The sequence below is a fragment of the Actinospineispora spinosispora DSM 44797 genome (assembly GCF_000429025.1).
GTDB classification, from domain to species: domain Bacteria; phylum Actinomycetota; class Actinomycetes; order Mycobacteriales; family Pseudonocardiaceae; genus Pseudonocardia; species Pseudonocardia spinosispora.
In genome coordinates, this window is record NZ_AUBB01000050.1 from 1 (window position 1) to 46,094 (window position 46,094).

The following is a 46,094-nucleotide window of genomic DNA, read 5'->3' on the forward strand; positions in this document are numbered from 1 at the left end:
CCCTCAACTTCAGCAGGCCGCTGCGACAGCCCACAGGAGAAGGTCTCCCACCTTCTCGCGATCTAACAGCGCTTTCACGGCGCACTCTCCCCGGTGGTCAAGCCCTTCGCGTAGAGCGAGAGCACGATCTCGTCCACGCCGGCCAGGCGGCGTTGGCGTTTGCGCACGATCTGAGGCTCGAACGTCGCGGCCCGGTCCCGGGGAACGTCAATCTCGACGTGGCCAGAGTGCTCGGTCAAGACCGTCTTGGTCCGGGTTCCGTTGCGGATGTTGTCCACGCCGCCCTCGGCCGCGGCATGTTTCTCATAGCCCAGGTGCTCGGTCATCTCTTCGGCCAGCGCCGACTCTCCTTGGCCAGCCGCACCAACTTGGCCGCGGCCTGCTGTTCAGCCGATTCCTCGGCCGGCTTCTCCCTCGCGCTCACATCGTTGAGTGTCTCGGTCATCACGGGGCCTCCCCGCCGAGCTGCGCTCGGCGCGTCAGGCCGGAAACACCGTTAGATCCACAGTCCCCCTTGCCCGCCGATGCTGGTCAGGTCAGCGACAGGCGGATAGAGGCTGGCCATCCTGAGTGGAAGGCCCAGTGACATGGGGTGGCTGTGGTTCAGCTTTCGCGGCGACCGGTGTCCCCGGTGACGACGTAGTCGAGCTGTCGGGTGATGGATACTGCCTGGTCGGCGAAACGCTCGAAGTAGCGCGCGAGCAGGGCGGCATCGACCCCGACCTGCACCGGATAGGGCGGGTCGGCGCAGGTGACGGCGGTCAGAATTTCGCGGTGCAGGCGGTCGATCTCGTCGTCTGTGCGTTCCTGATCAGGCATGTGCACACCGCTGGGGGCGGCGACGATGCGCTCGACGCGGCGGGAGGCGTGCAGCGCTAACTGTCCAGATGAGCCAGATTTCTCTTCTCGCAGATCACATGCGATCGTATACACGTTCTTTACGTGCGGTGGAATGCAGTGCTCCACTCGGCCGAGCTAAGCCATTTGGTTTACCCGGCCAGCAGCCGGCACCCATTGATGCTCCCGTAGTTTACCAAGCAGCAATGGGAATATTTGAGTTTTGCGTGGCGCTACTTCCCCTAAAACGTTTCTGTATCATATAACTGTTTTAGAAGTGCCCGATCTTCCTTCGTTGGCGCGTCGGGCAACATAGTTGATGGTGGGTTCGCGGAATCGCATTCGGGCGATGAGGATGCGATGTAAGGCAACGTTGACACTGAGCTCTTTCCAACCTGGCGGCGGACGTACGGCGTAGTGGCGCTGAGATAGGTCAAGCCCCTGGTAGACGGGCGATTGTCTAGATCAACTCGTCTCAACCAGGAGCTTCAGGGTGCTTGTTTGCCCCTCTGCGATGCCCGTGTCCAGCCGGGCTCTGCGAGTTCTCGCAGACGCGCTGCGCTATCGCCGCACAGTGCTGGGCAGTCGGTGGCGCCGTCTTTCGGCGGGTGAGCAGGCGCTGCTGGTGTTGGCATATGTGAACAAGGGCGAGACCTACACCGCCTTGGCCGGCGGCTTCGGTGTCGGCACTACGACCGTGTTCCGCTACGTACGTGAGGATGTCGATATCCTTGCCGCCCTGGCCCCCACGCTCGATGACGCGCTCGAGAGCCCCCGCCGCACTTCATGGCGAATCCTCCTGCTTCGTGTGCAAAACGCGCAGCAGCGAGCGACCACGATCCTGACTCGGGCGATCGTAGGTAGCGACCAGTTCGGCTAGCGAATCCCGCATCCGTTCCAGATCAGCGATCCGATGCTGCAATTCGGTCATCAGAGCCTCAGCCATTACCCGTGCCCGGTCGCACTCCTGGGACCGCCTTCAGCCAGCTCCAGCAGCTGGCCGGTCTCGACCAGGCTGAACCCGAGTCGCTACGCCCGCTTGACGAACCGGATGATCTCCACCGCGACGTCGGGATACGCCCGATACCCCGACGGGGATCGCGGCGGTCTCCCGATAAGACCTCGGCGGTGTCGCCGCGTCGCCTACTCCGAGCCGTCGGTCGAGCTGACACCGGGCAGTGTGTCGAGTGAGGACATCCAGTCGAGGACCGCCTGCTCGTACGCGATGCCGAAGCCGACGACGGCCGCGAAGAAGGGATTGTCGGACAGTGCCTCCCGGGGCACGGCGCGGTAGTCCTGGAGGCGTCTTTCGTTAGTTCGGCGGTGCTCGGCGATGAAACCGGACAGCAGCTCAGGGTCGAGGTGCGCACCGAACCACAGCGTGACCAGCAGCGGAATGCGCATCGTCTCATGGCCTGGTGCCCTGGTGAGCCACTCGGCGAACGCCGCGCGCCCCCGGTCTGTGATCGAGTACGGCTGCCCGTCGCGGGAGCGCCGCTGCCCCGCCTCGATGAAGCCCTTGGCCTGCAATCCCTTCAACTCTCGGTATACGTGGCTGGAGGTGACGTTCCAGAAGTGCCGGAATCCCCGGTCGATCTCCTGCAGCAGGTCCCAGCCGGTCTTCGGGCCGTCGTGCAGGAAGCCCAGTAATGACGCCGCCGTCGCGTTCAGTTCATCCACTTGACATTCCCTTCAGGAGGGTCGACGCTCGTATTCCCCAAGGGAAGGTGAGTCATGAGTATCCACTACACCACCGATAGAGCGATCGTCACCATCACTATCGACCGGCCGGAGGTGTCCAACGCCATCGACAGGCCAACCGCGCAGGCGCTGGCCGACGCGATGCGCCGGTTCGACGCCGATCCAGACCTCGCGGTCGCGGTCCTGACCGGCGCGGGAGGAAAATTTTGCGCGGGCGCCGACCTCAAGGCAATGAATGAACACGCCACCGGCCGATCGGTCCGTGTCGAGCCGCACGGCGACGGGCCGGTCGGCCCGACCCGGCTGTTGCTGGGCAAACCGGTGATCGCCGCGATCGAGAAGCTCGCCGTCGCGGGAGGACTGGAACTGGCGTGCTGGTGCGACCTGCGGGTCGCGGCCACCGACGCCGTGTTCGGCGTCTACTGCCGACGCTGGGGCATCCCACTCATGGACGGCGGCACAGTCCGGCTACCCAGACTGATCGGCCACAGCCACGCCCTGGACATGATCCTGACCGGCCGCGCGGTACCCGCGCCCGAAGCCGCCCGCATGGGCCTGGTCAACCGCCTAGTAGCGCCCGGCGAAACCCTCGAAGCGGCACACGCACTGGCTCAAAACATCGCCGAATACCCGAGCGGCGCGATGCGCAGCGATCGTCTCTCGTCCTACGACCAGTGGGAACGCCCCCTACCCGACGCCCTGACCCGCGAATACACCCACGGAATGGCCACCCTGGACACCGGCCAAACCACCGAGGGCATCCGCCAATACAACACCGGCGAACGCCAATACGCAAAACTCACCTGAAAGCCCGCACAAACCGCGTTCACTGTGATTCGCTCGACGAAAGAGGAACCCGACTTCGTCCCTGCTGCATCGCCAACGGGTACGCCGCAACCTTCCCCGCCACCGCTCAGATCCGACTGCCAGACTGTGGATGAGCGCAGCTGAAATCGACCGATCCGTCTGCAATATCACCACGCGCAGGGTGAGCTAGCTGGGCAGAAAGCATCAACATGACTGGCTGAGCGGATCAGCCGGTCAGTGTTGGGGACCGGTGCTGATGACCAGCGTGATCGGTGCCCCTCTGGTAAACGTGGTGCCTGCCGCTGGATCGGTGCGCGTTACCCGGCCGGGTTGGATGGTCATCGAGGGTTCCGCTTTGATGACCATTCTGAACCCGGCATCAACAAGTACCGCACGGGCCGCACTCTGCTCTTGGTTGACCACATCCGGTACCGCGACTGGTTCGGGTAGCAGCACTTCGCTGAGCAATCGAACGAAAACGAGGGTCATCACCACGAGCATCAGGGCAATCCCCGCTCCAATGGTGACCGTTTTGGAGAGCGGGAAGCGGCGTTCCACAGATACTCCTGATCAAGGTCGACGTAGTTACCTACGCATGTACTTATACAGCGTAGCCAGATGCCAGAACCCACACGGTTATAACGAACTAAACGCGACGTTAACGCTCGCGATAACCGCTGCGGGGAGGACGCCGAGGGTGTAGCGCCAGAACCTAGGCGCCCACGCTGGGCTTTCTCTCCACCGCCGGGCTTGCCTTGCCGTTCGACACAGACCGGACAGGCTCTCCGATCCCGAACGTCGCTGGTGGCGTCATTGCTGGTTCGTGAGCACCCAGCCGCGCACGGCGGCGGTGGCGATCGCTCTGGCGGCGCCGTGCTCGGGTCTGTCTCGTGATCGGTGTTTACGGCGTTAGTGTCAGTAGGTCTCGGCTCCCGGCCAGCGGTCACCAAACGTGATGGCGAATGCGTTGATCACTGGCTTCCATCGCATCGTCCACCTGGCGCGGCCTGTCCCGGTCGGGTCCAGGCTGCGAGTCACAAGGTACAGGCACTTCATCGCGGCTTGCTCGGTCGGGAAATGCCCTCTCGCGCGGATCGCCCGCCAACCCACATTCCTCCCCGGCATGCCGATAGGGACTGGCGCTAGTGTCATAGCCGGGCGGTGTCCGTACATAGGTCACCTCTAACGCGCCGCCAAGGCCCGGAGTGAGCAGCTCATGGATGCTGCCGTCATCGTCCTCTAGGCCGTACGCGCTCAGCCTTCGCCGCTGCGAAGGGTGCACCACCAGGGAATGATGATGCTGTTACCTGTTGACTGAACTATGTTCCTGCATAACCCCAGGTCAGAGGTCATTTTCTGGGCCTGGTAGTTATTTCGCCCATGGATCAAGCGGTGGAGCCGTCACGGGACTTGGTGGCCATGGTCGTGCCGCAAGTGGGCCGTCTCGTCGAGACCGGCGATGTGTGCGAGCCGTACCGTCTCGTCGACGGTGGCGGGGCTGCGGGTGGAGGCGGTCACCGAGTATTTCCGGGATCTGCAGGCGGCAGGCCGGTCGAGGTCGACGCTTCGCTCTTATGGGCTGGATCTGTTGCGCTGGTTCAGGGGTTGCTTACGCCTACGTGGCGGACACCACACCCCCGCAACTCCTGACCCGATCGATGGGCGGGCTCGGTGCGTCGATCACGGCGGCATTCGTACTCGGCCCGGCGACCGGGGCCGCCGTCGCCGACCTGGGTTTCGCCACCACGTCATACCTGGCCGCCGCGTTGGCGGGGGCCAACCTCATGGTCGCCGCCCTCGTGGTGCCGGAGTCTCTGCCGCCATCCCAACGCGCGGCGCACACGGTCTCTCCACGATCCCCCGCCACTCTGCTCGCTGTCTTCCGCCGGCGGTCGTCCGGGATCCTCCTGCTGGCGGGTCTGTGCTCAACATTCGCGTTTGCCAGCATGGAGGCTACCTTTGCACTGCTCGGCGGTGCCCGGTTTGCACTCGGCACAAGCGAAGTTGGATGGATACTCGCTGGGGCTGGGGCCTGTATGGTGATCGTTCAGGGCGTCGGCGTGCACAGGATTGCCCGACAGTGCGGCGACCGGCCCGTCGCGGTTGCCGGGAGCCTGATCATGATGGTCTCGCTGCTCGGTCTACCCATGTTGAGCCTGTGGGGCACTGTCACCACCGCACGCCTGTTGTGCGTCGGATTCAGCCTGGTGACGCCGACCTTGGCTACGCTGCTGATAAGGAGCAGCGGATCGACCAGTCGGGTTGCAACCCTGGGAGCCAACCAATCGGCGGCCGCCGTGGCCCGCGCGCTAGGGCCAGCCTGCGCCGGAGTGTTGTTCGATCAACGGCTCGCCCTGCCGTATCTCGCGGCTGCCGTCGTCGCCGCGATCAGCGCCGCAGCGCTACGGCTCGCCGCCGTTAGCACCGCCCGCCCCCGCCAGAACCTCGGGAGACTATCCGCCGGTCCCACGAAGGACCGCTCGTGAACTGAGAACGACGCCATGTGAAGTATCCGACTGCGACTGCCGGCCGCAGCGCGTGTAGCCACAATTGAGCCGTCCCGCGTACCACCCACGTGCCAGTCCCTACAGCGTGGGCAGAGCCATGCCATACCCACGCGAGCTCACCTGCCCAGAGCGATACCCCCTAGCCCCAGGAGGGGTGGCCACCCGGGCGAGCGAGCACCGGCGCTGAAACCAACATGCTCAGCAATCAGGCCTACCTCGCAGTGCACCACCGCCCAGTCATCGACTGGACGAGCGTCGGCGTGGAGCGATGGTCAGCGCGATTGACAGCCTGCCGTGTGCATGCTCGGCAACATCCGCGCGGTGCACAGCCATCGGCGCGGGCTGGGGCCGGCGCCGACGAATCCGATCAACACGGCTCGCCCGCCTGGCATACAGAATCTGGGTCGGACCGCCAGTTCACGTCACGTGTCGCGTTTCCATCACCTGCCGGCAAGCAGCTCCCGAGCCTGGCCTAGTAGACGCCGGCCCGTCCGGGGTGCGATGTCAATACCCAAGATGTCGCGGACCATCTCGCCTCTGACTGAGCTGGGGTTCTCCACGGCAGCCAGGTACCGCGCAAGCTTCGCCGCCCGAGAGTCCGGCCTACGAGGCCGGGCTTGCGCGTCGGTGTCGCGGGTAGTCCCCTCGGCCGGCCCTGCCCTCACCGCCTCAGCACCAGATCGCAGGACTTGAACATCACTGGGGATGGGCTCTCCGATCCGGGACGACTCATCGGTGAATGCCACGTCAGCTTGCTGTGGTTCTGTCGGTACTACCGACGCAGTGACGGAATCTGACGGAGATAACTCGACGGCCGCAGTGCAAACAACAGAGCCAATGCTCACCTGAAAGCATATCACACAAGTATCCATTCATTTTGCGGGTAATATCCACTTTTCGGTGCGGCTCTGAAGCCGCATGCATGGATCGTCCATAGTTACTACTCGACACACGATTAAACCGAGGCTATGATCCGTTTAAATCTAGCCCGATTCTGTTACTGTTTGTGTCAACGTCAGCCGCTCGTGCGCTGAGGTCCCAGCCGTAGCGTCAGCCTAGAATCACTGGCTCGGCGACATGGCAACCCAGAGCGCGGTACAGGATTCGTCTCCTGGGTTGACATACCAATGCGGAATCATGGAGCAGTAACGGATCGAGTCGCCCGGCCCAAGCTCGTAGCGATGACCATCCAAGTACACGTCCTTGTGCCCGGAGACCACCAGCCCGAGCTCTTCGCCCCGATGCCGGTACGGCCTGACGCTGGAGTCATGACCGGGCGGCGTCCTCACCCATGTCGCCTCCATCGCACTATCAAGGTCCGGGGTCAGCAGCTCATGACTACTACTGCCCTCATCCCCCAGGCAATACCCACGCAACCTGCGCCGCGCCGAACGCCGAACTACCGGGGCGGGACGCTGGTCGGACGTCTGAAACAACCTGGCCACCGAGACGCCCAGACCGTAGGCGAGCTGGGCCAACGTACCAACCGACGGGTTGGCCAGGCCGCGCTCGATTTGGCTGATGCTGCCTGTGCTCAAACCCGCTATCTCACTGAGCTGCTCGAGTGTGAGGTTCGCGTCCTTGCGCATAGCGCGAACCTGCTCACCCATCTCGGCGAGCAGCGCCAAGGTCGGCACGCCATCTCGCGCGGCGGGATCATCTTCGACCATCTCACACCCCGCGTTCAATCGGACCAGCTACTTCTGGGAACGTTGCTGGTTCCCTAGTATTCCGAACCCTCCATGGGCCGTAGCGTGGCAGGTCTGGGTAGGGGCAACCTCAGCCGTGCTGTGCCGCAACACCCTGCGACACGGCGAGGTGTCGGGGACGGTGATCGTGCGCCTGCTCGTGTCCACGCATCGGGGTGAACAGATCGTCGGTTCTTATCGTCCCGATCATTGCCCGAGGCGCCTGCAGTACGTTCTCCGATGTTTGCCCGAGAAGGCCATGAGCGGCCGCATAGGCCACTGCGTCACCTCGCGATCGGGCCCCGGTCTTGGTGAATAGATTGTTGATGTGTGTCTTGACAGTCACCACTGCAATTCCCAGCCGGAGAGCGATGTCGGCATTACGAAAGCCTTCAGCCAGCAGACGCACAACTTCAGTCTCCCGCAGGCTGAGATCAGGCTCATCAGTTGTCGCGGTGTGAAGGTAGGCAAGTAGGACTGCCTGAGTCGTGGCCGGCAAGACTGGCCGCCCAGCCATCACGTCGGTAATCGCCTCGAGGACCTGACCGGGTGAAGAATCCTTACCGAGCACGCCCGATGCACCGGCGCGTAATGCGGGCAGCACGGTGGCGTCATCTAGGTAGGCTGTCAGAATGAGCACGGCGATCTCAGGATTGTGGGACCGAATTCTGCGGGTCGCCTCCACCCCATCGACGCACGGCATGCGAAGGTCCATCAGGACCACATCTGGTTGCAGCCGTGTCAATGGCCAGTTGGATCTCCCCGGTGGCGGCCAGATGTTCTCCCCGCTGGCGGCCAGTTCGTTCTCCCCGACGGCGGCCAGATAGCTTCCCGCTCGGGTGGTTGAGGTGTCAGTTCAAGGGGCGAACTCCTTCGCCATTGGTGGCCTGGGTGAGGCGGTAGCTGTCACCCTCGGTGACCACGATGTGTGCGTGGTGCAAAAGACGATCGACAGTCGCGGTGGCCAAGGTTTTGGGCATGATCTTGTCGAAGCCCGATGGGTGCAGATTCGAGCTGACGGCGAGGGTGCGGCGTTCGTAAGCGGCATCGACGAGGCGATAGAAGCCTTCGGCGGCGTCCGGGCTGACGGGCAGCAGCCCGATGTCGTCGACGAAGATCAGGTCCGAGCGCATGACCTTGGCGATGGCACGGCTGATGGAGTCGTCGACGCGGTGGCGGCGGACGAGCGCGCCGAGGTCCTCGATGGAGAACCAGGTGACGATGTGTCCGGCTTCGACCGCGGCCTGGCCGAGTGCTTCGCAGAAGTGGCTCTTGCCGGTGCCCGAGGGCCCGCAGATCGACAGGTTCTCGATGTTGGTGACCCATTCCAGGGTGCGCAACGCGTCTTGGGTGCGGCGCGGGATGGAGGAGATCTCCTCGCGCCAGTCGCCGAAGGTCTTGCCGGCGGGGAAGCCGGCGCGGTGGCGGCGGGTGCGCAGGTTCGCCGCATCCCGGCCGGCGGCTTCCTCGGCGAGCAGGACGCGAACGACCTCGGCGGGGTCCCAGCGTTGTGCCTTGGCGGTGGGGATCAGGTCGGTGAGCGCGCGGCGGATGTGGGGTAGCTTCAGCCGCTTGGTCAGCATCAGGGCTTCGGCGAGCGGGTCACCGGTGGAACCGGCGACCCTCAGAGGTGCGGCGGGCATCTAACGGGACTCGCTTTCGTCATCGACGCTGCTGGGCAGTGTGCGGGCAGAGGTGTCGTCCTCGGTGGCAGTGGACCCCAGCCGGGACCAGGCCGAGGTGCCTGGCTGCAGGGAGTGGTCCTCACTAGGCCGGATCGGTTCGGTCTCTTCACGGCCGATGTTGTATGTGAGGATGCGGATCAGATCGTTGTCGGCGAACCGCCCGGCGATCGCGGCGATCCCAAGTGCGCGGTCGACCTCGGCCGCGGGGTGCAGCTTGGCGAGGGTGACCGCCTCGGCCATCTTCGGTCGGATCCGGCGGACCCCAGTCGCGGCGGCCTCGGTCAGCCAGGAGCTCGCCCCGTCGCCCAGGGCAAGGAACGCGGTCTCCTCCGCGGTGCGCGGCTTCGGGGTGCGTTCGCCGTGATGGTCGTTGCGCGGCGGGTAGTGCTCGTCGTTGATCGACGGGGTGCCCGGGGTGGTGCGGTGATGGCGGGCGATCTCGAACGGGTGCCCGTGGTCGTCGACGCCGGTGACGATCAGCTCGTCGCCGTGCCAGCGGACCCAGACCCGGGTGTCGGCCAGCTGCATCTGGGTCGGGACCGAGTAGCGGGCGCCCTCGACCGACACCGTGGAGTCCCAGGTGACACGGCGGGTGGTGCCGAACGCGACGGTGAACGGCTCGCGGGTGATCGGGTGCAGCCGGGTCCGTTCCTCGGCCAGCGACTCGACCGGTGGCCGCCGGGTCTCCCGATGCGGGCGGGCATTGACCTCGGTGCAGAAGTCGCGGCAGGCGGCCTCGAGCTCGCCGAAGGTTCGGTACTGGCCCAGCAGGTTCGCCTCGGCCGGGACCAGGTCGGCCTTGGCGATCCGCACCGTTGCCTCCGACCCGCCCTTGGTCTGCGGATCTGCTGGCATACAGGTGCGGATCGAGAGCCCGTAGTGGCGTCCGACCTCGACGATGTCGGGGTTGCGCACCGCGATACCGGCGATGTGGTCGGTCGAGACCGTCTTCTCGTTGTCGGTCAGCGCGTAGGTCGGGACCCCGCCGATCCGACGCAGGGTCGTATCCAGACACGCCACCACCGTCGGCAGCGTCTTGTCCCAGACCGGGATCACCACCCGAAACCGCGACCACGCCAACCACGCGCACCACAGCTGCGTCTGCCGGCCCTTGATCCGCGGGCCATGCCCCCAATCCCACTGCAGCCAGAGCCCGGGCTCAGGGATCCACGGCCGGAACACCCTCCTCTGCCCTGCCTTGAGCTGGGCCTTGACCTGCGCGACCGTCCGTCGGGTCGTGCGCTCTGCACCGGCGAACCCCATCGCGGCGATCCGCCGGTGCACGACATCCGCGCGGACCTTCCCATTCGAGCGGACCACCAGCTCCTCGATCTTGGGTAGGTACTCGTCGATCGGCCGAACTCGATGCTCCCGCTCGACCGGCGACTCGCCCGCCGCCCGCAACGCCACATACCGAGCCACCGTGTGGTGGTCACACCCGGCCAGCTCCGCCGCGGCCCGGTAGCTCCCCGTGAGGTCATACGCCTCCAGGATTTCCATGATCTCCCTGCTGTTCTTCATGTCGCGCAGCCAACCCGCGCGACCCGTCGAAACGATCACTGGGGAGAACATCTGGCCGTACACGGGGAACTCGGTGGCCACTGCTGGGGAAACAAGTGGCCGCCCACGGGGATCTTCTACTGGCCGCCGTCACCTCAGCGCTGCCATCACCGCTCCCCACCGGGCGCCGTCCAGATCCATCCGAGGTACTGGCAACACGAGACCGCGTCGCCATCGGTGAGTATTGCTTGTGCGGTCTGAACCTGTAGGAGCAGACCCGGCAGTTGGTGCGCCAGGCCGTCGTGCAGGTCACGAGCTATCCGCGTCCGCTGGCGCCGGCGACGGTTCTACGTTACGAGAACACCGCCGGCCGGTTCCTGCGCGAACAGGCGATGGCCGACGGGTCGTTCGAGCCGTCGACGTTGCTCGGTGCAGACGTCAACGCTTACTTACTGCGGGAATGCGCTCGGGTGTCGGCCGGATCAGCCAAGGGACGGGTCGCGGAGCTGCGCTCGATACTGCGGTTTCTGTATCTGCAGAACCTCACTTCGCTGCGGCTGGGCGCCGCCGTGCCGCCGGTCGGTGGATGGCCCCAGCGCCAGGCCCGCTTCCGCCGCCGCGACAATGCCCAGCCGCGGCAATCCCACCACCGCGCTCCACGTCCCCGTTGCCGATGCCTCCGCCATGACCGCGAGCACGACAGGAGTCGAGGAGCGCACCCGCACGACAGTGACCCGGCGCAGTCCCTCGCCTGGGAACAGCGGCCTCAACAGCGGCGACACGGGCAGCAGCGATTCCTCCCGTACCGCGCCCGGTCGGTGCTTGCGTTGTCCGGACTCCTCCAGCCCTCGCATCGCACGCCGCGGCAGCCCCTTGGCATGGGCCAACCGCTCAGCCTGATCACCTGCTACTGCCGCCGGCATAGCGCTGCCCAAGGCGATCAGGAGGAGCTGGTGGGAGAAGCGTGTCGCGGGCGCGGGTCCATCTGAGCGCGCAAGGCGTTCGCCAGTCCACGTACTGCTCGTCGGATCTCCGGGGCCATTCCTCGGCCGGCCACCAGCTCGTTCGCCGTGGCGTACAGTACCGCCCGGACCTGGCCGGCGCTGGCGGAATCCAACGCGAATCCCGCCGGCAGCAGCCCAGCCACAGCGTGCAGCACATCTGCCTCCTCGGCCTCTCCTCTACTCACCCGACGATCCCGGTCATACCTCGACCCGCTACCCACCGAACCTCCCCAGTCGCCGTTATCGAACATATGTTCCCCTCAGGTTCGCAAGGTAGTCGATTGTGTTGAACGTCGCCAGTGTGACGGACCACGGCATCTGTCACTTGATCACGACAACTGTCACCGTGGGGCCACCCCCGGCTTCGCCGGCGCGCTGCTCAGAGCGAGAAGTCTTCTGCGATGAGGGCGGCCAGCTCCAGGAATGTGCGTCGGGTGTTGTCCCGCAAAGCGTCGAGTTCGACGCGTTTGCCGGCGGCCAGGTGCGGGTCATAGGGGATCTCGACTACTGCGCGGGTCCGTCCTTGGAACTGCGCTCGGATCTGTCCTCGGTCTGCCCGTGGGCTCGGGCCCTGACAGAGCACCACGACCGCGTCGGAGACGATCTCCGAGTAGCCGTGCTCGGACAGCCAATCCAAGGTAGCGGAGGCCCGCGCCGCCCGGTCCGCGGTGGGCGGGGCAACCAGTACCAGTGAATCAGCCAAGGCGAGCGTTCCCTCGTTCGCCGAGTGCGCTAGGTCTGTGCCGACATCGGTAATAGTGATGTTATAAAACTGGGCTAGCGTCGAGTGCAGCCGCCTGTAATCCATTTTAGTCAGGTCCCGAGAGGTTACCTGGTCCTGTTCAGAGGCCAGCACATGCAGGCGGCCAGCCATACTCATGTAACGCGACACGGCAGTCAGGGAATCGACTTCCGCGAAGTCTTCCAGCAGTTCTCTTGCTGTTCTACCGGTCTGGCCGGTGAGCCGATCGGCCAGTGTGCCAGCGTCACGGTTAGTGTCGACCGCGACAATTCGGTCACCACGGCATTCCGCCAACGTCAGCCCCAGCGCCGCGCACACTGTGGTTCTACCCACGCCGCCTTTCATCGAGCTCACCGCGATCTGGTGCGCCCACGGCAGGCCATGGCGGAGTCGGTTGCGCGGAATATCGCCACAATCTGGCAGACGTACCAGGATGCGGGCGCCTCCACCTTTATCGTTGCTGGCTGGCTGAGTGGGCCGCTTCCAGATTCTGTGCTCTGCTGGCTCGATGTCAGCCAAGTTTCCCTCGAGGAGCGTCTAATCATGCGTGGACGTGGGTGTGGCCCAGCTGCGCCGGGCGATGAGTTGCAAGGCTTACCGGATGACGAGCTCCGCAAGCTCGCAATCACCCTTCCGGTGCCAACCAGCGCCGACCTTTCCATCTGCACCGACGGACTTTCCGTAAAAGAGTCTGCCGAGGCGCTCAGCCGACTCCTTGCCTCTAGGTAACAGAGTTCCATGTGAGTTGGAGAGTTCCTGCAGCTCAGTGTTGGCGAGCGCGATTAGCGTGCTGACGCGGTTGGTAGCTTCGAGCGAGACGAGTCAATATCATAGAACCCGCGCAACTGAGGATATGGGTATCGATCTAATCAGGTTGATCAAACGCTCGACAAGCGTCGGGTTGGCTGAGCGTACGGGATGCTGCACCTGATGGCCGCGCTCGCCGACACCGCGCAGGGCCGCATCGAGAACGCCCGCGACCACATCGCCGAAGCCGCCGACGTTGCATCTCGCCCCGAGGTGGGCGATGGGAACTTCATGCACATGTGGTTCTCCCGCGGCAACGTCGGCATGTGGGAAACCATGCTCGCCGTCGAAGCCGGTGAGGGCGGCAAGACCGTGGAGATCGCCCGCAGCCTCAACCCGACAGGCTCCCGGCGGCGCAGTCACGGCGCGGCATGTGCCAGTTGGCTTGTCTGGATGACTGAGTAGATCTCAGCTAAAAGCTGTCCTCAGCCCTTGCGAATTGAGGCCAGCCGGAAAAGTTTCGAGCACCTGGTTGTGCTCGTCAGTTCCGACCGCAGATGCTCGTCGGAGACGACCGCACCTCTGGATCCGGCAAGGCGATGTTCGCTAGTTTCGGCCACATCTGGCTCTTCCTCCGTCCTGGCTGCTGTGCTGTCGACGAGGAGTTGGTCAACGTGGCGCCCGGAGGCATAGTCGAGGACAGACGACGTTGACCAGCATTCCGTCCGTTGCCATTAAAGCTTGTCCTGTTGTCAGCGGAGTCTGACCGAACGTCGGTTTCTGTCAGCGGGGTTTGTTCTAAGAGGCTCGGAGATCAAGGCGAGTTGGCCCCCTGTCGGCTGATCCAGGCGGTCATGATCTCTGCTGCGAGCCAGTGGTAGCAGGATTCGGCTTGTTGGACGGCGGAGATGCCGTTGTGCAGTCGTGCGAATCGGCATCACGGATGAGCAGGAACGTGATGATGTCGGCGTGCAGTGGTTCGCTGCTGTGGACATTTCTGGAGTTCTCGACGTCGATGGCTTGATGTAGAAGTCGACCACCTCACTGACCGTCTGCTGCCCCCGCCGCGCAGCCTCCCACAGCGACCCTGCTCGATATCCGCGCCGGCCGGGCGGCCGATGAAACGTCATTCCCTGTTGCTGACCGGGGCCATCCAGGTGGAGCGCCACGCGCCGAGCTCGATATCATAGACGCGGAGGGTGGCGCCGTGAAATCCCGGGGCCTTGCCCTCGCCGGGGTGATCACGGCCGGACACCTTCCACACGTCCCTCACCGCACGCCCGCCCACCCAGCATCTACCCGAACCGCAGCGCCCCGCTCATGACAAGGGCCTGCGACCCGTCCGGGTTGTAGATCACGCATTCCGGCGCCCAGGAGCAGACGAACTGGCCGAACCGGTTGCCAGCTCCGGTCTCGCTCAAGTGCTGTGCGGGGCGCCGGGTAGATCGTCGATGGTCAACAAATCCGACGTGATGACATCCTCTTGGTTGATCTTCATCGCGGTCGCGACGATCTCGATGCCGACTACCGTCGACCCTCCCGCACGGGGAGAGTCCAGAATTTGCGCCATGAGCGTGTTGCTGACGATCGGTGACTTCTCCCGGATGACGTACCTGAGCGTGAAAGCGCTACGCCACTACCACGACATCGGCCTGCTGGAGCCCGCGGCGGTCGACCCCGCAAGCGGCTACCGCCTCTACCAACCCGACCAGGTCGCGACAGCACAGGTGATCCGGCGGCTCCGGGATCTGGACATGCCCCTGGACGCGGTCCGCACAGTGTTGCGGGCACCCGACCTGGACGCACGGAACACCGCGATCGTCGAACACCTGCACGGAATGGAACGACGGCTGGAACAGCTGAGCAGCACCGTGACCTCGCTTCGGGTCCTGCTGGAACGGCCCTCGGTCCCGATCGAGGTCGAGTACCGCTCCGCGACCCCGGTACACGTGCTGGCCATCACCGGCCGCGTGAGCATGGCCGACTCCTACGCCTGGTTGGACCAGGCCCAGGAAGAGATCAGCGCGGCGCTGACCGCCCTGGACGTGCGCCGGACGGGACCGGACGGGGCGCTGTACTTCAACGACTTCTTCGAAAACGACGCAGGCAACGTCACCGCGTTCGTGCCGATCACCGGATCGGTGAGCACCCCCGGACGGATCCAAGCAGTCGAGCTACCAGCGGTAGAGCTGGCCGTCACCGTGCACCACGGCACTTCAGCCCAGATCGACCGCACCTACGGGGCACTAGGCACCTACGTGGCACAGCGGGCAGTCGGCGTCACCGGACCGATCCGCGAGCACTACCTAATCACCTCAGCCGACACCGACGTCGAACACCGCCACCGCACCGAAGTCTGCTGGCCGGTATTCCGCACCGGCCAATGACTCTCCCTTAGCCCGGTAAGGAACCCGGTCTTCCGCATTGAAAGCGCGGCCGCCTAGAGCGTGTCACCCAACTATGGTCGGGCGAGGATAACGATCGCGGCGAGTAGGAGCGATAGAACGATCTCGTCCACCCGGGACAACCGCCGCTGACGCTTGCGGACAATGGTCGCCACTGGCTCCAGCGTTTCGGTCATGATCGGTCCTTCCCACCAATCTCACACTCGGCGTGTCGACAAAGATTCAAATCCGCCGTTATTCCGACACTTCAGTTCGTGAGCACCCAGCCGCGCACGGCGGCGGTGGCGATCGCTCTGGCGGCGCCGTGCTCCGGCAGGCGGGTGGGGTCAAGGGAGGACTCCAGCGCGGCGCCGTTGATCAGGGCAATGACGCTGAACACCACGTGCTCGACGGAGAGCTCCGACTGCAACGTGCACTGCTCGAGTGTCCGAGTGAGGTGCTCGCGCCACACATCGGTGGCCAGCCGGTGATCGTCCACGCTGGTGTCTATGTGACGTCCGATGAACGTGGTGACGATCACGAGTGCGCGCAGATCCTCGGCTGTGTCGAGTTTGACCAGGTAGTCGGCCAGGAAGTCGGTCAGCCGCTGGACTGGTGGCCGTCTCTCGTCGCGCAGTGGCGCGAGAAGCTGCTCGGACTGGCCAGCCCAGCCTTCCACCAGCACAGCTCGCAGCAGCGTTGCCTTGTCCCGGAAGTGGTGACAGACCGCACCCCGGGTGAGCCCGATGCGCTGCCCGATCCCTTCCATCGTCGAGCGGTCCCATCCGTGTTCGGCGAACGAGTCCAGCGCCGACGCCAGGATGGCGTCCCGGGTGCGAGCGGCGTCCTGTTTGGTCCTTCTCACGCGGTCATGGTGTCACGTGTCTTTCCGGTCACGGCCGCGCTCAGGGCGAGGTGATCGCGGTCGGGTCGTGCACGACGGTTCCGTCTAGGGCGGTCAGCAGCACGGTAGTTTCCCGGATCTCGTCGACCGGGCATTCGAGGATGTCCCGGTCGAGGACCACGAAGTCGGCCAATTTCCCCTTCTCGATGGAGCCGAGCCGATCTCCCCAGCCGACCAGGAGCGCTCCGTTGCAGGTGTGCATGCGGATCGCCTCGGCGCGGGTGATCGCTTTGGCCGGTGTTATCATGCTGCGTCCGGTCTCGCCGTCGACGCGGCGCAACGACGCCCAGAGTTGGAACATCGGCTCAGGGCGTGCGGCATCGCAGGCTTGCGCGACGGGCACGCCCTCGTCCATCCACCATCGCAGCGGGACGAGGGTTTCCCATCGGTCGTCCGAAAGCTTGTCCAGGTAGAGACGAACGCCCTTGGTGTAGTCCGTGCTCGGGCAGGTTTGGGCGACGATTCCCATCGCGCCTAGCTTGGCAAGCTGCTCGCGGGTCGGGTAGAGCGCGTGCTGCAGAACCCAATGCCTCTCGACCAGCGGTGATTCTCGGTCGACGATCTCTAATGCATCGGTAGCCATGGTGCAGGCCTTGTCTCCGCCCGCGATGATGTTCAGCCGCAGCCGGTGCCGGACCGCCAGGCGGGCGATGTCGACCAGCTGCTCGGTCGACACGGTCGGTGTGCCGTTGCACACTTCGTCATAGACGTTCAGGTACGGCTTGTGCATGACCATGCCGCCGAAGGCGGGACCGCCCGCGTCGATGGTCAGCGTCGCTCCGACGACGGTGAGCTGGTCATCACCGGTGCCCTCGCCCAGCGCATCGTCGAGGCCCGCCATCCACTGGTCGAGCTCCACCATGGAGCGGGTCGCGGGAAACTCATAGGCGTTGACCACGCGGTTGGCCAGCAGGCCCGTCGAGTGGATGGCCCGCAGGTCCGGGACGAAAAAATTGGTGTGCGCCTCGTAGATCGTGGTGACGCCGATGGCCAGATTATCCCGGATAGCGGTGGCGATCGCCGCCCGTCTGGTCTCAGTCGGGACTTGCGGCAGCAAGGCCTGCAGACGACTATTGAGCCGGCTGGGATTGAAGATGGTCAGTCCGTGGACCCGCCCGTTCGGCTCGCCATTCTCGGAATGCCCGATGCGCATCATGTCCTCGTCGGGGGTGGTCCGGTCGATTCCGAGCGCGGCGAGCGCCGCGCTGTTGAAGATGGCCGGATGCGGCCAGAACACCGACGTCGGGATGTAGACGGGATTCTCCGGCGCAGCCTCGTCGAGGTCATCGCGAGTCGGCCAGCGGCGTTCGACCAGACTCTCCGGAAGGTGGAAGTAATCGGGCGGTTCACCGATCGGACTGGTTGCGATCCACTCCCCCGGTTCCGTGATGGCAGCTGCCTCCTCGATGCGTGCGGCGATCTCGGCGATCGAATGCAGCCCGGCGAGATCCGGGTGGGCTAGGCCGAGCAGTCCACGAAAGATCGTGTGTGGGTGGCCGTCGATGAATCCGGGCAGCGCCATGCGGCCGTCCAGATCGACGACCGAGGCGCCGGTGTCGTCGGCAAACGCTCGCATCCGCGCGTTGCTGCCAACGGCGGCGAACCGGTTGCGATCTACCGCGAACGCCTCCGCGACCGAGAAGGCCCCGTCCACGGTCACCACCTTGCCGTTGAGATAGACGGTGGGAACCGACATCAGCTGTCCCTTTTCGACGTGGCCACCTGGCGGGAGTGGATCGCACAGGGCAGCGAGAAATGCATAGTGGCCGCCGCCCTCTGGTCGTGGCGGGGCCATTCGGGCAGCCGGTCGTGGTTCGGGTCCCCGCTGCGGGTGAATGCGATCCAGGCCCGCTGCACCGAATCGACCAAGGGCGCCAACCCCGCACCGGACAGCCCCCCGAGCATCGGCGCGTCCGACCACGCCGCCAGGTTCCCGAAGGCGAACGGGATCTCGATGCAGTGACAGGCACCGAAGGGACTGAGCGGCGGGCTCCAATCGAACCGGTACACCCACGCTGGGTTGCCGTGCTCGGCCAGCAACGTGGCCAGCCGCACGCTGCCGTCGCAGTACATGTGCTCGGTATTCAACCTGATCGCCAGCCGCGCAGGGGAGAGATCGGTCGCCTCGGATACCCGATCGACATCGCCGAGCCACTCCCGAGCGGCCGCAGTGAGCTCGTCCCGGGTCAGCGAACCGAGGCGATCGTCGAATGCGTACTGGGCGGCCGCCTCGTCGCGGTTCGTACCGATCATGAATCGGATGCCGTCCCCGGCCTGAGACCCGACCGTCTCGATCGGATCGGCGGCGACTAGCAGGCCGTCGGCGACGAGTTGAAACGGCCGGGTGAGGTCCAGGAAATGACTGATCCGAGAACCCAGAACCGCCTGCTGAGCAGCCAGAATCTCAGCGACCGACTTCGCCAGCACATCGTTCACCTGGTGCGGCGACAACCCCAGAGCATGCAGGAAACGCACCGCGATCTCGGTCGCGGCAGCCGGGCTCTGCGGCAGGAGCCCGGTCGGCGCGCTCTGGATGATCGCACCGCGACACAGCCCGGTACCTGCCTGACCCGAGAGCATGTCGATGATCGAGATCGCGCCGCCGGACTGCCCCGCGATCGTGACCGCGTTGGGATCACCGCCGAATACGGCGATGTTGTCCCGGACCCAGCCCAGTGCGGCGATCTGGTCGAGCAGACCGAAGTTGCCGGCGCCGAGGTCGGAGCCGAGGTCGGCTAGGTAGAGGTAGCCGAGTGCGCCAAGCCGGAAATTGACGGTGACGACCACGAGGTCGCCGAGACGGGCGAGCGCGGTGCCGTCGTACCAGTCCAGGCCCCCGGAGCCGGAAAACATACCGCCGCCGTGGAAGAAGACCAACACCGGGCGAGGCCGCTGATCCGGGAACGGCGCCCACACGTTGGGGGTCAGGCAGTCCTCCGATTGCGGCGTGGTCCGCACGCCGAACGCCCACCCGACTCGCGCCACCGGCTGAGGGGCCGCCGGTCCCGGACTCGTCATGTCCCGAACCCCGGTCCACCCGTTGACCGGACCCGGGGCGGCGAACCGGGCTGCCCCCACCGGCGGGGCCGCATAAGGGATGCCGAGAAAGGTCCGCACCCCATTCGACTCTCGACCCCTCGAGCGGCCCTGAGCCAGCGCGACCTCACACTCGGATCCACGAGTCTGAGACATCTCAGCCCTCACTCCGAAATTTACGTGACATCATGTATGTATACTGGGTCGGTCCCCACACCGCCAGACCCTGATGGGATGTCTCGCTACTCGAGCCGGTCGGTCGGTCGGTCGGTCCACCATCGCGTTCAGAGTCCGAACAGGTCCACCAAATAGGGCCAGGCTCGCTGACCCATCGCGTGGCGTCGGGCGATCTGGGCGGCGAAGACGTCGGACGGCCACACCTGGTCGTCACCGCCTCCGGTGACAAGCGGGCAAGCCTCGATGCTCTCGACGGGGATCGTCGCCGCCTCGACGGCACCTGGCCGGAGACGGCGACCACTCGCCCACTGGACGCGACCGCATGGCTGTACCCGTTGATCGGCGGCTTTCCGTCAGACCTAAGGTGGAGTTCGTGCATGGCTCCTCCTTGGAGTGACGCCACCGTCCGCTGCCGAAACCGCTACTCAATGGCGATGCGCACGCCAAGCCCGATCAGCACGGTTCCCGTCACCGCTTCGGCCACCCGTCGTATCGAGGGTCGGCGCAACACATCGCCTGCCTGTGCCGTCACCGCAGCGTAGGTCGCCAACCAGATGAAGTGAGCGCGGCGAACAGCGTGCCCAACATCATTAGATTGAGCACTGCCGCGTGGTCTGATGGGGCGAACTGCGGTAGGAGACTTGCGAAGAAGACCGCCATCTTGGGATTGCTGAGATCACTCAGCAGCCCTCGGCTCAGTGCCGTCCAGCGAGTTGGTGGCATTGATCTCGTGCCCGATGCGCTCGATGCGGCTGATCCCGTGGGCGGCGAACCAAGCGCGGGCGCGGTGCACGAACGCGATGGGGGTGACGGCCTTCTCGTCAGGCAAGGCCTCGGCGTAGGCCAGGCGGGAGACTGTCGGTGCGCGGCGCTCACGCTGTTAGGCGCGCGCCGCCGTCGTCGGGGTTCGGGCGGGTGCGGCGAAATCGACGAAGGCGTCGTAGTCGAGCAGCGCGCGCAGCACGACGGTGTGCCCATCGGCATGGGCGCGCTCGCAACGCTGGCGGGCCTCGCTACGCTGCTGATGGTCACGGCGCAAGACTGCGGCGGTGGCGACGTGGGCGGGATCCCCCACGCTGCTTGGCCCAAGACCGGCGATGTCGGGCGACGACCTGCCGCCGCAGAACACCGTCACCGTTTCGGGGAGGCAGTGACATCGACGAACCGGCCGATCATGCGAGGGTCGACTGAGTAGTCGTTGCTGTCCAGACGCACGAAGTAGTCCCGCGTCAGCCGTACTCGGCTGCTCAGCCCGACCGCCGGGTCCATCGGCGGCAACGGGATCATCGCCGCGTAATCGGACTCCAGCACCTCGACCGGGCTCCCATGAATGGCTCGGACGGTGCGCTGGTTGGCCCGTCGAGTCAGCCAATCGGTGACCTGGACGTTGAAATCTTCCGGGCCGCTGAACCGGCGGCCCGGCGGAACGAGGTCTCCAGGTAACCGTTGCCGCGCACGACGATGCCCTTGAACTCCGGGTCGCGGCGCGGGGCGAGCACGGTCCTGGCCGCGAGGCTCCCCGCGAACGCCGCCGCAGCCGCCGTGGGACGCCCGGTCCCGCCGATACCGGCCTCGCGATCCCAGACCAGCACAACACCCGAACGTGCCCCGGCGCGACCGGGACCTTCGTCTCCGGGAACCACAGATCGCACTGCGCGATCTCGCCCGGCTCATAGACGACCCGATCCGCTGGATCGATCCCCACGTACTCCGGCCTGATCTGGCGCAACCGGTCCTTCAACGTCCTCACCGAGTACTCCCACCCGATCCCTTCAGCTATCACCATCGCGGGCATCCGGGGAAACTCCGCCAGTAACGCGCGTACCGCGGGCTCCACCGCGTCCGCCAACGATCCTCGCGGCGCCCGCTCGTATTTCAGCGGCCGCTCCGAGCGCAGCGCCGCCTTCACCGTGTTCCGCGCCAACCAACCCCATCCGCCGAGCGATCTCCGAGATCGAGACACCCTCAGCCCGATGCAACCGGCGAGTCTCTACCCAATCCTCCACCAAGATCACCCTCCCGAGCTTCAAGGGTGGTCAAGTTCCAGTCGTCAGCACCTGGTCAGTATTCAGCCGTCGTCGGCACACCGGCCGAAGATCGCTGCCCGAGCGGGACCGCGACGATGATCTGGTCGGCAGTAACCCGCGAGCTGAGCGTTGCAACCCTGCAAGAACCCGCGTCGGGTGGGCATCGGCCGTCGGCCCGCGGCGATGATGGCAGCGCGACGGTCGAGCTTGGCCTGCAGGCGGGCGATCTCCCGTTCCAGCTGGGCCTGGGCTCCGGCCAGTCGGTGGGGTCCACGCGGGATGCACCCGACCACCGACTCACCCGCTTGGGCGCGCTCCAGCCGCGCCGCCGCGCTCGCCTGTCGTTGCTGTTCGGCCTGGTTCTGCAGCATCTTCACGGGGCCGCAGCCTTGGCGATCATCATCGTTGGCATGGTGATGTCCGGATAGGTTCCGCTGAGATTGAGGTGCTGCACATCTTGCACATAGCCGATGTTGACCGTTTGCGGCGCAGTCCCGGTTCGGCAGGTCGCCGAGCGACCCCGCGTCGACTACCGCGCGAACCTCGGGGACCACGGGAGCGCCGTCGAGCGAGAGCGGCGTTTATCACGGAAGTTTCTGGTCGCGGTCGATTCGTTTGGCGTGAATGGGGGGTCTAACCCTCGTGACAAGCAGAAGAGGTGACCGCAACCGTGCGTTATCGGCGATGGCTCGCGGTGTGCCGGCTAGTGGAGGAGGGTCACCTCCGGGTCGGAGGGTGCCATGGAGGGGGATGTTGGGCTGATGAGGCGATCGGGGAGGGCGTGGCTGCGGTGGGCACCGGGCTCGTAACCGGATTCGAGGAGGTCGCCGGGGCGCTGCGGGGCGAGCTGCTGGCGCACTGCTATCGGATGCTCGGATCATGGGATGAAGGCGAGGACGCGGTGCAGGAAACCTACCTGCGGGGCTGGCGGGGCTGGGACGGCTTCGATGAGCGCTCCTCGGTGCGCACATGGCTGCACCGGATAGCCACTAACGTGTGTCTCAACGCCATCCGCGACCGTGGTCGGCGTGCGCTGCCCTCCGGGTTAGGCGCCCCCACCGACGACCCCGACGCCGCACCGGGGGTGCTGCCACCCCAGAAGTGGGTCCAGCCTTTCGCCGATGACCGGGACGATCTCCGGCTGGCGTTCATCGCTGGTTTGCAGACCCTGCCAGCGACCCAACGGGCGGTGCTGCTGCTGGGTGATGTGCTGCGGTTCCCGGCCACCGGGGTAGCGGAGATGCTGGGCATCTCGGTCGTCGCGGCGAAAAGCAGCTTGCAGCGAGCCCGTGCTCGCATGGTCCAGGTCGCACCTAACCCCTACGCCGTGGTCGAGCCGAGTGCTCCCGCGGCACGCCGCATGCTGGACAGCTGCGTGGACGCGTTCGAAACCGCGAACGTCGAGTTGCTGCTGGCGGTGCTCCGCGACGACGCAACCCTGCAACTGGTGCCGAACCAAACATGGTTCGCCGGCAAAGCAAACTGCTCGCCCGTGCTGGCCGGCGCCGTGGGCAATCCCGGCGACTGGCGCTTGCTACCCACGATTGCTAACGGCCAACCCGCAGCCGAGGTATACCTGCACGGGCAACCTTACGGCCTCACGGTGCTCGATGTGCGCCGCGATGGCATCGCGGACATCACGGTGTTCACCGATCCCGCGCTGGTCAAGAGGTTCATTCCGAGCACACCAAACCCGGCCACCTCTGAGTCTCGACACAGCGAACCCTAGGAGAATCGTTATGCGCAAATTGATCACGGCCCAGTTGGTCACTCTCGATGGGGTTATGCAGGATCCGGGCGGCTTCGGTGAGCTTCCTCACGGGGGATGGTCCCATCAGCATTTCGATGATGAGGCAGTACAACAATCCATCGACCTACACCGGGGTTGCGACCTGTTTCTGTGTGGCCGGGTCACCTATGAGCTTCTGTCGAAGGCCTGGTCGGGCAACACGGGGGAATACCCGGATCTGGTGAACAGCTCACCCAAGTTGGTCGCATCAACCACATTTTCTGAGCCACTCGAATGGAACGCGAGCCTGATCAAAGGTGATGTCGTCGAAGAGATCTCGCGGATCAAACAGGAACCGGGCAAGAACATCGTGTTGTATGGCAGCGCGACACTCCTGCGCACGCTGCTGCGTCACGACCTGGTCGACGAGATTCAGACCTGGGTGTTCCCACTGATCGTGGGCGGTGGGAAGCGCTTGTTCGCCGATTACGTCCCGAGAGCCTTCGAACTCATCGACACCAAACAACTGACATCGGGCATGGTGATCCACTCCTACCGGCCCGTTCGCGGCCCCGTCAAGGAGGCATGAGACATAGGTGACAACCTAACTGTGTCCCGCGATGAGTGGCTGCAGACCCGAGCGCATGGTGGGCCGGCTGGGGAAAGCCGCCCAGCACACCGACCCTTTCCCAGCTCGGGTCAGGGCCTGCTCCACGGCGTAGGTCTTGCCCAGTCCGGCCATGCTGCTGCAACACCTTCTGTGGACACAACAGCTGCTGGCGGAGCTGCCGCTAGTGCTGTCGGACCGCACGATCGTGCGGTCTGCTACACCAGCCCCCGCGCCAACGACACCACGGACTGCGGCTTGAGCTCGTCCACCACTCGGGTAATGGCTTTCCCGCAGCTCGGCGTCGGGCGTACCGTCGGTACGTGCGCCTGGACGACATCGATGTGGTCAGCGGCGCGGCCTACCTAGACGGCCCGCCGCACGAGCAGTTCTCCTACCTGCGCGAGCACGCCCCGGTGTTCCACCAGCAGGTACCCGACCCGGAGCTGGTAGACGAAGTGTGGGTGCTCACCCGGGCCGCCGAAGTGCGCCAGGTCAGCGAGGACCCGGACACCTTCAGCTCGAAACCGAATGTGGCGCTGCGAGCCCGGCAAACCGACGCTGGCCTGCGGGCGGCGGCCGGCAACTTCATCAACCAGGACGACCCGCAGCACCGTCGGCTGCGCTCGATGGTGGCCAAGGCGTTCACCCCGAGGGTGGTGGCGACGTTCACTGAGCACTACCGAGCGCTGACCGCCGACGTCATCGCCAAGGCGCTGCCCCAGGGCGAGTTCGACTTCGTCACCGAAGTCGCCGCCGAGCTGCCACTGCTCGCTATCTGCGAGCTGCTCGGCGCACCCATCTCCGACCGGAGCCGAATCTTTCGCTGGACCAACGCCATCCTGGGCTCCGATGACCCGGAATACGGCGGCGGGCTGGAGGAAGCCGGCCGGGCCATCGCGGAGCTCGGCCGCTACGCGCTCGAGTTGGCCGACGCCAAGCGCGCCGCACCGGGCGACGACATCGTCTCCGCGTTGGCCACCGCCCCACCCGGGCAGCGGCTCAGCGACCCCGAATACGAGGGGTTCATCCTGCTGCTGTTGCTCGCCGGCAACGAGACCACCCGCAACAACATCTCGCACGGCATCGTGGCGCTCACCGGGCACCCGGAGCAGCTCACCACGCTGCGCGCCGACCCCGAGCGCCTGAACGCCACAGTCGAGGAGATCACCCGCTGGGCCAGCCCAGTAAACTTCATGTCCCGCACCGCCACCCGGGACACCGAGCTGGGCGGCCAGCGGATCCGGGTCGGCGACCGGGTCGCTATGTTCTACTCCTCGGCCAACCGTGATCCGGCAATGTTCCCTGGCGGCGAAGTGTTCGACATCGGCCACCGCTACGACCGGCACCTTGCGTTCGGGATCGGCCGGCACTTCTGCCTCGGCGCGCACCTGGCCCGGGTGGAAACCCGCGCGGTGCTGGCTGAGCTGATGGCCACAACCGATGACATCCGGGTCACCGGCCCGGTGATCCGCCAGCAGTCCAGCTTCCTCAACGGCATCAAGCACCTGCCGGTGGCCGTCACCCCACGGACAGAGTGAACACCGCCCGGCCGGGGACACCCCCGGCCCAACGCGGCCAGTGCGCACCGTGCAGGCCAGCACCACGAGGCAGGCCGCGCCCCGCACCAGCCGGACACCCCGGTCTTGCGCTCACACTGCCAAGCAAGCAACCGGCCAAGCGCGGGCGCTGGAAGACCTTCACGGTGGGGCGTCAGACGTCAGCAGCAGCTTTCGCCACCAGCGCACATCGGACGCTGTGTCGGCGACAACGCAGACTAGTGGTTCCGATCCTTAGTTCGTCGGGGGTCTGAGGTCGTGCCAAGCGGTGGGATCGTTGAGGTAGAGGCCGCAGGCGAGGTCTAGAGCGTCCTGGCAGGTTCCAAAGGGCAGCCCGCTGGGGAAGATCGATTCCTGGTAGTCGTCGTGGTCGGCTCGGTAGATCACTACCTGCCAGTCGTGGGCGGAACCGACGTAGCGCAGCCGACAGAGCCGCAACGTCGCTGTGTCGGTGGTGGCCTCGACGTAGGTGAACACTCCGCAGTGGAGCATCGTCAACGTGGTGATCTGCGGCCAACGTTCACGAGCGCGAGCGGCTATCCGCTGTCGCACTGAGTTCTTGGTCGACTCGGGGAACGTAGTCGCCACGAGGTCATCGTGACAGTCCCGTTCATCGTGGCTGAGCTGTTGGGCTCCGCGATGTCACCGTTCGTCACCTAGATGGGTGACCACGGCGTGTCACAGCGCGTCGGTCATGGTTGTGGGCGGAGAACGCCGCTGTGCCCGTCGCCAGGTCCTTGCTCACCGTGCCCGAGGAAGAGGTGTTGATCACCCGGGCGCGCACCGGCCGCACCGAGCATCGTGACCGAGTCCGTCCGGACCGTTCTCGCCGCCGCGGCCGGTGAGTCCAATGCCGGCATCGCCGCGCGGCTCGGGCTCTGTGTCGACACCGTCCGTAGATAGCGCTGCCGGTTCGCCATCGCGGGCCTGGAGGGTTTGATCGATCGTCCTCGGTCTGGACGGCCACGACGGTTCACCGCCGTGCAGGTCGCCGCGATCACCGCGCCGGCCTGTACCCTGCTCGCCGAGACCGGGAACCCGCTCTCGCGCTGGAGCAGCGCCGAACTGGCCGCCGAAGCCGTCACCCGCAGAGTCGTCGAGGCGATCTCGCCGTCCACGGTGCGCCGCTGGCTCAGGCGCACGGCGATCAAACCGTGGCAGCACCGCTCCTGGGTCTTTCCTCGTGACCCTGACTTCGAGGCCAAGGTCGGCCGTGTCCTGGACCTCTACGCCCGCACCTGGCAGGGCGCCGAGCTGGGCCCGGACGACTATGTGATCAGCGCCGATGAGAAGTCCCAGCTCCAAGCGCTGCGCCGGCGCCACCCCCGGACGGGCTACTGGACCGGGCCACCCCCGCCACGTCGAGTTCGAGTACGTGCGCGGCGGAACCCTGACCTACTTCGCCGCCTACGACGTCCATCAGACACGGGTGATGGGCACCATCGCCCCAAGACGGGGATCAGGCCGTTCACCGAGCTGGTCGCACACGTCATGGCCGTCGAGCCCTACGCCTCAGCGCGGCGGGTGTCTGGGTCGTGGACAACGGTTCCAGCCACCGCGGACAGGCCTCGATCGACCGCATGAACGCAGCCTGGCCCACCACGACCCTGGTGCACCTACCGATCCACGCATCCTGGCTCAACCAGGTCGAGATCTACTTCTCAGTCTCGCAACGCAAAGCCATCAGCCCGATCGATTTCGCCGATCTCGACGCCCTCGCCGACCGAATCCTGGCCTCCCAGCACAGGATGTCCAGCATGTCGTCGAACGGCCCGAACACGCGTCCTCCGCATCGACATTTGCCCACCTCGATCGGTGCGCATACACTTACCGTTCGTGGAGGGTTACGGAGACACGGGTTTGGGTCTGCTCGGTGACCCGACCCGCCGCGCGATCTTCCAACTGCTCGCCCGCAGACCCTGCTCGGTGCAGGAGCTCGCCGACCAGCTGCCGATAAGCCGGCCCGCGGTGTCACAACATCTGCGGGTACTCAAGGATGGCGGGCTCGTTGTGAGCCACGCCGAGGGCGCCCGCCGCATCTATCACCTCAACCCCCAGGGCCTGACCGCGCTGCGTGCCTGGCTCGACTCCGTCTGGGGTGATGCTTTGACCAGTTTTCACAAGGCCGCCGAAGCCGCGGCCAGCTCCGACCCCGAACAGGAGACCCCATGACCACGACAGCCCCAATTCCGCCGATCACCGGGACGGTGACCGTCGGCCTGCCGGTCGAGCAGGCGTTCCGCGTGTTCACCGCGTCGTTCGACACCTGGTGGCCGCACGAGTACCACATCGGCCAGTCCGAAGTGGCCGAGGTGATACCGGAACCCCGCGGGGGCGGACGTTGGTTCGAGCGTGGAGTCGACGGCACCGAACGCGACTGGGGTCGGGTGTTGGCCTGGGAGCCGCCACACCGGCTGCTGTTCACCTGGCAGATCAACGGGATGATGACGTTCGACCCGGACCCTGCTCACGCCAGCGAGATCGAGGCCCGGTTCATCCCGGACGGGTCCGAGCAGTCGATCGTCGAGGTCAAACATCGCCACTTCGACCGCCTAATCGGCGGCGAGGCCGTCCGCACCATGATCCAGGGCGGCGGCGGATGGGTGCAGCTGCTCGACGGCTACACCAAGACCGTGGCGAACCAGCCGTGAGCACCGACTTGGATGCCATGAGCTTGGCCAGTGACGAACGGGCAGATCTCGCCGATCTGCTCGCCACCCTGACCCCGGACCAGTGGGATACACCGTCGCTGTGCACCCGGTGGAGCGTCCGCGACGTGGTCGCGCACATGTTCAGCTACGAGGAACTCAGCACCGCCGGTCTCGTGCGCCGCTTCATCACTGGCGGACTACTACCCGACCGGGTCAACGCCGCCGGCGTGGCCGCCTACCAGAAACACAGCACCGACGAGCTGCTCACGCTGGTGCGCGATCACCTCCGACCACGCGGACTGACCGCCGGATTCGGCGGCCGGATCGCACTCACCGACGGACTCATCCACCACCAGGACATCCGCCGCCCACTCGGCCTGCCCCGCGACATCCCCGACGAACGCATGCGGGTCGTCCTCGACTTCGCCAGCACCGCACCCACCATCGGCGCCGCGAAGCGCATCCGAGGTCTCACCCTGGTCGCGACCGACCTGGATTGGACAAAAGGGACCGGACCCCTCGTCAAAGGCCCGGCCGAAGCCCTCGTCATGGCGGCCATGGCCGGCCGCCACGGCCTCACCCACGAACTGTCCGGCCCCGGCAACGACACCCTCACCAGCCGAATCGAACACTGACCGACATCATGGCTATGTTCGGGGAACCGACCGCAGATGTTCGCGGGTTTTGACCGCGCTCGGCGTGTCGGTTCCATGATCATGTGTGTGGGAAGCGACCGCGCTTGATCAGTTCCGAGGGTCGCGGCGTCGCACCGATGCTCGGCTGCGGTCGCCTTCCTCAGCGGCGGTGATCGTGGCCGTCGCTCGTCGCTGGTCAGTCGGTAGCCGGAGCGTGCGTGCCACTTTTCATGGCACACGTCTCAAGCAAGCCACGAGGGCGTGCAGGGTTGATGTGCTGTCGTCCTGCGTGTACCAGGCGGGTTTGATCACCGTCCGAGGTGCCGGGTCGCCCGGGGCGTCCGTGGTGCACGAGGTAATCGTGCTGGATGGCTTGCGGGTGACCGCCAGCCACCAGTTCTCCCACTGCTGGGGCGAGCCGGGTGGCTGGTCGGCGCTGAGCACGGGAACCCCTCAGAGCGGGCAGCGGCTGTCCTGCCGGTCGATCAGGTGCAGCGTGTAGCTGTCCAACGGGGTTTGATGCGTCGCCGCCGCGTGGCCCAGTGGTCGACCAAGGCAGGATCGTCAGGAGACGGTGTGCCCTTGACCGTCTGATGTCGGACGATGTTGAGCCGGGCGATGACCGCCCTCGCCTTCGAGCCGCGCACTTGTGCGCACCTAGGTTGCGAGCCGGTTCCGGAGGCGCCTGATACGCGCCTTGCTCGGTTTGATCAGCAGTTTGCCTTGATAGCGGCGAAGGCTGAACCCCCCAGGAAATCGAACCTGCCCTGTTAACTGAACTAACTGCGGAGTTGCCCTGGTACCGGACGGCGCCTGGGAGAGGCCCGCTAGCTTGCTCGCGTGATCGTTGATGGCGGTGCTGGGCGGGATCTACGAGTTCCATCTCGAGGCCGGGACCGGGCCGAACGTGAACCCGTTCCCGCTGGATCGGTCTCGGCGCTCGGGGCGGGCGAACGCCCATCACAACCCGATGAACGAGTTCCGTGCGGATCGGCGGGCCGCTACCGGCCGCGGGTTCCACGGCGTGTTACGCGTGGGTCCCGGATGAGAAGTTTGACGAGGTGTTCGCGGCGCTGCGCTCGGATCGGGACCGGGCGTTGGTCGCGTTCTGGGTGTCAGCCGGGGTGCGCGCCTCGGAGCTGCTCGGAATGCGGGTCTGTGACGCGGATCCGGGCCAGCAAGTCATCACCGTGGTGCGCAACGGAACCAGGGCCGTGCAGCAGGTTCCGGCGTCGCCGGACGCGTTCGTGCACCTGCGGATCCATCAGTAATCGATGCGAGGCCTGGTGCCGGCCGGGCGCACCCAGTCACTGTGGTGGACGCTGCGACGTCCTGGCTCCCTCTTGTGCCTGACCACCGCCGTGGACTATTCCGACATGGCCGATGACGCAGGAGGCATCGGCGGTATGGACATGTACGTCGCGTCGATCAGCGAGGGCGTGGCGTGCCTCGCCGGGAAAGCAGCGACCCAAGCACTCCGCGACATCGTGGTGGCCAACGCGACCATGCTCGTCAAAAGCACGATATTGGACGCGTCCACCGCCATCAGCGACCTGGACAGCTACCTCAAGACCGCCGGTGGCCCGCCGACACGGCGAAGTCATCCAGGCACGCCTGTGGGACGGCGCTGTCGTGTCTGCGTTCCGCTTGGTGCTCAACTCACCCGGCTGCCGCTACATGGCCGACGAGCTCGGGACCCCTCCCGGCGTCGACAACTGCGACAAGATCAGACGCGGCCCCAGACATCCGTGCTGCCGCACTCGTCGAGGTTACGACCCACCCTGCGTCGCTCGGTCTCCAGCCGTTCGAGGCGGCGCGCGACCCGTCCCAGCGACTAGCGACGGTCCATGTGCCCGGCCGCCGAGGCCGCACCATCAGCGGCCCGCTCAGCCTCCCGACCTTTAGCTCCACCGCCTTGTGCATGTGGCCATCCATCCGCGCCAACACACGCCGGTGACCCCGCTCGGAATAGTGCCACACCAGGATCGGCTGGCCCCTCGGGATGTACTCGGAGATCGCGTCCGCGGCGTTGTACCGGGCGTCGGCCTCGACCTTCTTCCGCTCGGCCCTCTTGTTCAGAACCTCGGCGCGCTCATCCATACGCCCGGCACGGTCGACCTCAGCCTCATCCATCGCGCGAGGCGTCGCGTCCACCCGCACCTCGACGTCAAACCCGGCTTGCGGCCGCATCGGGATTCCGCCCGATCAGTACTTCCACCACGTGGCCCTCCCACCATCGCGCCTGAGTCGCAACGTGCTCGGGCAGCCCGTCGAGACTGCGCAACGGCGGCCTCTCCGCCCCGGATACCACCGCCAGGATCGGATCGGCCAGCAGCACCGCCAACTCGACCGACGACGCCACTCCTGACACGTCGATGAGGCCGACGCCATCGCCGGACAACGCGGCGACGGCGTATGTCCAAGTGGCTCTGGCGGTCTGAAATGGCCCCAGTAGAGCGGCTCGAAGTGGCCCTACCCCGGGGAAGACCTGCTCCCGGCAGCCAGCACGCACTGTAACCAGCGTCGTAGGTCACCGCTTCGCGGCATGAGAGTGCATGGAGTCTGGCGGTCGTGTGCTCACGGAGGCGCGCACAATCGGCCGGAACGACATCGCCCGGCCGCAGGGACCTACCGGACGCGCTGCCTGCGCAGTACGGCTTTGGCCAGCTCGGCGGGCGTGCCCGTGGTGCTGTCGACGGTCATGTCGTAGGTGGTGCCGTGGTGGTGAACCAGGCGGTAGTGGCCTCGTGCGAGCCCGTTCGGATTGCGCCGGTCGCGTTCCCGCCGCTCGGCGACCGCGAGCGGGCACGTGACGCACACCAGCAGCACTTCCAGACCCGACAACGCGTCCATCCACTGCGGCAGCAGATCCGGGGTCAGCAGCAACTCGTCGATAACCAGCTCGTCACCTCCGTGCGCGAACGCGGCGGCCGCGATCTGGGCCGACCGCAGCATCCGACGTCCGACTTCGCCGTAGCGGATGACCACCGACGGGTACCCGTCCGCATCATCGCCGGTGCGGTCATACCAGAAACCGTCACGGCTGAGCGGGCCGTCGCGTCCCCCACCCCAATTCGGCGGCACCAAGCTGAACAGAATGTCGACACCCCAGTAGACGAACGGGATGTCGCTTTCATCCTGGATGGCTCGGGCCAGGGCAGTCTTGCCCGCACTCGACGTCCCGTTGAGGAAGATCACCCGACCGGGACGGCCACGACTTCGCATCCGGCGACGTTATCTGGTCAGCATGGCGTCCAGAGACCCGCCGTGCCGGTCTCCCTTGCACGACGGCCCGCGCTCGGCAGCAACCCAGGAAAGATCCACCGCGCCGAGGTTCTTGGTCAACAGGGCAGTCACCTGCATCGCCTGACCGAGACTACGCAAAGCCTCCGGCCTGTCGTCGCCGCCATCGACGGCGACGGCGCGCAGGTCTGTGATCAGACTGGGCAGGGCGCGGCCGTCCTCGATATATCGACAGGCCTGGCGCCATTTGGCGAGTTTCGCGGTTTCGGCACTCGAGTCATCGATTGATTGGCTTGTCGATCCTGTGGACTCGTCGAGGTTTGTCGCCAAGAGCGAGTACCGAATCTCCGGAATGGTGCTGTGCGCCTTGCTGTCGACGTGGTCGCTCAGATGTAGTCGCCGCCGAGGTCCACGACGCTGACAGTGTGGGGCGCTGGCGATCGCTGACGGTGAGGAGCGGCGTTCGACCGCTACGTGACCGTTTTCGATCTTCGACAAGTAGCCCTTGGTGAGGTTGGCCTCGACGCGAGGTATTCGAGCGCTACTTACGACGCGCAGCATTAGTGCCATCTCGCTGCCGCGCGGGGCACCAGGTACGGTCGCACGCAGAAACGAATGCGACAGGAACGCTGGTGGCCGCCGGAGGAACCCGGCCGCACTCGACGGACGCGATCAGGTCTGAGGGTTTGACCCTCGACCAGGTCGAGGTGCGAGAGTCGCAGTCATGGAGAGGCGGCTCGGGATCGGTCGAGTGGCACGGGCCAGTGGGCTGACGGTGAGCGCGTTGCGGTTCTACGACGGCGTGGGTGTGCTGAATCCGGCGAGCAGTGATCCGCATACGAGCTATCGCTGGTAGGCGGCCGATCAGGTGATCATTGCTCGGCTGATCGCACGACTACGACCAGTCCAGATGCCCTTGGCCGAGATCATGCAGGTCCTGGCTCACCGCAGGTCCCCGCATCAGGTAGACGCGTTGCTGACCGCACATCTCTGCCGCCTCGAACAGGGGCTGGTCGACGCTCGACGCGAACTCTCCGCCGCCCGTTCCCTGCTCGATACCCAGGAGAGCTCCATGGCGCCAAGTTCTCTCACCTTCGCCGGTCCCGACTTTGCCTCCGCGCTGGCCGCCGTGCGGTATGCGGTCAGCCTCGATGCGGAATTCCCCACGCTCGGCGGGGTGCTACTCGATATCGCGGGGGGCTCGGTGCCCCTCGTGGCGACCGACCGCTACCGTCTCGCGGCCGCCACCATCTCGGCGCACGAGGCTGACACGATTTCACGAGCGGTTGTGCTGCCGGCTACCTTCGCCGACACCATCGCGACCTCTGCTGCACCAGAGATCAGCTTGATGATCGACACCGCCACGATCACCGCCCGCGCTGGGTCCGTGACCGTGCGCGGTGAGCTGATCTTGGACCAGGTTCCCGATTACCGCAGACTCCTGCCGACAAACGACGAGCCAGCCATCCCGATCGACGTGGAGCTGTGTGCGGCGGTCGCGGTGAGTACGCCACGCACGATGGAACGAGAACATGACGGAGTCAGCTTCCCAGCAGTTGTACTGGTCGCCACTGCGGACGACCAGATCGTCGTATCCGACCAGCTCGATGGCGTCGGAGTCATCCAGGAGTTCCTGCTCGAGGCGATCGACGCCGGCGGTGAGAGCCAGCTCTGGCTCTCCTTGGACGGACCAGTCTCCCCGTTGGTCATCCGGTCATCCCGAGCGGTGAGGGTGTTGATGCCGGTCAGAATGTGAACCACAAGACCGAAGCAGCTCACCACGGCCACCCCGTCGATACGCGGGCGACGCCGTCGGCGCTCGCAGGTAGTTGTGGTCTCGATGCGCTATCGGTGTGTGTCGATGCCGACCGGCTTAGTCGGTGTGTGCTCGCTGGTCGGCGTTTCGGGTAAGCCTGCGAGGATCGCTTCCCGCCATTGGCCCGGTGTCATAGGGGCGTCCCAGCACCGAATCGGCAGCGACTCGCCTTCCTCAATCATGGCGATAGCGACGTGTTCCACGGCGAGATAGTCGTAGCCATGTTGACGGGAGACTTCGGCCGCGCGGCGAAGAATCTGTTCCAACCGGGGAGTGACCCAACCGTTGATGCGAGTGGTATTGACGTCCATGGCGATGCGACTCCGATCGTGGTTCGGCGTGAACAGGCGGCGCGGTCGTGAAGATCCTCAGCATCTTGAGATGCTTGCACTCACCCGAATCTAAGGGTCGCGTCATAGCGTCGTTCCAGTGGTCGTCTACAACACCCCGAGCGAGCCTCGGCCGCGAGCTCGCCGAATCGGCAGGCTGGGCAACGCCCCGGCGCGAACAATCGGGCCGAATGGTGCTGACGTACGGGCAGAGCACGGTACGCGGAGCCCGCCACCCGGCGCTCCCGACCAAGACCGGGCCGAATCTCGCCCGCAGCCAACTCCCGCTCCGTACGGCAGCCGGGGCACTGGCGATTCCCGGCGGAGCAACGGCCGCCGATCTCGCCGCCATTCGCGCCCCCACGGGACGCACGTCACTGCCGCAGCAGAGGGCTGAACCGCGACCGATACACCTCGATGGTCAGGCTGTCCGCTGTCTGAGGGCTAACGCGGCGAGCTCTTCGGGACTCCAGGTGATCGATCCGTCGCGCAGACCGGCCAGGATGGCACTCACCCACCGCAGCTCCGCGTCGGTGACCGCCCGGATGTACTCGGTGTCCAGCAGGGAGACGCGCGGGAGCGCAAGATCCACGATGTCGGCGGCCAGTGCTACGTCCAGCTCCGCGATCCGTTGGGCGAGCTTGTCCTGCCGGATGGCCAGCAGTTCTTGACTGACCAGGGGTGAGCATCGGCAGGAAGGACAACGCTGCGGGGAATTCGGGGAATTCGTTGCGTGGAGCGGAAAGAATCTCGGCGAGCCACCGGCCCGCGACGGCTCGACCCGCGACGGTCACCTGGTAGGTGGTCCGTTCCGGGAACCGCCGCTCACGCTCTACATCCCGAGTTTCGATCAGCCCCGCACCCTCGAGCCGGGTGATCATCTTGTACAGGGCGCCGCGCTGAACGACGTTGACGACCTGGTCCTTGCCCCACTGTCTGATGAGTCGCTGGATCGCGTAGGGGTGCATCGGCCCCACCTCGAGCAATCCGAGGATCGCTAGCACAGAGCGCTTGGCTGCAGCCCAGCGGCTGGATCAGCGGGGAAGAGTCCTCCGCTACCGGTGTCACCCCACCCGAACACCTCGTGCCACACATAGCCGGTTGTCATCCGAACTCCCCGCGATTCGATAGCAGTTGCCAGTTCAACAATAGGCGACCCTCAACACCCTCGACAGGTACTGCTTTCCAGTACCTAGGGATCGGCCCGGTTTGTTCGGGGATTCTCAGCGGCTAGCGGTCGGCGTGCGCGCTTAGCAAATCTTTGGTTTTTCTTGAAACTAATATTAAGTACGGATATGCCGCGGTGGCGCAATGTCTATCCGTGAGATCGCTATCGTCTCGTCGTTGCTAACCGTCGTTGCGGCGTCGCGCTTCGAAGACGGTGTAGGTACCGTTGATGTTGGTGGACAGGATCTGTTCCCAGCGGTGCTCGCGGTTGAGCCCGCCGAGGTGGATGACCACGTCGATGCCCTGACATACTGCCCGCAAGCCTTGAGGTCGGTGAGCCACAGTACTCGTCCGGCGTGGGCCAGTCGAGGACGCAGCTGGGTGGCGATCGCGCCGGCCGCGCCGGTGATCAAGATCCGCTGTGTCACGGCTGCCTGCGGTCGACGCGGTATTGAGGAATCAAGACTGGAGCCTGGTCGGGTTGTTCGGAAAGGTGTCGGGCGTGGGATTGGTTCGGGCGTCGTGTGGGTGGTGTGCGGCAAGCTGGGTTGGCGAAGATCGATGTCACTGTGCGCGCTGCTGCGAGACCTGGGACGACGTTGACCTGTTCGAGGCTCACCGCCGGGACGAGATGTGCGTGAGTGGCACAACAATGGGATTGACGCGGACCCGCAATGGAATCTGGCTGCGCCCAGAATTGAGTTTAAACCCGCTGATCCCATAAACCCGAGTGAATTGTCACATGCGGACCGAAGCGGCGTCGGCGCATCTCAGCCGGCGGCCAGTGCGTCGATCTCGACCCGGAACGCCACATTGACGAGGCCGCTGACCTGTACGAGTGAGCTGGCGGGTGGTCTATCCAGCGAAATGAACTCGTCGCGCACCTGCCTGACAGCGTCCAGGTCTCCGAGGTCGACCAGAAAGATCGTCAGCTTGACGATCTGTTCCATTCCCGCGCCCGCCGCGGCGAGAGCGGCGGCGAGGTTCTCGAACACCTGTCTTGGTCTGGGCCAGCGGATCGTCCTCGCCGGTGAGTCGTCCTTCGCTGTCCAGCGGCACCTGGCCGGAGAAGGTGACCATTCGCCCACTGAACGCGACCGCGTGGCTGTATCCGTTGACCGGTGGTGGTCCGTCGGGCCGAAGGAAGTGCTCGTGCATGGTTCCTCCGTGGAGTGACGCTACTCGGTGGCGATGCGCGCTCCAAGCCCTATCAACACTGTGCCCGTCATCGCCTCGATCACCCGTCGTATCGAGGGTCGGCGCAACACATCGCCTGCCTGTGCCGTCACCGCAGCGTAGGTCGCCAACCAGATGAAGGTGAGCGCGGCGAACAGCGTGCCCAGCGCCATGAGCGTGAGCATCGTCGCGTGGCCCGACGGGGCGAACTGTGGTGGGAGACTAACGAAGAAGACCGCCATCTTGGGATTACCGAGATCACTCAGCAGCCCTCGGCTCAGTGACACCCAGCGAGTTGGCGGCATTGATTTCGTGCCCGATCCGGTAATCGAGGGGACTGGCCGTGCCGCTGCCAATAACGCTTGACCGCCCAAAAAGATCAGATAGGCGACCCCAGCGTACTTCAATGTGAGGAACAACGGCTCCGAGGCAGTCAACACCGCGACGAGCCCCACGCTGGTGGCCAACGACCACAGCAGCTGCCCGCCAGCCACGCCCAACGCTGTCCAGATACCTGCGGCGCGACCACCTGCGAATGCTCCACGAATCGTCACTGCGGTATCGGGGCCCGGTGTCATGATCACCACTGCTGAGACGCCGATGAACGTCAGCAGGCCGGTCAAGTGCATGTGCCCCACTCTCCTCCCACTGAGGTATCCCAGGCTAGGCGACCCCGTCGAGCGTGTTGATGCTGATGTGTGGCTAGCCGATTCGGCGGGGCGAGCAGCAGCCGGTAGTTGAGCGGAGATCCGGCAGCCTTGGCGAACGGCAGGGCGATCATGTTCCACCATGATCGACCAGCGCCTTGTATGCCTGCTTTCCTGCTGCTCGATACCGCTCATCTGCCCTGTGGCCCCTGTGGTTCTATGTCTTGCTCCCGCCGTCCGGCGGATGAGTCGAAGCGTTCACCGCGCGGGCGTCGGCACACCACCTGTTCCGCCGCAGGCGCACTCTTCCGCTCGAAGCGGAACCTCGACGAGTTATGCACTCGACGGTCTCGGCAATGACCGCATTCACTATCGGGCCGCGATGACAGGCTCGCGCGGTTAGAGTTCCCGGGAAGACCTGGTCACCAACGCGGCCGCACATTCTGACCTTTCCGACACCGATCGCAAGGCTTACCCATCAGCGGCATGACGGAGATTCACAATCGCGCAAGCAAAGCGGCCAACAGCATCACCCCGGTGTCGGCGTCGTCGACCGTGACGGTCAGCGATGTGCCGTCGCGCAGGTCGATCTGGACGGCCGCCCCTCTGCGGATGACCGCTGCGGCGCGCCCGGTGAGCCGTCGACTTCCTCGGTATCCCCACCCGTCCCAGTGCAGCGGCCGAATGTCGATCAGACGGACGCACAGGACATCGGCGAGGGGGAAGAGTCGCCGAGGCCAGCGCCACGTGCCGTAGCAGACCCGCAGGCCGGCAGAGTCGACGCTGACTCGGACGACCGAGAACTGCAGCACCGCCACCCCGAGCACTCGGCCCGGGACGGCACAGAACACCGACGACGACCGGCGCTGGGCAACCTCAAGTGCTGGATTCACCGGTAGCGTGTCGGCGTGCTCGATCACATTGTGTTCGCCACACCCGACCTTGGCGCTTCGGTCGATCAGTTCACCGAGCTCGCCGGGGTCGCCCCGGTACCAGGCGGGCGGCATATCGGGCTCGGGACCGCGAACTGGCTCGTCGGTCTCGGTGGACAGGCCTACCTGGAGATCATCGGTCCGGATCTGGACCAAGCGGACCCCGAACAGCCGCGTCCGTTCGGAATCGACGAACTCGAGGCGCCGAGAGTGGTGGCTTGGGCGATTCATCCCCGAGACATGGATCGTTGCATCGAGTCAGCGGGTACCGCCGGTCTCGATCTTGGGCCCGCGCGAGCCATATCCCGCACAACGCCGGACGGAGAGTTAATGCGGTGGAGGCTGACCGGGGCATGGCTGGAGACAGGCGTAGCGCTGTTGCCATTTCTGATCGACTGGGGTGACACCGTGCCGCCGCCGGCACGCGGTCTGCCGGTCGTTCCGCTGGCCGCCCTCGAGGTCCACCCACCCGAAGCCGGAACGGGTGCGCGCCGAGCTGGCCGCGCTTGGGGCCGAGTTGACCGTGCGGATCGGCAATTGCGCGGGTCTGACAGTGCGCTTGGACGGGCGCGATGGCCTGGTGGTGCTGACCTGAGTACCGGCTCCGGGACGGCACACGTGCAGTGACGGCTGTCATGCCCCGATGAACTGCCCGATCGCGTTCTCCCACTGGACCAAGGCCCGCTCGACGGTGTCGAGCGGGCCGGACGGCAGCCAGTGGTTGGCACGCCGCACACCGGCCCGCGCCATGCGTTCGAGCACGGCCGGATCGGCGGGCGCGGACAACATGTGCACCTCGATCGGCCGATCCGCGCGCGAACGAAGCTCGTCGATCCGGTCGAAGACCGTATCGTCACCCCGATAGTTCGGCAGCCATCCATCGCCGAAAGTCAGAACCCGGTCCAGGACGGTCGGCCCATCGCCGCCGACCAGAATGGGCGGGTGCGGCCGCTGCGCCGGCTTCGGATGCGACCAGATTCGCTCGAAGTTCACGTAGTCGCCGGCGTGACTGGCCTCCTCCTGAGTCCAGATCACTTTCATCGCCTCGACCCGCTCGCGCAGCACCGCCATCCGCAGGCGCGGGTCGGTACCGTGGTTGCGCATCTCCCCCCGGTGCCAACCGGCGCCGACACCGAACTCGAATCGTCCGCCGGACAAATGATCCACACTCGCAACCTGTTTGGCGGTGATGATCGGGTCACGCTGAGTCACCAGGCAAATACCGCTACCGACGCGGAGCCTGGACGTCGCCGCGGCGGCCGCCGTCAGGGCCACGAAGAGTTCATACCCATGCCAGTACCGCCGGTCCAAGGCCGTACACTCGAACCCATCCCGACCAGGATTGTCGGTGGCCGGGATATGCGTGTGCTCGGCGAACAGCACTGCATCCTGGCCGCGCTGTTCGAGCATCCCCGCCAGTGCGCCCGGCCTCATGCCGTCGTGGGTCGGGTGGTATCCGATACCGAAGTCCATCTACTCGAACCTACCCACATGTCGGGCGCCGTGATCGTGTGCTGATCATCCGGATGGAGAAGGGCAACCGTGACCGTGACCATCGCTGGAGCCGAGTCGATCGGGCGCGCGTACTTGACTCGATAGTCGAGATCGGGTTGAGAATGGGGACGCGAGGCAGGCAGCGGCGACATTGTCGAAGTGGCGCGCCCGCGCGACCCCGGCCGACCCGGCTGAACGGGCGATGCACCAGACCATCTTGCGCGCACTCGCCGCCGGTGCAGCTCCCGATTCGGCCACGCTGGAACGCAGTGCCGCGCCATTCGGTATCCCGGTCGCTGAGCTGCTGCGGCGATTGCATGAGCGGGACGTCATCCGCCTCGATCACGACGGCAATGTGCGTGCCGCATATCCGTTTTCGGCGACGCCGACCGGGCATCGCGTTCAGCTCCCGACCGGACCGAGTGCCGACGCGATGTGCATGGCCGATGCCTTGGGCATCCCCGCCATGCTCAACACCGACGCGACCATCACCATCACCGCCCCCGGGCACCGGGCAGCCGATCACCGTGACCTTCACTCGAGGCAACGCCGTGTGGGACCCCGCCGACCGCGGTGGTGTTCGTCGGTGCCCGTGCCGGTGGGGCCCATCGGTGGACTTCTGCTGTGACTACCTCAACGCCTTCGGCGACCGTGTCGAGGGACAGGCCTGGGCTACGCTCGCCCTGAGATCCCAGGAATTGTTGTTGATAGCGCTGACGCCGAACAACTCGGCCGATCGTTCTTCGAACGTCTTCTGCCAGGTCCCGATGAGTTGCCCGATCACCTGAAAGCCGACGGGGTGGCGAATCGGTCCGCGCCGATTACGAAAACGGGCGAAGCTTGGGTGATGCGAATTCTTTGAACCGCCAGAACGCCTGCCAACTCATGGAGAACGCCGATCTCAACGCTCTGCCATGGAAAGCGCCGACCAGAATGTATCCGATGTTCGGCAACTGGTCATGCACGTGGGCGAACGACGATCCGGCCGGGCAGAATTTCAATTCGCCCGCTGTGCAGATTATCTTCACCACTTCGCTCTCACCAATCTCCAACCCGTCCGGAAATACCGAAAATATTTCCGGCCGTGCTGTGGTGGTCAGAATGGAGACCGGAGATCAGGATAAGACCGCGTGTGCGGCCTGGATTACGCACCGGAAATTCGGGCCGACCAGAACGTGGTTCGAATTGGTAGAAATCAAAGTCTATGCCGACGTACTGCCGGACCAACAGTGCCAAATGGCGCGCAAACTCGCCGCGAAGGCCATCCCCCGACTGCCCGCACCCTGACCGGCAACGGTTCGGTCAGATCACATCCAGCGGGCTCTGCAGACCTCGCCACGCTGCCACTATTTCTCGAGTAGCCGGTCGAGGACCGGCTTGATGTCGACTATCGGAGTACCGTCCAGCGCTTCGAGATCTCGCACGTGAAGACGATTCGGTTCGATAGCGAGCACGTGCACGCGATGCAACCCGATCGGGTTCGGCCGATCCGGCGACCGAGTACTGAACACACCCTGCTCCGGATTGTCCTCGCTCCGAGGGCGCGCAGTGAGACGATCTCGCCTGGATCTGTCCAGCCACGTGATCACCATGATGTCGGAACCAACGCACAGATCGCTGAGCCCCTCGGAGTAGGCGACATCAAAGTCCAACCATGCCTCCGGTGCGCCTTCGTCGCCCTGCCTCGGAGCCTGCTCGCGAAACTGGAGAGGTGAGGAGACTCGCCCGACCACGTGCAGTTCCGCCGCGAAGCTCGGAGCCGGGTACATCCTGGACATCACCATCTTGGTGACGGTCGGCATGACCAGGTTTCCCATCACCGGAACCAGCAGACCGGTGAACGCCAACGCTTCGACCGCAGGCGGCATGACCGCGAACTCGCCGCCGTACACCAGAAGAACCGCCAGCACGAACAGAAACGCGATGCACCAAGCGATGAGCGTCACCACAAGCTTTGCCGAGAATCGGCGCCCCCTACTCGCCGGCGCACCCGTCGAATCCTGCATCGATAGCCCCCGCGCCCGTTCGACCACACTCTCTGGACAGCATAAAACCTGAACTGCACTTCAGGTCAAGGGTGGCGGCCCTGCTGTATCTCGATTTACCGGCGACGCGGCTCAGCCGCGATCATGCGACGACCAGTTGAATCCACCAGCGCATGCTCACGCCAACGGAGGCAACGCCCGGAGTGAAGGATGACCACCGACGGTACCGGTCAACCGGCCCGTCACCGATCAGGCCGCGATCTTCCCCGGCCTGGCGAAGGACAACGCCGACGAAGCCATCCACCGGTTTATCGGCTGACGTGAGCGTGCGAGGGTTGCATCGAGGCGTCCCTCCAACCCTCGTTCGTCGACCGCGACGACGGCGTCCCCCGACGGTTAATCCGTCGGGGGACGCCGAGTGGCTCGAGTCAGCTCAGAGAACGAGCAGTCCGGCCTTGGTGGTCCCGTTGTTGTTGTTATTGAAGCTGTGGTTGTTGTGGCTGAGGTTGCCCTTGCTGTGGTCGAAGCTGGTGTCGCCGCCGCTCCAGGGCTCCCACGGGCCGCCGCCGCCCCAGTTGTGGCACCAGTTGCAACCGCTCGCCAGGGCGGTGCTGTGTGCCATCGGCTGCACGCCGGCGGACGACGTGGGCAGCGCGAGACCGGCGATCGCCAGAGCTGCGGCGGCCGTGGTGGCCGCGATCGGCAGTGCGCGAGCAATGAGTGACACGAGTAAAGCCCTTCTCGTAAAGACCAGGAACGATGAGCATCCGGTCTGGAATGACAGATGCGGCCAGTCGAATAGATTCAGCCTGCCTCAGGCTGCCAGGAAGATAATTAACTCGAAGCTAATAGATCGATATGTGTACGCTGCGTAACCGCAGGATGCCCAGCGTCGCGCCGAACGGCCCGACGCTCGGCGGCCAGCACATTCACCGGGCCCGCCGATGCAATGGGAAGATATTTATCGTCACCCAAACCTCACCTTAATTTACCGGTTGATTATGTCGATCCGCATGGCCCGCACCTCTTGCCGTCGTTGAGGGTTGCCGAAGCCGGTCTCAGCGGCGCCGGGAGCGACGTCGCCGAAACCGGCGTCACTGGCGCACCGTTCGGTCAGGACGTCTTCTCCTCCGGCGCGACGGAGTACCGGGCGATTCGTTGTCGGCCCCAGGCGAACCGAGACTCACAGATCCAATCCGGCAGGTGGTCGGCAAACCGCGCCGCGACCGCGCGCACATCCACTGTTCATCTACACCGCGCCACCGACCGTAACAAGCCCAACCCGCTCATCGACGTAACAGACGGTGCTACTCCGATCCCGCTACTCAATGGGACATCGGAAAGGGGCGAGAATGCGGATTCCCGGCCCGAATGGTAACAACGAGGATCGAGCGTGACTGGCGTTCGGAGATCGATTCCGAGCTTTTCCCTATGCTGATGACTATCGATCAGGCGGCTCGGGCGATCTCGACCGAGAGGGGTCCTCCAGGCCCGGCCGCCAGCTGATGGCGGCGACCGTGGCGGTCGTGCTGATGTCTGGTGTCGCGGTCACAGCGAGTACCGCCCCCGGGCGATACGCCGTAGGGAATCGGCCGTCCACCATGGTCGAGGCCCGATCCAGCGACAGTATGCGTCGTGATTCAGTTGGCCGACTTAAACCACGACCATTCCTGTTCAGCTCGAATCAGGCGCCGTCACGACTTTTCCACCACGGTCTTGGCATAGCTCTCGACCAGGACCGTCCAACCGCCACCGCTGATGATTGCGTCATACACGTCCTGACCGCCGACAAGGCGTTCGAAATAGCGCTGTTCGACCGTGACGACGGTCTGATCGGGTCCGTCCTCGGCGAATCGAGCCTCGATCTCGCTGGCGTGCGCCGGGTCAGGGTCGAACTGAAACATCCCGTTGATCTGCCAGGTGAACACCAGCCTGTGCGGAGGCTCCCAGGCCAACACCCGACCCCAGTCGCATTCGACGCCATCGACGCCACGCTCGTACCATCGCCCTCCGTCGCGAGGTTCGAGAACCACTTCGGCCACCTCCGCCGCGCCGATGTGGAACTGGTGGGGCCACCACACATCGATCGAGCCGGCGAAGACGCCGAATGCCTTGTCGATGGGCACCGCGACGGTGACCGTCCCGGTAATCGAGGGAATAGGTGCGGTAGTGGTCATGCGCTCTCCCCTTTCGGATCGCGGAAGATAGGTGCGGAGTCGTCGACAGTTGCCTCGGCAACCTTGTGAAAACCCGCCAAAGCGTCGCTCCAGACGCCGTCCAGCCAGGCCCGCAGCGCGGTGACACCGTCGGGGTTGAGCCGATAGATCCGCCGGTTGCCCTCAGCATGATCGACCACGAGACCCCCGTCCTTGAGTACCCGAAGGTGCTGGGACACCGCCGGACGGCTGACCGGCAACCGATCAGCCAACTCCTGAACCGAACACGGCTCTCGTGCGAGCAGCTCGAAGATGGCTCGCCGGGTCGGGTCGCCAAGCAGACCCAACCCGCCAACTCCGTAAGTTGCCACGAACCGTAACCCTAGACGCACCGAGGTTCGAAGGCAAGTCCTGCCCGAGCACGAACGGCCGAGGGCTCGTGCGGAATTACCTTGGCCACGCCGGAGATCACCCGATACTGTCGCCCGGCTGAGGTCGACCGAATCATCGGCGTCGCACTCACCGCACCGACGGCTGCACCCTTTCCGCGGCGAAGCGACGACAATCCTGACGGCATGGGCGAGTCTCCGACCCGCCGCCAGTTGATCGATACCCCCGCATTAAGGTGCTTTCGATACGCGGCGCACATCCCTCGGAGCATCATAATCGAGGAGTGGTCTCGTGCGATCTTCCCGCGCCAGTCCATCTTATGGGCGACCTGCATAAATGTTTAGCTTTCTTTATCTCACCATTAATAGAACGTCTGAGATCGTAGTAAAGTTCGATTTCGGAGCGTGAAAAAGACAGGACCTATGCACAACCGGACAGCGACAGTGCCGACCTCTCCCACATCTCCTGGAGTGGCTCGACCGGACGGCGACCCCTGGGTCATGCCTGAGCACCCGATGACCTCTTCGGCACGGGGCTGGATGGACATGAGGTTGACCAGAGCCGCCGTCGCTGGAATGGCGGTGTTGGTTGTTGCGGGAGTGTCTGCATGTAGTTCGCCCTTCACTGGCTCACCGATCGCGACGGTGCACCGTGACACAGTGGCTGTTGCGGTGTCGGCCTCTGGTGCTCTCGCGCCGGTGACCTCGCAGAATCTGGGCTTCGCCAAGGGTTCGAAGCTGATCGAGCTCCACGTACGGGTCGGTGATGTGGTCAAGCCGGGTCAGTTGCTGGCCAAGGAGGACGACTTCACGTTCCAGCAGACCCTCGCCTCGAAGAAGGCCGCGCTGGACAACGCTCGGGCAAACCTGGACAAGGCCACCCGTAGCCCACTGGCCGAAGGCGGCAATCACGCCGTCGACCAGGCGAAGGAGGTCTACGACAAGGCTCGGAAGACCTACGACACACAGCTCGCCGTCACCGAGAGAACCCTGGGCAACTACCGCCGGGTGTACCAGGACGCCGCACGGACTCACAACAGGGCACAGGACGCCTACGCGGCCAGGTGCGGCGGCGCGGCGGCGTCCGACGTGTCAGAGGACCCGGACCGCGCTCCGGAGGGCTCGACGAGCGATCGACCCGGCGTCCGGCACGCCTGATTACGGTCCTGGCGCAGCTACCTCGGCCGGCCCGGGTGGCCTGCTCGGCAGAGTGGGCAACGCGGTCCGCCCCTGTGCGCCGGACGGCGACCTGGCGAAGGCGGTCACCTCGACGAGGACGAATCTGGCGAGAGCCCGGGACAGCTATCGATCACAGAAGAAGCAAGCCGAAGCGGACAAGGCCAACGCCCAGTTGTCCCGAGAGAACGCGCGGCAGACGCTGATCGCCGCACAGAACACCGCTGATCTCAACAACTCGGATCGTCCCTCACTGATCGCGGCCGCGGCGGCTTCGGTTGCGTCTGCTCAGGCGGATGTCGCGGCGGCGCGGCGGGACGTGGACAACACGCTGCTGTACGCGCCGGTTGGCGGTACGGTCTCGACGATCACCGGTACGGTCGGCGAGTACATGGCCAGCACGTCGAACGACACCACCTCGGCATTGGCGCCGGGTTCTGCCGCCGTGATCCCCGGTGTAGGCGCGGCGGCTGCGTCGGATGCCTCGGGTAACGCAGCCTCCGGCCTGTCCGCGACCAGACCCGGCGGTAAAGCGTTCATCTCGTTGAACGACCTGTCGACCTTTCAGGTTGTTGTTCCGTTCGAGGAGTCGGACGCGGCGAAGGTGCAGCCGAACCAGAAGGTGGAGGTCACCTTCGACGCGGTTCCGGATCTGAC

General features: G+C 65.3%; 56 protein-coding genes and 7 pseudogenes. 22 read left to right on the top strand and 41 right to left on the bottom strand.

Going from position 1 to position 46,094, the window contains the following annotated elements; genetic code table 11:
* Positions 1-86: 86 nt before the first annotated feature.
* The 3 genes and pseudogenes from G406_RS0120725 to G406_RS48450 form a co-directional block, all read right to left on the bottom strand.
* Positions 87-347, bottom strand: a pseudogene (locus G406_RS0120725) (transposase); the annotation flags it as partial.
* A complete protein-coding gene (locus tag G406_RS59790; protein ID WP_425414605.1) occupies positions 323-445 on the bottom strand; it encodes a hypothetical protein in 123 nt (40 codons plus the stop codon). The gene G406_RS59790 and the pseudogene G406_RS0120725, both read right to left, overlap by 25 nt.
* Before the next feature lie 158 nt (positions 446-603).
* A complete protein-coding gene (locus G406_RS48450) occupies positions 604-933 on the bottom strand; it encodes a PhoU domain-containing protein (RefSeq protein ID WP_156935025.1) in 330 nt (109 codons plus the stop codon).
* Positions 934-1,351: 418 nt separating this feature from the next.
* Between G406_RS48450 and G406_RS48455 the strand changes: the two genes are divergently transcribed.
* On the top strand, positions 1,352-1,717 hold the full coding sequence (locus G406_RS48455) for a helix-turn-helix domain-containing protein (RefSeq protein ID WP_084216257.1): 366 nt from the start codon (positions 1,352-1,354) through the stop codon (positions 1,715-1,717).
* A 263-nt stretch (positions 1,718-1,980) separates the two neighbouring features.
* On the opposite strand, the gene G406_RS0120745 is transcribed toward G406_RS48455, so the two are convergent.
* Positions 1,981-2,517 carry a PadR family transcriptional regulator gene (locus tag G406_RS0120745; RefSeq protein ID WP_028935297.1) on the bottom strand — a complete coding sequence of 179 codons (537 nt, stop codon included), beginning with the start codon at positions 2,515-2,517 and terminating at the stop codon, positions 1,981-1,983.
* A 54-nt stretch (positions 2,518-2,571) separates the two neighbouring features.
* Between G406_RS0120745 and G406_RS0120750 the strand changes: the two genes are divergently transcribed.
* Positions 2,572-3,345, top strand: a complete 774-nt coding sequence (locus tag G406_RS0120750; protein WP_028935298.1) for a crotonase/enoyl-CoA hydratase family protein — start codon at positions 2,572-2,574, stop codon at positions 3,343-3,345.
* Between the two features lie 234 nt (positions 3,346-3,579).
* Here G406_RS0120750 and G406_RS0120755 read toward each other — a convergent pair whose 3' ends face one another.
* Complete coding sequence (locus tag G406_RS0120755; protein ID WP_028935299.1) at positions 3,580-3,903, bottom strand: PASTA domain-containing protein; 324 nt, start codon at positions 3,901-3,903, stop codon at positions 3,580-3,582.
* Between the two features lie 357 nt (positions 3,904-4,260).
* Positions 4,261-4,446 (bottom strand): annotated as a pseudogene (locus G406_RS55945) (IS256 family transposase); the annotation flags it as partial.
* 518 nt (positions 4,447-4,964) lie between these two features.
* Here G406_RS55945 and G406_RS0120765 point away from each other — a divergent pair.
* Entirely contained in the window at positions 4,965-5,831 is an 867-nt protein-coding gene (locus tag G406_RS0120765) for an MFS transporter (RefSeq protein ID WP_245607177.1), read from the top strand.
* Positions 5,832-6,913: 1,082 nt separating this feature from the next.
* Here the strand turns inward: G406_RS0120765 and G406_RS0120770 are convergent.
* The 8 genes from G406_RS0120770 to G406_RS48475 all read right to left on the bottom strand — a co-directional run bounded on the left by G406_RS0120770 (position 6,914) and on the right by G406_RS48475 (position 12,990).
* Positions 6,914-7,522, bottom strand: a complete 609-nt coding sequence (locus G406_RS0120770; protein ID WP_037077654.1) for a helix-turn-helix domain-containing protein — start codon at positions 7,520-7,522, stop codon at positions 6,914-6,916.
* A 109-nt stretch (positions 7,523-7,631) separates the two neighbouring features.
* Positions 7,632-8,285, bottom strand: coding sequence for a response regulator (locus G406_RS48460; RefSeq protein WP_281172496.1), 654 nt, complete (start codon positions 8,283-8,285; stop codon positions 7,632-7,634).
* 106 nt (positions 8,286-8,391) lie between these two features.
* Positions 8,392-9,123: an IS21-like element helper ATPase IstB gene (gene istB / locus G406_RS0120780; RefSeq protein ID WP_281172497.1), complete on the bottom strand. Its 732-nt coding sequence runs from the start codon at positions 9,121-9,123 to the stop codon at positions 8,392-8,394.
* A 60-nt stretch (positions 9,124-9,183) separates the two neighbouring features.
* On the bottom strand, positions 9,184-10,746 hold the full coding sequence (gene istA, locus G406_RS48465) for an IS21 family transposase (protein WP_037077678.1): 1,563 nt from the start codon (positions 10,744-10,746) through the stop codon (positions 9,184-9,186).
* Positions 10,747-10,892: 146 nt separating this feature from the next.
* Positions 10,893-11,045, bottom strand: a complete 153-nt coding sequence (locus G406_RS59795; RefSeq protein WP_084216266.1) for a histidine kinase dimerization/phosphoacceptor domain-containing protein — start codon at positions 11,043-11,045, stop codon at positions 10,893-10,895.
* 162 nt (positions 11,046-11,207) lie between these two features.
* Positions 11,208-11,612: a hypothetical protein gene (locus G406_RS48470; RefSeq protein WP_156935027.1), complete on the bottom strand. Its 405-nt coding sequence runs from the start codon at positions 11,610-11,612 to the stop codon at positions 11,208-11,210.
* Positions 11,613-11,665: 53 nt separating this feature from the next.
* Positions 11,666-11,914: a hypothetical protein gene (locus G406_RS57065; protein ID WP_156935028.1), complete on the bottom strand. Its 249-nt coding sequence runs from the start codon at positions 11,912-11,914 to the stop codon at positions 11,666-11,668.
* Positions 11,915-12,108: 194 nt separating this feature from the next.
* Positions 12,109-12,990: a MinD/ParA family ATP-binding protein gene (locus G406_RS48475; protein WP_156935029.1), complete on the bottom strand. Its 882-nt coding sequence runs from the start codon at positions 12,988-12,990 to the stop codon at positions 12,109-12,111.
* A 411-nt stretch (positions 12,991-13,401) separates the two neighbouring features.
* Between G406_RS48475 and G406_RS0120800 the strand changes: the two genes are divergently transcribed.
* Entirely contained in the window at positions 13,402-13,683 is a 282-nt protein-coding gene (locus tag G406_RS0120800) for a hypothetical protein (RefSeq protein ID WP_156935030.1), read from the top strand.
* A gap of 830 nt (positions 13,684-14,513) precedes the next feature.
* Here the strand turns inward: G406_RS0120800 and G406_RS59415 are convergent.
* The gene (locus G406_RS59415; protein WP_281172498.1) at positions 14,514-14,639 is read right to left on the bottom strand and encodes a hypothetical protein; all 126 of its coding nucleotides are present in this window, start codon (positions 14,637-14,639) and stop codon (positions 14,514-14,516) included.
* Positions 14,636-14,788 carry a hypothetical protein gene (locus G406_RS57840; protein ID WP_169736748.1) on the bottom strand — a complete coding sequence of 51 codons (153 nt, stop codon included), beginning with the start codon at positions 14,786-14,788 and terminating at the stop codon, positions 14,636-14,638. The genes G406_RS59415 and G406_RS57840 overlap by 4 nt, the downstream gene beginning before the upstream one ends.
* Here G406_RS57840 and G406_RS0120825 point away from each other — a divergent pair.
* Positions 14,787-15,605, top strand: a complete 819-nt coding sequence (locus tag G406_RS0120825) for a MerR family transcriptional regulator (protein WP_028935305.1) — start codon at positions 14,787-14,789, stop codon at positions 15,603-15,605. The genes G406_RS57840 and G406_RS0120825 overlap by 2 nt on opposite strands.
* A gap of 71 nt (positions 15,606-15,676) precedes the next feature.
* On the opposite strand, the gene G406_RS59420 is transcribed toward G406_RS0120825, so the two are convergent.
* From G406_RS59420 to G406_RS57080, 7 genes and pseudogenes are all read right to left on the bottom strand, one after another.
* On the bottom strand, positions 15,677-15,799 hold the full coding sequence (locus G406_RS59420) for a hypothetical protein (RefSeq protein ID WP_281172499.1): 123 nt from the start codon (positions 15,797-15,799) through the stop codon (positions 15,677-15,679).
* Positions 15,800-15,870: 71 nt separating this feature from the next.
* Positions 15,871-16,467, bottom strand: a complete 597-nt coding sequence (locus tag G406_RS54255) for a TetR/AcrR family transcriptional regulator (RefSeq protein WP_051342441.1) — start codon at positions 16,465-16,467, stop codon at positions 15,871-15,873.
* A gap of 40 nt (positions 16,468-16,507) precedes the next feature.
* Positions 16,508-18,202 carry an amidohydrolase gene (locus G406_RS0120840; RefSeq protein ID WP_028935306.1) on the bottom strand — a complete coding sequence of 565 codons (1,695 nt, stop codon included), beginning with the start codon at positions 18,200-18,202 and terminating at the stop codon, positions 16,508-16,510.
* Positions 18,202-19,698: a carboxylesterase/lipase family protein gene (locus G406_RS48490; protein WP_084216261.1), complete on the bottom strand. Its 1,497-nt coding sequence runs from the start codon at positions 19,696-19,698 to the stop codon at positions 18,202-18,204. The genes G406_RS0120840 and G406_RS48490 overlap by 1 nt, the downstream gene beginning before the upstream one ends.
* A gap of 757 nt (positions 19,699-20,455) precedes the next feature.
* Positions 20,456-20,572 (bottom strand): annotated as a pseudogene (locus G406_RS57075) (IS481 family transposase); the annotation flags it as partial.
* A gap of 27 nt (positions 20,573-20,599) precedes the next feature.
* A pseudogene (locus G406_RS48495) lies at positions 20,600-21,734 on the bottom strand (Mu transposase domain-containing protein).
* Between the two features lie 53 nt (positions 21,735-21,787).
* Entirely contained in the window at positions 21,788-22,123 is a 336-nt protein-coding gene (locus tag G406_RS57080; protein ID WP_156935031.1) for a hypothetical protein, read from the bottom strand.
* A 404-nt stretch (positions 22,124-22,527) separates the two neighbouring features.
* Between G406_RS57080 and G406_RS48500 the strand changes: the two genes are divergently transcribed.
* From G406_RS48500 to G406_RS0120890, 3 genes are all read left to right on the top strand, one after another.
* On the top strand, positions 22,528-23,475 hold the full coding sequence (locus G406_RS48500) for an RNA polymerase subunit sigma-70 (protein WP_084216262.1): 948 nt from the start codon (positions 22,528-22,530) through the stop codon (positions 23,473-23,475).
* A gap of 10 nt (positions 23,476-23,485) precedes the next feature.
* Positions 23,486-24,064, top strand: a complete 579-nt coding sequence (locus tag G406_RS0120885; RefSeq protein WP_028935311.1) for a dihydrofolate reductase family protein — start codon at positions 23,486-23,488, stop codon at positions 24,062-24,064.
* Between the two features lie 341 nt (positions 24,065-24,405).
* Entirely contained in the window at positions 24,406-25,623 is a 1,218-nt protein-coding gene (locus G406_RS0120890; protein WP_028935312.1) for a cytochrome P450, read from the top strand.
* Positions 25,624-25,875: 252 nt separating this feature from the next.
* Here the strand turns inward: G406_RS0120890 and G406_RS48505 are convergent, their stop codons facing one another.
* Complete coding sequence (locus tag G406_RS48505) at positions 25,876-26,229, bottom strand: hypothetical protein (protein WP_037077659.1); 354 nt, start codon at positions 26,227-26,229, stop codon at positions 25,876-25,878.
* A 348-nt stretch (positions 26,230-26,577) separates the two neighbouring features.
* Between G406_RS48505 and G406_RS54260 the strand changes: the two genes are divergently transcribed.
* The 6 genes from G406_RS54260 (at position 26,578) to G406_RS54270 (ending at position 30,198) form a co-directional block, all read left to right on the top strand.
* Positions 26,578-27,225: a helix-turn-helix domain-containing protein gene (locus G406_RS54260; RefSeq protein WP_169736749.1), complete on the top strand. Its 648-nt coding sequence runs from the start codon at positions 26,578-26,580 to the stop codon at positions 27,223-27,225.
* Positions 27,222-27,518, top strand: a complete 297-nt coding sequence (locus tag G406_RS59800) for a hypothetical protein (RefSeq protein ID WP_425414607.1) — start codon at positions 27,222-27,224, stop codon at positions 27,516-27,518. Before G406_RS54260 ends, G406_RS59800 begins: the two co-directional genes overlap by 4 nt.
* Entirely contained in the window at positions 27,478-27,813 is a 336-nt protein-coding gene (locus G406_RS0120905) for an ArsR/SmtB family transcription factor (protein WP_028935313.1), read from the top strand. The genes G406_RS59800 and G406_RS0120905 overlap by 41 nt, the downstream gene beginning before the upstream one ends.
* Positions 27,810-28,292 (top strand): SRPBCC family protein, encoded by a 483-nt coding sequence (locus G406_RS0120910; RefSeq protein WP_028935314.1) that lies wholly within the window; start codon positions 27,810-27,812, stop codon positions 28,290-28,292. The genes G406_RS0120905 and G406_RS0120910 overlap by 4 nt, the downstream gene beginning before the upstream one ends.
* A gap of 17 nt (positions 28,293-28,309) precedes the next feature.
* On the top strand, positions 28,310-28,927 hold the full coding sequence (locus G406_RS0120915) for a maleylpyruvate isomerase family mycothiol-dependent enzyme (protein WP_028935315.1): 618 nt from the start codon (positions 28,310-28,312) through the stop codon (positions 28,925-28,927).
* A gap of 983 nt (positions 28,928-29,910) precedes the next feature.
* The gene (locus G406_RS54270) at positions 29,911-30,198 is read left to right on the top strand and encodes a site-specific integrase (RefSeq protein WP_156935033.1); all 288 of its coding nucleotides are present in this window, start codon (positions 29,911-29,913) and stop codon (positions 30,196-30,198) included.
* Between the two features lie 388 nt (positions 30,199-30,586).
* Here the strand turns inward: G406_RS54270 and G406_RS48520 are convergent, their stop codons facing one another.
* From G406_RS48520 to G406_RS57085, 4 genes are all read right to left on the bottom strand, one after another.
* Positions 30,587-31,060 (bottom strand): DUF3560 domain-containing protein, encoded by a 474-nt coding sequence (locus tag G406_RS48520; protein WP_169736750.1) that lies wholly within the window; start codon positions 31,058-31,060, stop codon positions 30,587-30,589.
* Positions 31,061-31,094: 34 nt separating this feature from the next.
* Positions 31,095-31,328, bottom strand: coding sequence for a hypothetical protein (locus tag G406_RS0120945; RefSeq protein ID WP_037077662.1), 234 nt, complete (start codon positions 31,326-31,328; stop codon positions 31,095-31,097).
* A gap of 227 nt (positions 31,329-31,555) precedes the next feature.
* Entirely contained in the window at positions 31,556-32,152 is a 597-nt protein-coding gene (locus tag G406_RS0120950) for a chloramphenicol phosphotransferase CPT family protein (protein WP_028935322.1), read from the bottom strand.
* Between the two features lie 9 nt (positions 32,153-32,161).
* On the bottom strand, positions 32,162-32,731 hold the full coding sequence (locus tag G406_RS57085) for a hypothetical protein (RefSeq protein ID WP_156935034.1): 570 nt from the start codon (positions 32,729-32,731) through the stop codon (positions 32,162-32,164).
* A gap of 163 nt (positions 32,732-32,894) precedes the next feature.
* On the opposite strand from G406_RS57085, the gene G406_RS57090 reads away from it, so the two are divergent.
* Both G406_RS57090 and G406_RS48530 read left to right on the top strand, forming a co-directional pair.
* A complete protein-coding gene (locus G406_RS57090) occupies positions 32,895-33,026 on the top strand; it encodes a MerR family DNA-binding transcriptional regulator (protein ID WP_156935035.1) in 132 nt (43 codons plus the stop codon).
* 54 nt (positions 33,027-33,080) lie between these two features.
* Positions 33,081-33,926 carry a DNA polymerase III subunit beta family protein gene (locus tag G406_RS48530; RefSeq protein WP_051342445.1) on the top strand — a complete coding sequence of 282 codons (846 nt, stop codon included), beginning with the start codon at positions 33,081-33,083 and terminating at the stop codon, positions 33,924-33,926.
* A gap of 89 nt (positions 33,927-34,015) precedes the next feature.
* On the opposite strand, the gene G406_RS48535 is transcribed toward G406_RS48530, so the two are convergent.
* From G406_RS48535 to G406_RS57845, 4 genes and pseudogenes are all read right to left on the bottom strand, one after another.
* The gene (locus tag G406_RS48535) at positions 34,016-34,297 is read right to left on the bottom strand and encodes a Clp protease N-terminal domain-containing protein (RefSeq protein ID WP_037077664.1); all 282 of its coding nucleotides are present in this window, start codon (positions 34,295-34,297) and stop codon (positions 34,016-34,018) included.
* Between the two features lie 439 nt (positions 34,298-34,736).
* Positions 34,737-34,907 carry a hypothetical protein gene (locus tag G406_RS58960; protein WP_245607180.1) on the bottom strand — a complete coding sequence of 57 codons (171 nt, stop codon included), beginning with the start codon at positions 34,905-34,907 and terminating at the stop codon, positions 34,737-34,739.
* A 238-nt stretch (positions 34,908-35,145) separates the two neighbouring features.
* Positions 35,146-35,283 (bottom strand): annotated as a pseudogene (locus G406_RS58965) (PadR family transcriptional regulator); the annotation flags it as partial.
* Positions 35,284-35,662: 379 nt separating this feature from the next.
* Positions 35,663-35,803, bottom strand: coding sequence for a hypothetical protein (locus G406_RS57845; protein WP_169736751.1), 141 nt, complete (start codon positions 35,801-35,803; stop codon positions 35,663-35,665).
* Positions 35,804-35,984: 181 nt separating this feature from the next.
* On the opposite strand from G406_RS57845, the gene G406_RS59805 reads away from it, so the two are divergent.
* Positions 35,985-36,206 (top strand): FDXHR family putative zinc-binding protein, encoded by a 222-nt coding sequence (locus tag G406_RS59805; protein ID WP_425414608.1) that lies wholly within the window; start codon positions 35,985-35,987, stop codon positions 36,204-36,206.
* Between the two features lie 46 nt (positions 36,207-36,252).
* Here G406_RS59805 and G406_RS58970 read toward each other — a convergent pair whose 3' ends face one another.
* The 4 genes and pseudogenes from G406_RS58970 to G406_RS55960 form a co-directional block, all read right to left on the bottom strand.
* Positions 36,253-36,477 (bottom strand): RidA family protein, encoded by a 225-nt coding sequence (locus G406_RS58970; RefSeq protein WP_245607178.1) that lies wholly within the window; start codon positions 36,475-36,477, stop codon positions 36,253-36,255.
* Between the two features lie 61 nt (positions 36,478-36,538).
* Positions 36,539-36,640 (bottom strand): annotated as a pseudogene (locus G406_RS59555) (RidA family protein); the annotation flags it as partial.
* A gap of 20 nt (positions 36,641-36,660) precedes the next feature.
* The gene (locus G406_RS0120980) at positions 36,661-37,287 is read right to left on the bottom strand and encodes a LysE family translocator (RefSeq protein WP_037077667.1); all 627 of its coding nucleotides are present in this window, start codon (positions 37,285-37,287) and stop codon (positions 36,661-36,663) included.
* Between the two features lie 515 nt (positions 37,288-37,802).
* The gene (locus G406_RS55960; RefSeq protein ID WP_156935036.1) at positions 37,803-38,198 is read right to left on the bottom strand and encodes a hypothetical protein; all 396 of its coding nucleotides are present in this window, start codon (positions 38,196-38,198) and stop codon (positions 37,803-37,805) included.
* A gap of 30 nt (positions 38,199-38,228) precedes the next feature.
* On the opposite strand from G406_RS55960, the pseudogene G406_RS55965 reads away from it, so the two are divergent.
* Positions 38,229-38,654 (top strand): annotated as a pseudogene (locus G406_RS55965) (VOC family protein); the annotation flags it as partial.
* A 216-nt stretch (positions 38,655-38,870) separates the two neighbouring features.
* On the opposite strand, the gene G406_RS0120995 reads toward G406_RS55965, so the two are convergent.
* The gene (locus G406_RS0120995) at positions 38,871-39,710 is read right to left on the bottom strand and encodes a TIGR03619 family F420-dependent LLM class oxidoreductase (RefSeq protein ID WP_028935325.1); all 840 of its coding nucleotides are present in this window, start codon (positions 39,708-39,710) and stop codon (positions 38,871-38,873) included.
* 223 nt (positions 39,711-39,933) lie between these two features.
* Here G406_RS0120995 and merB point away from each other — a divergent pair, with 223 nt between their 5' ends.
* Both merB and G406_RS57105 read left to right on the top strand, forming a co-directional pair.
* Positions 39,934-40,359 (top strand): organomercurial lyase, encoded by a 426-nt coding sequence (gene merB, locus G406_RS59810; protein ID WP_028935326.1) that lies wholly within the window; start codon positions 39,934-39,936, stop codon positions 40,357-40,359.
* Between the two features lie 212 nt (positions 40,360-40,571).
* Positions 40,572-41,018: a hypothetical protein gene (locus G406_RS57105; protein ID WP_156935038.1), complete on the top strand. Its 447-nt coding sequence runs from the start codon at positions 40,572-40,574 to the stop codon at positions 41,016-41,018.
* Between the two features lie 59 nt (positions 41,019-41,077).
* On the opposite strand, the gene tsaA is transcribed toward G406_RS57105, so the two are convergent.
* From tsaA to G406_RS48560, 4 genes are all read right to left on the bottom strand, one after another.
* Positions 41,078-41,737: a tRNA (N6-threonylcarbamoyladenosine(37)-N6)-methyltransferase TrmO gene (gene tsaA, locus G406_RS58980; RefSeq protein WP_245607179.1), complete on the bottom strand. Its 660-nt coding sequence runs from the start codon at positions 41,735-41,737 to the stop codon at positions 41,078-41,080.
* Positions 41,738-42,149: 412 nt separating this feature from the next.
* A complete protein-coding gene (locus G406_RS0121015; RefSeq protein WP_028935328.1) occupies positions 42,150-42,443 on the bottom strand; it encodes a hypothetical protein in 294 nt (97 codons plus the stop codon).
* A gap of 967 nt (positions 42,444-43,410) precedes the next feature.
* The gene (locus tag G406_RS0121025; RefSeq protein ID WP_051342447.1) at positions 43,411-43,893 is read right to left on the bottom strand and encodes an SRPBCC family protein; all 483 of its coding nucleotides are present in this window, start codon (positions 43,891-43,893) and stop codon (positions 43,411-43,413) included.
* A complete protein-coding gene (locus G406_RS48560) occupies positions 43,890-44,264 on the bottom strand; it encodes an ArsR/SmtB family transcription factor (RefSeq protein WP_342666229.1) in 375 nt (124 codons plus the stop codon). Before G406_RS48560 ends, G406_RS0121025 begins: the two co-directional genes overlap by 4 nt.
* 696 nt (positions 44,265-44,960) lie before the next feature.
* On the opposite strand from G406_RS48560, the gene G406_RS0121035 reads away from it, so the two are divergent.
* Positions 44,961-45,419 carry an HlyD family secretion protein gene (locus G406_RS0121035; RefSeq protein ID WP_028935330.1) on the top strand — a complete coding sequence of 153 codons (459 nt, stop codon included), beginning with the start codon at positions 44,961-44,963 and terminating at the stop codon, positions 45,417-45,419.
* 52 nt (positions 45,420-45,471) lie between these two features.
* Positions 45,472-46,094, top strand: a 623-nt coding sequence (locus G406_RS0121040; RefSeq protein WP_028935331.1) for an HlyD family secretion protein, incomplete at its 3' end; no start/stop codon positions are given.

What these genes read in the sequence shown, in the direction of transcription:
- G406_RS0120800 (WP_156935030.1), top strand. Translation starts at nt 13,402, where the DNA reads ATGGCCGCGCTCGCCGACACCGCGCAGGGCCGCATCGAGAACGCCCGC.
- istB (WP_281172497.1), bottom strand. Translation starts at nt 9,123, where the DNA reads ATGCTGACCAAGCGGCTGAAGCTACCCCACATCCGCCGCGCGCTCACC.
- G406_RS0120770 (WP_037077654.1), bottom strand. Translation starts at nt 7,522, where the DNA reads ATGGTCGAAGATGATCCCGCCGCGCGAGATGGCGTGCCGACCTTGGCG.
- G406_RS48530 (WP_051342445.1), top strand. Translation starts at nt 33,081, where the DNA reads ATGCCCTTGGCCGAGATCATGCAGGTCCTGGCTCACCGCAGGTCCCCG.
- G406_RS0120950 (WP_028935322.1), bottom strand. Translation starts at nt 32,152, where the DNA reads ATGCGAAGTCGTGGCCGTCCCGGTCGGGTGATCTTCCTCAACGGGACG.
- G406_RS59790 (WP_425414605.1), bottom strand. Translation starts at nt 445, where the DNA reads ATGACCGAGACACTCAACGATGTGAGCGCGAGGGAGAAGCCGGCCGAG.
- G406_RS57840 (WP_169736748.1), bottom strand. Translation starts at nt 14,788, where the DNA reads ATGGCGCAAATTCTGGACTCTCCCCGTGCGGGAGGGTCGACGGTAGTC.
- G406_RS48490 (WP_084216261.1), bottom strand. Translation starts at nt 19,698, where the DNA reads ATGTCTCAGACTCGTGGATCCGAGTGTGAGGTCGCGCTGGCTCAGGGC.
- G406_RS48535 (WP_037077664.1), bottom strand. Translation starts at nt 34,297, where the DNA reads ATGGACGTCAATACCACTCGCATCAACGGTTGGGTCACTCCCCGGTTG.
- G406_RS0120885 (WP_028935311.1), top strand. Translation starts at nt 23,486, where the DNA reads ATGCGCAAATTGATCACGGCCCAGTTGGTCACTCTCGATGGGGTTATG.
- G406_RS59800 (WP_425414607.1), top strand. Translation starts at nt 27,222, where the DNA reads ATGAACGCAGCCTGGCCCACCACGACCCTGGTGCACCTACCGATCCAC.
- G406_RS0120915 (WP_028935315.1), top strand. Translation starts at nt 28,310, where the DNA reads ATGAGCTTGGCCAGTGACGAACGGGCAGATCTCGCCGATCTGCTCGCC.
- merB (WP_028935326.1), top strand. Translation starts at nt 39,934, where the DNA reads ATGCACCAGACCATCTTGCGCGCACTCGCCGCCGGTGCAGCTCCCGAT.
- G406_RS0120840 (WP_028935306.1), bottom strand. Translation starts at nt 18,202, where the DNA reads ATGTCGGTTCCCACCGTCTATCTCAACGGCAAGGTGGTGACCGTGGAC.
- G406_RS0120825 (WP_028935305.1), top strand. Translation starts at nt 14,787, where the DNA reads ATGAGCGTGTTGCTGACGATCGGTGACTTCTCCCGGATGACGTACCTG.
- G406_RS48520 (WP_169736750.1), bottom strand. Translation starts at nt 31,060, where the DNA reads ATGGATGAGGCTGAGGTCGACCGTGCCGGGCGTATGGATGAGCGCGCC.
- G406_RS0120995 (WP_028935325.1), bottom strand. Translation starts at nt 39,710, where the DNA reads ATGGACTTCGGTATCGGATACCACCCGACCCACGACGGCATGAGGCCG.
- G406_RS57085 (WP_156935034.1), bottom strand. Translation starts at nt 32,731, where the DNA reads ATGCTGCGCGTCGTAAGTAGCGCTCGAATACCTCGCGTCGAGGCCAAC.
- G406_RS0120980 (WP_037077667.1), bottom strand. Translation starts at nt 37,287, where the DNA reads ATGCACTTGACCGGCCTGCTGACGTTCATCGGCGTCTCAGCAGTGGTG.
- G406_RS0120910 (WP_028935314.1), top strand. Translation starts at nt 27,810, where the DNA reads ATGACCACGACAGCCCCAATTCCGCCGATCACCGGGACGGTGACCGTC.
- tsaA (WP_245607179.1), bottom strand. Translation starts at nt 41,737, where the DNA reads ATGCAGGATTCGACGGGTGCGCCGGCGAGTAGGGGGCGCCGATTCTCG.
- G406_RS0121025 (WP_051342447.1), bottom strand. Translation starts at nt 43,893, where the DNA reads ATGACCACTACCGCACCTATTCCCTCGATTACCGGGACGGTCACCGTC.
- G406_RS48455 (WP_084216257.1), top strand. Translation starts at nt 1,352, where the DNA reads ATGCCCGTGTCCAGCCGGGCTCTGCGAGTTCTCGCAGACGCGCTGCGC.
- G406_RS59420 (WP_281172499.1), bottom strand. Translation starts at nt 15,799, where the DNA reads ATGACCGAAACGCTGGAGCCAGTGGCGACCATTGTCCGCAAGCGTCAG.
- istA (WP_037077678.1), bottom strand. Translation starts at nt 10,746, where the DNA reads ATGAAGAACAGCAGGGAGATCATGGAAATCCTGGAGGCGTATGACCTC.
- G406_RS57090 (WP_156935035.1), top strand. Translation starts at nt 32,895, where the DNA reads ATGGAGAGGCGGCTCGGGATCGGTCGAGTGGCACGGGCCAGTGGGCTG.
- G406_RS0120750 (WP_028935298.1), top strand. Translation starts at nt 2,572, where the DNA reads ATGAGTATCCACTACACCACCGATAGAGCGATCGTCACCATCACTATC.